Genomic DNA, 57,671 nt, shown 5'->3' on the forward strand with positions numbered 1-57,671 from the left:
TAGAGTACGATGAACCGGTGAGCAACCAAAGAAGGGAGCTCAGAGCCCATTTTACCTTGAAACGTTAAAATAATGAATTTGAAAAAATATAGTTTTATTGCATGTTTAGCCTTTATAATCAACTTTGGTTATGCTCAAGAAGGTGTTCCTATTTATTCCGATTATTTAACGGATAATTATTATCTCATCCATCCTTCAATGGCTGGTGTGGCTAATTGTGCTAAAGTTAGAATGACTGCAAGACAGCAGTGGTTTGGTATAGACGATGCACCAAGCCTTCAAACAATTAGTGCAAACGGTAGAGTTGGTGAATCACCAGTTGGAATCGGAGGTATATTTTTTAACGATTCAAACGGTTATCACTCCACTGTTGGTGGATATGCAACTTTTGCATATCATTTAATGTTTTCGAGAAATGAGATTGATTTAAATATGCTTTCTTTTGGGTTAAGTGCTGGGTTCTTACAATATAAATTGGATGAAACAGATTTCTTAGCACCAGGAGAATTTGATCAGCTAATTGCTGGTATTGAACAAAGTGCTACAAATTTTAATATAGATTTTGGATTCTCTTATCATTTTCTAGATTTTTATGCGCACTTCACTGCAAAGAATATATTGAAGAATGAAGGAATTAACTTTAATGAGCAAGGATTTGAGTTTGATAATTTAAGAACTTACTTGTTTTCTACTGGATATGTATTTAGTAAATATGGTAGCGAATGGAGTTATGAGCCTTCGGTAATGCTTATGTACAGAGATGCAACCGAAGAAACGACCATAGATATTAATGCTAAGGTATATAAGGAAATGGATTTTGGTAAGATATGGGGAGGCCTATCGTATAGACGAAGCCTAGATGGTGCAGAGTTTGTAGATGGTGGTGGAATAAGTAGCCAAAAGTTACAATACATAACACCTTTCATAGGCGTGGATTATAATCAATTTGTATTTGCATATACATACTCATACCAAGCAAATACAATTAATTTTAATACAGGCGGTTTCCATCAGATTACCTTGGGCTATAATTTTAATTGTAGACGTGAAAAATACGAATGTAACTGTCCGGCAGTTAATTAATAAAATAAAAGGCTCAATACAATTGAGCCTTTTTTATTACCAGTTATAATTTTTTCGTTTCCCCTGGGACTTGATGGCCTTGAGCATAGCATTTTCAAGTCCATTGCTGTGATTCTCTGTATTCTCTGAAATATATATTTTTCTTTTTGTATTTAAATCAGTAATCGCTTGTTGAAGCGATTTTCGTTCTTCGCGTTTGTCTTGCAAATAACGCTTAATTTCGGCTTCAGACTTATTTTTCAATTCCTTCGGGAGATGTTCTTTTTTTAGCTTGGTGTAATCAAAACTTTCCTCCGATTCAGCATCAACTAAATCCCACGAACTGTTTTTATATAGTCTAGAACTTTTACTTATTGTTCTACTTACGGCATTAGCCTTATTATATCCTATCGCGTTAGAGTCTTCTGTAGCTTGAAGTTGTTGTTTGTAGGCGCCTTTTGTTCCATACGCGACATATGTTTTATTAAGCTTTTGATTAAGAATTAGTATGTCGTCATCATAAGGTGTTGGAATATGTACTGTAGCTTTGTTATGGTTTATAGCCATATAGTCTCCATGTGTTAAATCAGCACCATCTTTCCAATATGTTGCAATACCTTGATCATATTCTCCGCAAAATATGGTATTAACGGTTATATCACTTTGATGTGCCAATTTGGATACATCTTTATAACTTACTCTACCTTGTGTATAAGGTTCATTACCTGCTATGAAAATAAATTTAAGATCAGTTTCATTGTCTCCCCAGTTAAGTTGATTTATGGCTGTTTGGATAACCTTACCACAAAATTCATTACCACCATTTGTAGTTAATGAGAATAAGCTTTTAGATATTTCATCCAAATCATCACTGAAGGCTAGAACTTGTCTTATATAGCCCTCTCTTGGACTGAGATTATCATTGCCATACTCATAAAGTGCGATCTTTAAATTAGGATTTTGCGCATTGCATTTTGCATATGATAATTCGTTTACAATCTCCCAAAGTTGTGCTTTGGCCTGATCAATTAGTCCATCCATACTATTACTTGTATCTAATAACAAGGCAACTTTAATTTCTGGAACCTCTTTCTTTAATGTAGTCTCTATGATTTGTCCTTTGAGGGCAAGATCTTTTTTATTCTGTGTTGAATTTGCATTACACGCACAGAACGATAATAGTCCAATTAATAAGACTTTAGTTTTGAAGATTTTTTTCATTTTGTTTCGTTTTTTGATTACACGGTAAAGCTCTTTCGTAAAAGGGAAAATAAAAATCCATATTGAGTGTAATTATTGTTTGAATGAGTTAGATGCCAATCTTATTTAGTATTTAGGGAATTATTGAGTATTAGTGCCCTTCTTTTGAGTCTGTTGCATTTTATCAAGTGAAATAAAGTGTGTATGTTTAATCTCATATATAAATTAAAGCGTGAATATTAAGTCGGCAATATTAGTTCTTATTCTGGGTGTATTTCGTTTTGGTGTTTACGGTCAAAACACAAATGAAGAAAATGTCCTAAAAGAGGAGATCTTATTAGAGATTGAAGGTTCTGTTTATATAAAGGAATCTAGATTGCCTGTTGAGCAAGTGACGATTGAAGTAAACAATGGGTTTTATACTACTACAAATAAAGATGGGATTTTTAAAATAAAGGCTCGTATAGGAGATGAGCTTACAATACGTCATAAAGATTTTGAAACGATTTTTCATAGGATAACGAGTGATGAACGTATTACAATTGAGGTGGTTGATGATGCTAAAACCAAATATCGTAGTAGTAAATATGGCAGAGAATCTTCAACAGCAAGATTTAATAGACTTATCGATTCTTCAGACCAATACCTAAAGAAGAATGCTGAAAAAAGTATTCAGTTTATTGGTGATGCATTAGATACTAATGTCACTTCAGAACAGAGTGCTATTGCCCACGAACTTTTAGGTGATGTCTATACTTATTGGCAACAGTTTGATTTAGCGATTTCGGCCTATAAAATTAGTATTCAGAATAACGAGACAATTGCAACAATTTTAAAATTGGCAAATGCTTATTTAGGCAACGATGACTATCAAAAAAGTCTGGAAACATTTAAAAGCTTAAACTTAGAGAGCTTAAATAATTACCAAAAAGTAGAATTGTTTGAGGGTCAAGGGGATGCTAATATTAAATTAAAGAACTATTCAGAGGCTATTAAAGCCTACCAAAATGGATTAAAAGTAGCACGCCAACATCTTATCTCACCAAAAATAACCGATTTAAATTCTAAAATAGCCGAAGCATTTAAAGCGAATGGTGAGGTTACTCAGGCAAGGAATTATTTTACCAATTCTTTAAATTTTGCCGAAAGAGAGAATAAAACTAGAGCAGTTGAAGAGCAGGTAAAAGTAGCAGAATTTAGTGCAGATATTGAGGATTATGATGAAGAAATAGAATTACGAAAAAAAGCAATTCAAGGAATAATAGATTTAGAGAAAGATTCTGTTCTTACTAAAGAGAGTTCTATAACTCTGCAAAAACAGAATTATAAGATTGGTAATGCCTATTATTTAAAGAATGATCTGGAAAACGCCATACCTTATTTAGAGAAAAGTTTTGAAGAAGCTGATAAGAAAGAAGACTTAGTGGTTAAAAAAGACGCTGCTCGTAAGCTGTCTGAGGTTAATATGTTGGCAGGTAATAATGAGAAAGGGCTAGAATATTTAAACACTTACAAAGCTGTTGTTGATGAGCTTTATGATGAACTCTATGCACAAAAAGATGTTGAAATCTCTCAAGTTTCTCGCTTTAGGAAGAATATTTTAGAAAAACAGAATAGAATCACCTCACTCGAAAGTGATAGAGCATTATCTGAAAGTAAATATCAATTAACACAAGAGCGAAATAGAAGTCAACAATTAATTATTTATTCACTAATTGGCGGACTGTTACTTCTGTTAGTTACAGCATACTTTATGTTTAAGTATATACGACAACAGAAGTTTGCAAATAATTTATTGGCGCTTAAATCATTAAGGAGTCAAATGAATCCGCACTTTATTTTTAATGCGCTAAACTCTGTAAATAGTTTTATTGCGACTAATGATGAACGAACAGCAAATAAATACCTTTCTGATTTTTCTCAATTAATGCGTTCGGTGTTAGAGAATAGTGAGAAAGATTTTATTCCATTAGAAAAAGAAATAGAACTTATTGAACTTTATACAAGATTAGAGCACTTTAGGTTTCAAGATAAGTTTGATTATAAGATAAAGGTTGATGAAAGTATTAAGGTAGATAATTATGTAATCCCACCGATGCTGTTACAACCGTATATAGAAAATGCAGTATGGCATGGTCTACGTTATAAAAAAGATAAAGGACATTTATCTATCAATATTAGTCCTAGATCAAAAAGTGAACTAAGTATTACAATTGCAGACAATGGTATCGGTAGAGAACGCTCTAAAGCCCTTAAAACAGAAAACCAAAAAAAGCAGAATTCAACCGGAATGAGTAATATTCAGAAACGTGTTGAGATTCTTAACGAAATGTATAAAGATAAGGTAGATGTCGCAGTAAAAGACTTTCAGTCCTCTGAAGATAAGGGAACAAAGGTGGTTGTAATACTAAAAAAAGACTAGAATGAAATTAAACGCAATAATCGTAGAAGACGAAGCAAAAAGTAGAGAAATACTCAGATCCTACCTTACTAAATACTGCCCAAATATCACTGTATTGGGAGAAGCATCAAATGTAGAGGAGGCATTGGTTCTAATTAGAAATAATGAATTAGATGTTGTATTTCTTGATGTGGAAATGCCTTATGGGAATGCTTTTGACCTTTTGGACAAAGTAGGTGATATTAATTTTGAAACTATTTTTGTTACAGCATACAATCATTATGCGATTGATGCATTAAACGCACATGCCTCTTACTATTTAATGAAACCAATTTCAATTGATGAACTCATCAAGGCTGTAGATTATGTTACAGAAGTTAAGGTAAAGGAAGAGGCCCTTCAAGATCAGATTTTAACTCCAAAAACTAAGGTTGTTAATGGTAAAATTACTTTGCCACAACAAGATGGATTTGAAATTTTAGATACTGCAGATATAATGTATTGTAAAGCTGATGATAATTATACAGAGATTTACCTTAATAATAACAAGAAGAAATTGGTGAGTAAGACTTTAAAATATATTGAAGAGTGCCTTAAAGATGGTAACTTTGCAAGAGTCCATAAAAGTTATCTTGTTAATGTTAATGAAGTGGTGAAATATGTAAAAGGTAAAGGCGGTAGCGTGGTGCTTAGTAATGGAAAAGAAGTAATGGTGTCAGCATCTAGAAAATCTGAATTATTATCTTATTTTAAATAATTATGCCAATAATAAAACCAGTTAGAGGATATCATCCACAAATTCCTAATGATTGTTTTATTGCAGAGAATGCAACAATTGTGGGAGAAGTTACGATGGGAAGTGACTGTAGTATTTGGTTTAATGCCGTAGTACGAGGTGATGTTCATTTTATAAAAATGGGGAATAAGGTAAATGTGCAGGATGGTGCTGTAATTCATGCAACTTACCAAAAATCCCCAACAACAATTGGTAACAATGTTTCTATTGGTCATAATGCCATAGTACATGGTTGTACAATTCATGACAATGTTTTGGTTGGTATGGGTAGTATTATAATGGATGATTGCATCGTGGAAAGTAATTCTATTATTGCTGCAGGTGCAGTGGTCACCAAAGGAACTACTGTTGAAGCTGGAAGCATATATGCAGGAGTGCCAGCTAAAAAGGTAAAGGATGTAAGTAAAGCGTTAATTTCTGCTGAGATTGACCGTATAGCTAATAACTACGTGAAGTATTCGAGTTGGTTTAAAGATGATTAACCAATTTTTCAATTAATACGTTTACATCCTCAATATTATCTAGATCCTTATGGCTTAAGACTTCTGTAAAATTCAGATCGTTTTTCCTTAAAATAACAGGATAAGTAAATTTAGTATTAGGATAGATGGATTCGAATTCATTTTTGTGATAAAATTTCATATCTGTTGTGCTTTGCTTTCTAAATGATTTCCAGGCTTTTTTCTCGGTAAAAGTATCGTATGTGAGTGCACATAGGCTACAAGGATAAGTTTTAGGGCTAAAAAGTTTATGCCCTACATCCATAATGGTGTTGATTGAACCAGAATCTGCACTGTATACAAAGATTAAAGTCATAAATCTATAGTGGAAGTTATAATAGGTTCCTTACTAGAAATTTAAATAATTTGTATCAAAAGCATTTGACAGTATAGAATTTAAAACAGAGAGCTCTCCATTAGAAAAGAATTTTATTGAAGACTTGTTGCTACTTGTATTTAAGAGTTTGTTGTTATCTAGAACTGCTTTGGTTTGCTTTGCAACGGCCAATCCAGAGTCAATAATTTTTACATGTTTAGGCAATAGATCTTCAAGTAAAGGAATTAAATAAGGATAATGGGTACAGCCCAAAACTAGGTAATCAATATTTGCTTGCAACATAGGCTCTATATAGCCCTTTAACAAGGATTTCATCTCTTGTGATTCTAGTTTTCCATTTTCAATCAAGGGGACAATACCTTCACCAATTTTTTCTATAATTTCGATACCACTTGCATAAAGGTCTGAAGTCTTATGAAATAATTGACTGCTCAAGGTTCCTTGAGTTGCTAAAATACCTACCACATTTGTTTTGGTATTTAAAGCCGCAGGTTTTATTGCAGGCTCAATTCCAATAAATGGAACTTGGTAGTGCGCTCTTAAATATGAAATAGCATTCGTAGTTGCTGTGTTACAAGCCACAACAATTAATTTACATTCCTTTTTTAATAGTAATTCGGTGTTTTTAATGCTGAGTTGAATAATCTCCTCTTTAGACTTGTTGCCATAGGGTGCATTCTTACTATCGGCTAAATAGATGCAGTTTTCATTAGGCAATAAGGCATGGATTTCCTTAAATATTGAAGTACCTCCAATACCAGAATCAAATATGCCAATAGGTTGATTGCTCATTATAACAAAAATAAAAAGTCGCTTATCAATTAAGCGACTTTTTAAAATTTTATTTTAAGTACTCTTATTATAGTCCTAGCTCTGCTTTAACGTCTGGCATAAGGTCTTTTCCTTTGGCAACAATTAAACCACCTGCTTCAAGTACATAATTAATGTTTTGAGCCGCTGCAACTTTTTCTATCGCTGCTTTTGCTTTTTCAGTAATCGGCTTTAAGAGATTAAACTCTTTTTCTTGTAAATCTTTTTGAGCTTGCTGTTGGTACTGAGCTAAGCTTTGTTTCATACCCTCAACTTCTTGCATACGCTTCTGGTTCTCTTCTTGAGTTTGTGTTGGAGCTTCGGCATCATATTGCTTAAGCTTCGTCTCAAGTTCTTTTATAGAACCTTCAATCGTTTGTTGATACGTTTTACCTAATTTATCGATTTCTGCTTGGGCAGCCTTATACTCAGGCATAGCCTTAATAAGTTCCTGGGTGTCGATATGTGCAATATTACTTTGTGCCGCTACAAAACTTGTTGCTCCAATAAAAAGTGCTGTTGCAAATAATAAAGTTTTTAAATGTTTCATTTTTTCTAAGTTGTATTTGTGTGTTATAATTAATTTCCTTCTGCCTTCTTAGCTTTCGCTATAGAATCTCTCTTTTTTAGTTGTTTTTCACGTTCTTCACGTGCTTTTTTTCGTTGTTCAATAATTTGTTTCTTTCGCTCTTCTAGCGCCTTTTTTCTCGCTTCTCTATCCTTTAATTTTTGTTGTCTTTTTTCTTCTAGGATCTCAGCTTCAGTTTTAGGCTTATCTGTTTCTTTCTTAGCTTCTGTTACAGGTTTTTTATCTGCCTCTGTCTTTTCGGTTCCTTTCTGCCCAGCTGTTGTTTCTTTTTTGTCAGTACTCTTTTCAGTGGACGCATTTTCTGTTTTAGCCTCAGATTCTTTTTCAGCTTCACTTTCTTCCTTAGCTTCACTTTCTGGAGGCGTTGTACCATTTCTTTGAGCATTTCTCGCTTCAAGTACTTTCTGACGTCTTTCTTCAGCTTCTCGTTTTTTAGCCTCTCGAGCCTCTTGTTGTTGCTTTCTGCGTTCTTCTAATGCCTTTTCACGTTCAGCACGTTTAGCAGCAAGCTCAGCTTCTCGTGTAGCTTTACGCTCTTCTAATGCTTTTTGACGTTCGTCTTTATCAGAATCTACAACAGGTACAACTTCTTCATCTTCAAGCTCTTTTCTTTCCTTCTTATTCTTTGCTTGTGTACGTTTCGAAGCTCTTGTAATTGTGCGTAATACTTGTTCGCTAATATCATAGCGCTCTGCGGAGTACAGCATCACCACGTCTGCAGATTTATCAAACACAAAGTCGTATTTTTTTGAAGACGCAATTTCTTGAACAGCCGAAAATATTTGATCTTGTATAGGAGCAATGAGCTGACGTTTTTGAATCATCAAATCTCCATTAGGACCAAAACGTTTTTGTTGGTAATCTAAAATCTCCGCTTCTTCAAAAGAAATATCTTCCATGCGTTCTTCATAGAGTTCTTTAGTAAGAAGAACACTTTCATTTTCTAACTCTTTCTTCTTTTGCTCGATGACACTTAACTTTTTCTCTATCTCAGATTTCCATTGTAAAACTTTCTTATCAAGTTGCGTTGAAGCTTCTTGGTATTCTGGGACATTTTGTAAGATGTATTCCGTATCGATATACCCAATTCTAACACCTCGTTGTGCCAAAGCTGAAAAGCTCATTAACCCTGTAATTGCCAGTAAAAAAAGAACTTTAAATTTCATCATCAATTAAATTTAGTTTTGGGACATCTTTGGTAATACCAAATATTTCCTAGTTTTCAGTGTTACTTTACTTCAAATTAACGAAATATATTCCTAAAAATTTTAACACCATAATGAAATCGTTAACTAGCTGTTTGAAAATATCGTGCCAAACTTAAAATTGTTGTCCAATTATGAAGTGGGTTTCCCATCCATTTTTCACAGTTTGTCCTGGTACCGGATCGAAACCATGTCCAAAATCTATACCCAATAAACCAAAGGCAGGCATAAATATTCTTAAACCAACACCTGCTGATCTTTGCAATTCAAACGGGTTAAATTCTTTAAAGCTATTAACAGATGCACCACCTTCAACAAAGGATAATGCATAGATCTTAGCTTGTGCTCCAAGTGTTATAGGATATCTTAACTCAAGAGAAAATTTATTATAGATAGATCCTCCATCTTGAGTAGATAAAGACTGATTTGGATATCCTCTTAATTGTATAATTTCTCTACCATCTAATGCAAAGTTACCTAGACCATCACCACCTAAGAAGAAACGTTCAAAAGGAATAACACCTCTGTCATTGTTATAAGCTCCAAGGAAACCAAATTCCATACTTGGTCTTAAGACTAATTTCTTAGCCAACTCTGTGTACCAATCTGCCTTAAATTTAACCTTGTAAAACTCTAACCAGTTAAAACGCTCTTGGTCAATTTCTCCAATACGTACGATATCTTCTGGGTCACTCGGATCTAACGCATCTCTCTCATCTGCTAAGGCCTTATAATCTACATTGTTAAACAATGAATATGGGAAGGTAACTTTAGCAGAAACAGAAAAATTAGAACCTCCTGTTGGGAAAATAGGATCGTTGTAAAGGTTGTTTCTGCTCAACCCGATAGTATATGATAAGTTGTTCGATGTACCGTTACCGAAGGTAAAAAGTCCAGTGTTATAATTATTTAAATCGTAGTGCTGATAACTAATAGCTTGTGACAATAAGAAAAAGTCATCTGGCTTAGTTAATCGCGTTGATAAACCTAAAGTTAATCCAGTAATATTAAAGCTACGGCTTCTGTCTGGTCTTCTATTATTTGGATTAAAAAGGAATTGTCTTGAATAAGATATCGATGTTGATAATTGGAATGGTTTTTTACCACCTAACCATGGTTCAGCAAATGAGAAACTATAAGTCTGAAAAAATTGACTTGCTTGTAATCGAAGTGCTAAACTTTGGCCATCACCACGAGGAACAGGTTTGTAGGCTTCTTTCTTAAAAATATCCTTAATAGCAAAGTTATTGAAGGAAAGACCAAGTGTACCAATGAATCCACCGCCACCATAACCACCTTGTAGTTGTATCTGGCTAGATCCTTGTTCTACTACTGAGTATTCCACATCTAATGTGCCATCTACAGGATTAGGGTTTTTAATGTTTGGTGCAATTTGCTGTGCGTCAAAAAAGCCTAACTGACCTAATTCTCTAATTGTTCTAATAATGTTGGCTTTACTGTAAAGCATTCCTGGTCTGGTACGAATTTCTCTGTAAATAACGTGGTCATTCGTTACATCATTTCCTACAACAGTCACATTGTTAAAGTAGGCAGGTTTACCTTCAGAAATACGAATTTCCATGTCGATAACATTTCCTTCTGCACTAACCTCAACAGGATTAATAGTGGAGAACATGTAACCAAAATTCTGATAAGCATTTGTTAAATCATTAGCATCTGGATTCTTAGGGTCTGCAATGCGTTCTCTTAACTCTACACCATTATACGTATCACCAGGTTTAATCTTTAAAATACTTGATAAATAATTATCGGTATAAACTGTATTTCCGACAAAGTCTATTTTTCCAAAGGTGTATTTGTCGCCTTCTTCAACATTAATATTTAGACTAATAGAGCTGTCATCATTGTATATGATAGAATCTGATACAATTCTAGCATCTCTGTATCCGTTTTCTTTGTAGTAATCAACAACACTAACAAGGTCTTCCTTATAATCCTCCTCAATATACTTAGAGCGCTTTAAGATGCGAATAGGATTTTTTTGCTTCGTATTTTTCATAGCCTTACGAAGCTTTTTACCCTTTATCTTTTCATTACCATTGAAGGTTATGTTTTTGATTTTTACTTTCTCACCTCTATCAATTTTAACGAGCATGTTAACACGTTCTTTTTTGACAGAATCGATGACTTCAGTAGTAACTATGTTAACCTTGGTATTTAGAAATCCTTTCTTTTGATATTTGCTCGTAAGATAGTTACGTGTATTTGCAATTAAGTTTTCAGTAACTTTTACACCAGTTTGCAGATTATTTTCTTGCTTAATCTCGTCTATCTTTCCTTTCTTGATTCCAGAAATAGTTAATTCTAAAAGTTCTGGTAAATCCATCAGATTAATTTCTAAATCAGCTGTATTTCCGTCTATATTCGTCACATAAATATCTATACTACTAAAGAGATTGGATTTCCAAAGTGTTTTTACGGCATTCGCAATTTTTTCTCCACCGATTTGAACTTCTTCATCCTTTCTAAGCTTAGAATATGCGATGATGGTCTGCGGGCTAAAATTGGTATTACCAGTTACCGTAATATTTTTTATTAGATATTTTGCACCTTCAACTTGGGCGTTAATTAGCGTTGTTCCTAAAAAGAACAATAAAATGATTAAAAACGCAGTAAATGAGGGTAGTGCTCTATTAAGGGATAAGTTGTTCGCTTGTCTTTCCAAATCTTCGTTCTCTGTTTTGATAATTTATGAGTGCTTCATACAGATTTTCTTTTTCAAAATCTGGCCATAAAATATCTGTAAAATATAATTCAGCATAGGCGATTTGCCACAGCAAAAAATTACTTATTCGTTGCTCACCGCTAGTACGAATTAGCAGATCAACATCTGGTAAATTTTGCGTGTAAAGATGCTTATTTATAATGGATTCGTCAATACTTTCAGAAGAAATTATATTATTTTTAACTTTAACTGATAATTCCTTAATAACATTAACAATTTCTTCGCGAGATCCGTAGCTTAACGCCAAAGTTAATGTCATATTCGTATTATTTTTAGTCTTTTCTATAACATCTAGCAGTTCTAAATAGGCATTTTTGGGTAAATCTTGTAAACAACCTATAGCAGATAGTTTAATATTGTTGTCTTGAAGGGTTTTAATCTCCTTTTTCAACGACTTCACCAACAATTTCATTAAGGTTTGCACCTCGAGCTTTGGCCTGTTCCAATTCTCTGTAGAGAATGCATAAAGTGTTAAATTCTTAATGCCTAATTCTGCACTTGCTTCAACAGTTTGTCGTACGGCTTTAGTACCATTCTCATGACCTATAACCCTTATGAGTCCTTTTTGTTTTGCCCAACGACCATTTCCATCCATGATGATTGCAACATGGTTAGGTAATTTGTCTTTATTTATTTGATCTTTTAAGCTCATTAAAAATTACAATAACAAGGTCTTCTTCCGAAGGTGTAAGTTAAGGTAAATCCTGAAAATACATACCAATCATTACTATTTGTGTTTCCAAAACTAAATTGTTGTCTAAATTCAGCATCTGGTACACTACCATCTATTTCATCTGTAAAGGTATATCTTGCGCCAATTTCGGCAGCTAATACCAAATGACTCGCTATGTTTGTTTTATAACCTAGCACCATAGGAATACCATAAGCCCAACTGGTGGTATTTTCCGAAATGCGGACACCATTATTATCAAAATAATAATTGTCGTGATTTGCAGCTGAGATACCAGTGTATAAATATGGCGTGCCTTGAATACCAACCTGGTGTAAATCGAAATCCCAAAAAGTAAATTCCATTCCAGCGGATATTTCAAGAATATTATTTTCGAAACTATAATCTCGTGCTACACGTCTTGGGTCACTCGATTTACTGTCTAATCCCTTTAATTCACTAAAGACAACAGAAACTCTATATGAATGTCTTGGACTTCTATTCCACTTTAGGATAGCTCCAAACGCAGGCTGATTTGGTGATATATAACTTGTAGATCCTACATCTCCAATAAAGTTGCTTCCTCCTGCAAAAACACCAATTTCATAGATCTGAGCAGATAGGTTTATAGATGAAAAAATCGTCACTATTAATAGGATAAAATACCTCATAAAATCCTCAAAGTTTGCAAATATAATAATAATGTTGAGCCATGTCTAACATGTGCCCAATAGTCTTAGAAATAAACTGTAATTGGAGGTTTTTTATTGTTTAATTACGACGATCTTCACCCCAGAGTAATTTTTTTCTCAAGGTATCTAAAAAAGACTCTTCTAATAATTCGACCATTTTAATTCCAAAATCTGCTTTGTTTATGGTCACTTTTGTCGAATTATCTAAAGTAATGATGCGTGAATCTAAAGACATTAAAAATTGGTCTTCACGGCCATCAACCTTAAATTCAACTTTGGTTTTATCAGGTATTACTAGTGGTCTTGCACTTAGATTGTGAGGCGCTATTGGTGTTAATACAAAATTTTTAGCCTCTGGTGTGATAACAGGTCCACCACAACTTAATGAATAACCTGTGGATCCTGTTGGAGTTGAAAGGATTAATCCATCAGCCCAGTAAGAGGTTAAATATTCATCGTCTAAATGTGTTTCGACGGTAATCATCGAAGTTGTATTTTTTCTACTAATGGCTACTTCGTTTAAAGCAAAACTTGTTTGCTCTATATCTTCATTTGACGGTATAGTTGAGACACTTAGCAAGGAACGTTTAGATATTTTGTAGTGCCCAGAGAATATTTGGCCTAGTGCTTCTTCAATCTCTTCGGTTTGAATAGTAGCTAGAAATCCTAAACGACCTGTATTTATACCAACAATTGGTATGTTTAGATCTTTAACATAAGTTATAGCTCTCAGTATGGTGCCATCTCCTCCAATACTAATAAGCAAATCGTAAGAATTGTCTAAGGTCTTAAAAGAGTTTATTTCTGTATTGGTCTTAACCGATTCTTTTTGCTTATTGAGAAAGTCAGTTTCAACAAATATGGAGACCTTATTTTTTAAAAGGATAGGGAGCAATATTTCAAAAGCTTCTTGTGAAGCTTCTTTAGCATAATTTTGACCATATACCGCAATTTTCTTCATAATTACATATTAAGGTATTTATCAAGATATTGAGATCTTTCCCTAAGTCCTTCGAGATAAGAATCGTCTTCATGGCCTGAGATAATATTATAGCTGTATCGTCTAAAGGTTTGGATGACTTCATTAAGGCTTGCATTTGCAATCTTTAATGTAATCTTTACAAGGTCACCATCCATCTTAGAGATGAAAGCACCTAGTAATTTAGCATCATTAGATTCAACAATTTGGCTTATCTCACTAAACGAATAGTCATGTATGCCTTTTTCCACAATTAGAATTCCTCCTGGTTCTGAGAAAAAGGGTGTTTCATTAAACAAATGGATAATATCATTGAGCTCATAGTAGCCAAGATATTGATTGTCTTTGCTTAGAACAGGCATAATATTGGCATCATTTTGAGCAAAAGCTTCGAGTACGTCAAGCCAATTTGTTGTTTCGCGAACAAAAAATCCTTCAACCGCATAATTACACTCACTGATTGAATTGGCGCCATCAAAACAATGTGCATCCGTTTCAGAAATACAACCCATATAGATGCCATCTTTTTCAATTGGAATATGAGAGTAAGTCAACTGATTAAACAGTAATTGTAAATCACTTATTTTATCAGTAATACTGAGTGGTTTAATATCATTAATTATGTACTCTTGTAATTGCATTTTTGCCTTTTTACGCGCTTGCAAATTAATTAAAAATAACCATAAAAAGCGTGTTATACTTTGTATTTTTGTCGTTCAAAATTGCCGGAAATGACAAAATTAAGTGTTAATATAAATAAGATTGCTACGCTAAGAAATAGTAGAGGTGGCGATCTTCCAAATGTTGTAGAGTTTGCAAAGGATGTGCAAAGATTTGGAGCTCAAGGGGTGACTATTCACCCAAGGCCAGACGAGCGTCATATAAGATATCAAGATGCCTATGATTTAAAATCTGTTGTGCACACAGAATATAATATCGAAGGAAATCCCATACCTAAGTTCATCGATTTGGTTTTAGATATTAAACCTACTCAAGTTACATTGGTGCCAGATGCTGTAGATGCTATAACCTCAAATGCAGGTTGGGATACCATAAAACATAAAGCGTTTTTAAAAGAAGTAATCAAAGAGTTTAAGGATAATGGTATTAGGACCTCCATATTTGTTGATGCGGATTTACATCAAATAGAAGGTGCAAAAGAAACAGGTTCGGATAGAATTGAGCTTTATACCGAAGCTTATGCGCATGACTATAAGCAGGGTAATAAAGATGGAATAACACCATATATGGAATGTGCTGGTTTGGCTAATACATTACAGTTGGGTATTAATGCAGGACATGACCTTTCGCTTGATAATATCAAGTTTTTTAAAGAGAACATAACAGGTTTATTAGAGGTGTCTATTGGCCATGCGCTCATATCTGAAAGCCTTTATCTTGGTATTGAAAATGTGGTTCAAATGTACTTACATAGATTAAAATGATCTTGCACTCTAACATTATTGGAGAGGGAAAACCTTTCATAATTCTTCATGGGTTTCTTGGGATGGGTGATAACTGGAAAACCCTTGCTCGGCATTTTTCGAAGTTAGATTACCAAGTTCATCTTGTAGATCAAAGGAATCATGGGCGCAGTTTTCATTCTGAAGAATTTGACTATGAATTAATGGCGAACGATTTAAAGAGTTACTGTGATGAAAACAATCTCACAGATATTGTTCTTTTAGGGCATTCTATGGGAGGGAAAACAGCGATGTTGTTTTCTGCTTTATATCCAGAATATGTAAAGAAATTAATAGTGGCGGATATTTCACCAAGATATTATCCTGTACATCATGAGACTATTCTTAATGGTTTAAGTCAGCTCGATTTTGACTTTGTGAAAACGAGACTTGAGGCTGATCAGGTACTAGAAGAGTATGTTCCAAGCGTTGGAGTAAGACAGTTTTTACTTAAGAATTTATATTGGGTACAGAAAGGACAATTAGGTCTACGGCTTAATCTAGAAGTTTTGAGGGAGAATGTCTCGGAGGTTGGCGAAGCTTTACCTATACATGCCATATTCGAAAAAGACACTTTGTTTTTAAGAGGAGATCGTTCAGAATACATTATGGAGAACGATGAGCCGTTAATTAACAGACAATTTCCAAAGTCTGAAATTATTACTATTAGTAATGCAGGGCATTGGCTTCATGCAGAAAATCCACAGGAATTTTATGTTGCTGTTTCAAATTTTATAACTTAGGTTCAAATTCAATCATTATGAATCTAATAATTAGACTTTTATTAAATGCATTGGCTGTTTTTATACTAGCCTATGTTTTAGATGGTGTAACGGTAAATGGTTACATCGGTGCGCTCATTGTAGCAATCGTATTGGGTGTTTTAAATCTATTGGTGAAGCCATTACTTATTCTATTGACCTTGCCTGTAACGATTATGACCTTAGGTTTGTTTCTCTTGGTAATTAATGCATTAATCATACTCTTAGCAGATAAATTAATCGATGGATTTGCAGTCTCTAGTTTTTGGACGGCATTGCTTTTCAGTGTGTTATTGTGCATCTTACAATCAGTACTATATTCTATATTTAAAGAGAAGAAGAAATAGCTAAAATTCAAACGGTTAAAGTATTGTTGGGTTGTAAAAAATATTGTATTTTTGCAGCCCAATTTTATTTTCAATTATAATGAATATTACAAGAGAAAACATTGACGAGCTTAATGCAGTAGTGAAGGTAGATATTGCCAAGGAGGACTACAGTGACAAAGTTGAAAAAATATTAGCAGATTACCGTAAATCTGCAAATATTCCAGGCTTCAGAAAAGGACATGTTCCGATGAGTTTGGTAAAGAAGCAATATGGAAAAGCTGTATTGGTAGATGAAGTTAATAAACTGTTGCAAGATGCCATTGGTAAATATTTGGTTGAGGAGAAATTAGATGTATTAGGAAATCCGCTTCCTAAGCCACAAGATGATTTAGATTGGGACTCAGATGCTTTTTCATTTGAGTTTGAGCTTGGATTAGCTCCAGAATTCGACGTAAAGTTAAAAAGCAAAAAAGCGATTACACAATATAATATTGTAGCTGATGACAAAATGATCAACAACCAAGTTGAGCATATTCAAAAACAATATGGGAAATTAGTTTCTGAAACAGAGATCTCTAAGGAATCTGAAATCACTGGTAAGTTTACTAATGAAGAGGCTGGTATCGAAAATGTTGCAACAATAACATTAGATAAGTTAAAGGGAAAAACCAATCCTAAGAAGTTTATTGGAGCTAAGGTTGGTGATGTTATAACCTTAAAAACTAAAGGGTTATTTAACGATGATCATGATCTTATGACCTTTTTAAAGGTGTCTCATGACGATGCTCACGACTTAAATGTAAATGTAGATTTTGAAGTAAGCGAAATCAATACAAGAGAGTTAGCAGACTTAGATCAAGAATTATTCGACAAGTTATTCGGCCCTAAAGTTGTGACTACGGTTACTGAATTAAAAGAAAAGATTAAGACAGATTCTGAAAAGCAATTTGCGCAACAAGGTGATCAAAAACTTCTAAATGATGTTACTGAGTATCTTGTAGAAAGCACAAAATTTGACCTTCCAGCAACATTCCTTCAAAAGTGGATGCAAACTGCTGGTGAAGAGCCATTATCTGAGGAGCAAGCCAAAGAGGAGTATGAAAAGTCTGAAAAGAGCATGCGCTACCAACTGATAGAAGGAAAATTAATCCAAGAGCATAATCTACAAGTGCAGTTTGAGGACTTAAAAGATTATTCCATGGAAATGATTAAAGGTCAGATGGCACAGTTTGGACAAATGAACCCAACAGAAAAGGAATTAGAGGATATTGCGGCTAGAATTTTATCAAATCAAGATGAGGTAAAACGACTATCTGAGCAATTAATGAGTCAAAAATTATTAGAACTCTATAAAAAAGAAGCTAACCTTAAGACCAAGGAAATCACTTATGATGATTTCGTTAAAGAGTTTTACGGATAAGTATCTTTAAAAATATTAGTATCTTTAAGGCGTAAAACTGAAAGGTTTTACGCTTTTTTTTTAATCAAAAAACAAATAAAAATATATGAACTACGGTAAAGAATTTGAAAAGTTCGCAATAAAGGATCAAGGAATAAGTAGTACATACTATGATAAAATTATCACTAGCATGTATCCTACTAATTTAACGCCTAATATCATTGAAGAAAGACAGATGAATGCAGTTGCAATGGATGTCTTTTCTCGATTGATGATGGATAGAATCATTTTCCTTGGTACTGGTGTTAACGATCAGGTTGCCAATATCATCCAGGCTCAATTACTGTTTTTACAAAGTGTTGATGCTTCAAAGGATGTTCAAATTTATATCAATTCACCAGGTGGAAGTGTCTATGCAGGTTTAGGAATCTATGACACCATGCAATTTATAAAACCTGATGTCGCTACGATATGTACAGGAATTGCTGCGTCTATGGCCGCTGTACTTTTATGTGCGGGTCAGAAAGGGAAACGTTCGGCTTTAAAGCACTCAAGAGTAATGATTCATCAGCCAATGAGTGGGACACAAGGACAAGTTTCTGATATGGAAATTGCAGTGAGAGAGACCATAAAGGTGAAAGAAGAACTATACACCATCATTTCAAATCATTCCGGTAAGCCTTATGAGCAAGTCGAAAAAGACTCAGACAGGGATTATTGGATGAAATCTAGTGAAGCATTAGATTATGGAATGATTGATGAGGTACTAGAACGCAAGTAGACGTAATTAATTACGACTACTACTACTACTAACTATAATTAATATTATGGCAAAGGAAGAATTAGAATGTTCGTTTTGCGGTAGAAAAAAGCCTGAAACAAATCTGCTTATAGCTGGATTAGATGCCCATATTTGTGATCGCTGTATTGAGCAAGCACATGGTATTGTTATCGAGGAATCAAAGCAAAGCGGTAGCTCAGAGTTAAGTGCTGAGTTAATGCTTAGAAAGCCTAAAGAGATAAAAGCCTTTCTAGATGAATATATCATTGGGCAGGAGTATACCAAACGTGTAATGTCTGTAGCAGTATATAACCACTATAAGAGATTATTACAGCCTCCTAGTGATGATGATATAGAGATACAGAAAAGTAACATCATCATGGTGGGTCAGACAGGTACTGGTAAAACGTTAATGGCCAAGACTATTGCAAGAATGTTAAACGTTCCTTTAGCTATTGTTGATGCTACGGTTTTGACTGAAGCTGGTTATGTTGGAGAGGATGTTGAAAGTATCTTAACGCGATTACTCCAAGCAGCTGATTATAATTTAGATAAGGCACAACGTGGTATTGTATTTATTGATGAAATAGATAAGATTGCGCGTAAAAGTGATAACCCTTCTATAACACGTGATGTTTCCGGAGAAGGTGTGCAACAGGCTTTATTAAAACTGTTGGAAGGCACGGTTGTTAATGTACCACCTAAAGGCGGTCGTAAGCACCCAGATCAAAAATTTATTGAGGTCAACACAGAGCATATATTATTTATTGCTGGTGGTGCTTTTGATGGTATTGAGCGTGTAATAACTAAGCGTTTAAATATGCAAGCTATTGGGTATAGTTCTATAAATGCAGATACTGTAGATAATGACAATATACTACAATATATCATCCCAAAAGACCTTAAAGATTTTGGACTCATTCCAGAAATTATAGGACGTTTACCTGTATTAACTCATATGGATCCACTTGATGCGAATACATTAAGGGCAATCCTTACAGAGCCTAAAAATGCAATTATAAAACAGTATAAGAAACTGTTTGCAATGGACGAGGTAGAGTTCTCAATCACAGAAGGTGCTTTAAATTATATTGTTGAAAAGGCAATTGAGTATAAATTAGGCGCAAGAGGTTTACGTTCGCTTTGTGAGGAAATTTTAACCGAAGCGATGTTTGATTTACCAGGTTCTGGTGAGACCAAACTTAATGTTACCAAAGCTTATGCAGAAGATAGGTTGTCAAAATCAACTTTAAAGAAATTGAAAGCAGTGTCGTAATTGAGTCACAGCTATAAAAAAGAAACCACAATATCTCTTGAGATGTTGTGGTTTTTTATATTAGTTAGGATTGATTAATAATATTGCGTACAATATTGTTCTGTTGAAGAGATAACATATTTTTTATTTCTCTGGTACGAATATATAATCTTGGTTCTTTATGAAGGTCTTAACCTAAAATTATTGGTTAAAAGAAAAGCATTTCTCGATGTATTAAATTTTGGTGCCATTTTTTACGATAAATGGCTTATATAGAGTTATTGGTGATTAAGTTTGAGAAGTTCTTCTATATATTCTCTAGAATTTGATAATCTAGGGACCTTATGTTGTCCACCTAATTTGTCATTTACTTTTAACCAGTCATAAAAAAGATTTGGTCTTGCACTGTGAATGGTAGGCTTGTTGAGAGTCATATTATTATAACGCTTGGCTTCGTAATCAGAATTAAGTGCTTTTAACGCATTATCAAATAACTCTTCAAAGTAAGACATGTTATCAGGTGGTGTCTTAAACTCAATAATCCACTCATGTGCACCTTTTTCTTTACCCTTCATAAAAATAGGTGCAGCAGAATACTCTACAATTTCTGCATTGGTACGTTTACATACTTTTTTGAGCGCATCTTCGGCATTTTCGATGATTAATTCCTCACCAAAAGCATTGATGTGGTGTTTTGTTCGTCCAGAAACTTTAATGCGATGCGGATTTAGGCTTACAAATCTTATAGTGTCGCCAATACGATAGCGCCATAAGCCTGCATTTGTTGTAATAACAAGAGCATAATTAGTGTTGAGTTCAACTTCACTAAGTGGAATTACCTTTTGGTTATCTGTACCGTAGCCATCCATAGGAATAAATTCGTAGAAAATACCATAATCTAACATTAATAGAAGGTCACCTGTATAGTTGCGATCTTGAATCGCAAAGAATCCTTCTGAAGCATTGTAGATTTCATAGAATTTAAATTTTTTAGAAGGCAATATGGCTCGGTATTGCTCTATGTAAGGATTGAAACTAACACCACCATGGAAGTATACCTCTAGATTTGGCCAAATGTCAAATAAATTGTCTTTACCTGTATGTTCTAATACATTGTTTAATAAGACGAGCATCCATGAAGGAACACCTGCAAGGCTGGTTACATTTTCATTGATGGTTTCTTCAACTATTGCAGCCATCTTGGTTTCCCATTCGCTCATTAAAGAGACTTTACTACTTGGTGTGCTACTGAATTCTGCCCAAAATGGCATATTATCAATTAAAATGGCACTTAAATCACCGAAGACGGTTCCGTTTTCTTTATAGAGTTCTTTACTACCGCCTAGACGTAAACTTTTACCAGTAAATAATTGAGCGTCTTCATTATTATTAAGATACATGCAAAGAAGATCCTTACTTGCAGCATAGTGGCAATCTTCTAAAGATTCATTACTTACCGGAATAAACTTACTTTTAGCATTGGTGGTACCACTAGATTTGGCAAACCATTTAATCGGTTTTGGCCAAAAAATATTTTGTTCGCCTTGACGCGAACGTTCAATTAAAGGCTGGATTTGTTCGTAATTAACAATAGGGACACGCTCCTTGTAAGCTTCATAAGACTTAATACTAGCAAAGTCATATTGTTTGCCAATCTCGGTATCTTTTGCATGTTTAATTAAGCTGAGAAGTAATTCGTTTTGTACTTCATTAGGATATTTTAAAAAGAGCTCAATCTGATGAAATCGCTTTTTTAAAAACCATGAAGCAATAGAATTTACAATAGGAATTGGCATGGATTGGTTATCTTTACTCGCTAAGCGAGATTTAATTCATTGTTAGACCAGTTGTTGATTAAATCTTCTCATTTAGGAGCTCTTAATAGCTAATTATCTAGAGTCTTCAATGCTAAAAATACTAAATTTCTTTTATGATATACAAGGGCGTACTCACTAAAATGCAAACCGAATTTTTAGAGCCAATTCAATACTATTTAGTATTTGAAAACGACTTTATACATATGAATCAGCTTTTAAATAAAGAAATTGGTTTAAAACTTGTGGGTCATCAATGTCTCAGTTGCGGACTCGATAGGCCAATATTTAGGCAAGGATTCTGTAGGTCGTGCTTTTTTGAACAACCAGTAGCTGGAGATTGGATTATGAGGCCAGAATTAAGTAAGGCACATTTGGGTCAAGAAGATCGGGATTTAGAATATGAAAAAAGAGTACAATTACAACCTCATATTGTGTATTTGGCTAATTCAAGTAATGTAAAAGTTGGTGTAACTCGAAAGAGTCAGGTACCAACACGTTGGATTGATCAAGGTGCTCATGAAGCTATTGAAATTGTTGAGGTTCCAAATAGATATCTTGCTGGTATTACCGAAGTTGCGTTAAAAGATCATGTATCTGATAAAACCAACTGGCGCAACATGCTTAAAAATGACGTAAAGGATGAGGATTTAATAGCCTGGCGCGATAAGTTGAAATCTTATATTCCAGACGAGGTATTATCCTATTACATAGAGCATAATTCTGAGACTAATATTGAGTTCCCAGTTGAGCATTATCCTATTAAGCCTAAGAGTCTAAACTTAAGTAAGGTAGATTCTTATACCGGACTTCTAAAAGGTATAAAAGGGCAGTATTTAATTTTTGAAGACGATACCGTTTTTAATGTTAGAGCAAACGAAGGATTAGTTGTTGAGCTAAGCGTATAAGGTTGATTTTTATGGGTTTGAAGGTGTTAGCATTGCGTTAAAATTTATTTTGTTTAATAAAAAACCAATAACTTTAAACAAAATTTAAATAATGAAAGTTTCTCCCTTTGTTTATATAGCAATTACTACACTTATTTTAATTACAATTACGATAATGTCTGCCATGGATTTTCCTTATGGTTGGGTTTTTTATCTCACTGTTATTGGTCAGATTTTTTTAGTCATATTGGTGTATAAAGTACTTACAGACGACTATTCTACAGACAAAACTTTTGATCACTTTTATGAGGATAGACCTATTGAACCTTTAGAAGTAATGGCAGAGAATGAAAAAGAAAAATTGGGGCTGTAAATTAGCCATCATGTAGAAATCCTTTACGAAACATAGCTTCAACATTGCTATGATTAAGGCGTCAAAATCTCAGGTTTGAGCAAATTCTTGACAAAAAAAAGAGCAACATTATGTTGCTCTTTTAATTTTTTATAAAGATAGGTTATATATTTTCCTGATCTCTTAAAGTCTGAATATATTGTGCCTTTTGGATTTCTCTTCTTCTTTTTACTGAAGGTTTAGTAAAATAACGAGACTCCTTCAAATTTTGCATAATTTGAACGTTTCTATGCTTACGCTTATAACGTTTAAGCGCTCTTTCTATATTCTCTCCTTCTTTGATTTCAATTTTGATCATCTAATAACCTCTTTTATATTTTTCTCAAATGGACGGCAAATATAGTCTAACTTATTGAAAATAAAAAATTAATTATCCTAAATAGGTCTTTAATATTTTACTTTTGCTTGCATGTCTTAATCTTCGGATTCCTTTCTCACGTATTTGCCTAACACGTTCTCTAGTTAAATCGTAGATACTGCCTATCTCTTCTAAGGTCATTGCTGGTTGATCACCAATGCCAAAATTAAGCCTTATAATATCACTTTCCTTTTGTGTTAATGTATCTAAAGCACGTTCAATCTCAATGTTTAACGAGTCTTTCATTAGTGCCTTGTCAGGGTTTGGAGATTCGCTAGCACTTACCACATCATAAAGACTAAAATCTTCACCTTGTTTTAATGGCGCATCCATAGATAAATGACGACCAGAATTTTTAAGAGATTGCTTTACTTCTCTAGTGCTAATATCTAATTCTCTAGCAATTTCTTCTGCATTTGGTGGTCTTTGGTGTATTTGTTCTAAATGCGAATAGGTCTTATTGATCTTGTTTATAGTACCAATTTTATTTAAAGGTAATCGTACTATTCTAGATTGTTCCGCTAAAGCTTGTAGAATGGCTTGTCTTATCCACCAAACTGCGTATGAAATAAATTTAAAGCCACGAGTTTCATCAAATCGTTTTGCAGCTTTTACTAAACCAGCATTACCTTCATTGATTAAGTCCGGAAGTTTTAAGCCCTGATTCTGGTATTGTTTTGCTACAGATACCACAAATCTCAAATTGGCTGTGGTTAATTTATCTAGAGCTTCCTGATCACCTTTTTTAATTCGTTGCGCTAATTCTACCTCTTCATCTGCAGTTATCAATGGAATTTTACTAATGTCTTGTAAGTATTTGTCTAAAGATTTGTCTTCCCTATTGGTTACCTGCTTGGTGATTTTTAATTGCCTCATAAACTATTTTAAAAAATGAATAGCTCATAACATAAGGATATAATTAACAATTCCAAGAAATTGGGCAATTATTAACAAATTTTAGTAAAAAATGCACGAAAATGATTAAAAATCACTCATTTTTGGTTGAATCTTGGACTTTTTGATTCTTTTTAGATTTTTTATTTCCGAGCAAAGTGCCTAAAATAGTTTTGACACCATCAGTATTTTTATTTGCTTGAGATGAAGACTTTGTAGAATCAACTTTTGTTGCTGTAGTGTCCTTTTCTATGGACGCATCATCACCGTTAAAAAAGCCACCTAGTAGATCATTGAGTTTGTCTTTACCACTTCCAATAAGTTTTTGTTTTTGGATCTCAATCAATTGTTTTGTTAGTTGAGTTATACCACTTGTTAGATCTGTTGTAATCTCAGGTTTCGAAAAAGTTCCCCCTACATTTGCTGTAACTGGTACAGAAATGTTATTTACCTGTGGGTCGTTTATTTGACCAATTAAACGATTCACTTCACTACCTAGATATTTGGCAGGTACTTGGAATACAGTATTGTAATTCATGCTTTTATCAAATCCATGTGAACCAGATATTTCTATTGGAATATCCTTGTAATTAATGGTAAAAGGTTTAACAGCGACTTGTCCATCTTTAAAATCCAGTTTTGTCTTTATGTCCTTTTGTAGTTCGTTAAAGTCAATAAAATCGAGTTTACTATCTAGGTTTGATAACAGTGGGCTATTTGAAACATTGATATTTGATGTTAAGATCTCAGCCAGAGCATCACCTGAAATTGTACCCAAATCTGGTGCAAAATTTTCATCGAGTAATCCACTAACTGATACTGTAGAGTTTAATTTACCTTCCACTACCTTTGCTATTGGAGCCAATACCTTCAACATTTCTAATTCTTTAAAGGATTGTGATATATCAAATTGTTGCATGGCCAATTGCATATCAAAAACAGGTCTAATAGATTTTGTAGAAACACTTCCATTAATACCTAATTTTCCACCAAAAAGATTTGTGGTCATTTCACTTAAATTGGCCGATTGCTCTTTTATGCTAAGCTTACCACTTACATTTTTAAGATTTAGATTGTCATAGATGACATTTTGTGCATTAGCGTATATGGAGCAATCTAAAAAGTCTGGTATTTTTAAGGATTCGGAATCTTTAGTTGTTTTGTTTGAATTTTCACTTGCCGTTTTGTCTTCGACCATAAAATCTTCAATAACAAAGGTGTTTGACGTTACTTTAAAATCACCCTGTAGTTTTTTGTCACTTAGCAGAAAGCCTAGCAGATTGTTTATTTGTCCAGTCGCATAGAGATCACTTTTACCTGTCTGAGCATTAAAGTTATTAAGCGTCACAACACCAGGTTTAAAGGTCATGTTGGCCTTATTGATCTGAATAGGATTTACAATATTCTCAGAAGAAAACACAAAGTTACTTACATCTACAGATCCGTTGTTTTTAATACGTTGATAAGCATTGGTCTCAATGGCGTTCATGTCAAAAACAGTATTAAGTTTTCCCTCTAATACGCCTGTGAGTTGTTTTTCTGACGCAACAGGATAAGCCTTAGTGATGTTAGCCAAGTTTAGAATGCCCTCCAAATTGGCATTGACCAGCATATTACCCGTTAGATTTTTTATATGTGCTTCAGATTTAAATACATCCTCATCAATTTTAAAATTGAATTTGTTTATATCTACGTAAGTATCATCTGCATTTCCTGTTGTGTTTTTAATAGAGGCATCAATTTTAATATTAGTGACACTTTTGGGTAGATCAGGGTATTTAAAAGAGGCATTGTCCGAAGTCATGTTAATGTCTAAAGTTGGAATTGTTTCTTCAGAAAGTAGGCCTTTTATAACACCGTTGACTGTAAAATTTCCAGTGGTATTTACATTTTCGATATTTTTTGAATAGGCCTCTGGCAATACGGCCAAGAAGTCTTTAAATGAAGATTCTGGGTTTTTAAATTTTATATCATAGTCTTGTCCATTGTTAACCAGTTGAATAAAACCTCCAAACTCTAAAGGCAGGGCATTAATAAAGCCTTTATTTTCTTTAAATGTGTATTTATTTTGATCTAAATCTAGGTCTAATAGTGCATCTAATTTTATCGTATTGGATGACAGATAAGACGTGCTGTCAATATCTAAACTTATTTTTGCCTCAGTTTTAGTATCGAGTTCAGAAATTTCACCAGAGAAGATGCCATTACCATAATGATTGATTTCTGTCGCATGAAACTCGGTATTTGTAGCTTCATCAATATAGGTAAATGCACTATTGTTTATTTCATAATGTTCAATGTCAAAACTAAACCCACTAGATTTGTCTTTTATATTGGATTCAGTATTGTTTTGGTCCTTGATGATATCGTAGTTTACAGAACCATTTTTGTTACTGATTATGGTTAGTAGTACGTCATTAGCAATTATTTCGTTAACTGTTAGTGGTTCATCATTGCCACTAAATAGTTGTTTTATCGGCATTTCGAGCGCTATGGATTTTGCAGTTGCTAAAGTTTCGTCTTTAAACGGTGAGCGATTTGTGATTTTTAGATTTTCAACATTTACTTCGGCCTTTGGAAAACTACTTATTAAACTTAAGGATACATCATCAAAACTTAAGTCAGCATTTAAATTTTCCTTTACATAATTCCGTACTATGGTATCTATTTTAGATTCTAGTAAAAAAGGTATTGTAATAAGTATTGCAATAAATAAGAGTATTAAAATGCCAATAATTTTTAGCGCTTTCTTCATAATGTAAGTGTCTATATAGAAGTATACGAATTGTTTACGGCAAAAGTTGTGCCCTTAACAAACTTTAATAAGAAATTAATTATGGTAATACCTATAGAAGATTTATTTCTTCATTAACCTTAAGCTTAAATCGCTTTCTAAATATATAGACACCTAGGTATAGAAAAGGAGTGTCGATCACAGCAATTAAGACTTTGAACAAAAATCCAGCCGCAAGAAGTCCCATAAACTTATCCCACTCTATTTTTCCAAAACTGCATAATAATAAAAGAACTGTTGCGGTGTCTACGAATTGAGATAGGAAGGTTGAGAAATTATTCCTTAGCCAAAGGTGTTTTCCTTTGGTGAGATTCTTCCAGAAATGATAAATCTGAATATCTACAAATTGGGCTAGCAAGTAAGCCATCATACTGGCAAATACTGCAATAGCCGTACTACCAAATACAGTTGTGAAAATATCGTCTTGTACTGGTGACCATGATGTCGCAGGCACTGCGTTAGAAGTATAGATAATTAGCATTGAAAAGAAAGACGCAAAAATCCCTGCGATCACGACATCATTAGCACGTTTTTTGCCATAGATCTCACTAATTAAATCGGTTATCAAAAAGGTGATTGGGTAGGGTAAAATACCAACAGATATTTCAAATAGTTTACTTCCAAAAATTTCAATATCTACAGGGTACCAATAAAAAAACTTTTGAAAAATTAAATTAGATACAACAAGCGAGGTTATAAAAAGCGCTCCTAAAAAAAGGTAAACACGTTGTGCTAATAGCTTGTCTTTTAACTGCATCTAAAATTGTCAATAAATTGTTGGCGCAAAGATAATCTAATAATATATCTTTTAGTTATTTTGCTTTTTCCATGGGATTGGTTAAGACAGTTCATATAGCATTAGGAAGTAATAAGGGGATTAAATTACAGAATCTACAGTTGGCCGTAGATATGCTATTTGATAAAGTTGGTGCAATTAAAAAGTTGTCGAAGGTCTATGAAACTCCAGCCATGGGTTTTGATGGTGATGATTTTAATAATGCCTGTTTGCAAATTGAAACAGATTTAAAACCTAAAAAGCTATTAAAAGAACTTCAAAAAATTGAAAAAGCTCTAGGCCGCAAAAAGACTAAGTCAAAAGGTTATGAGTCCCGAGAAATAGATCTTGATATTTTGTTTTATGGCAATGAAGTCATTAATGAAAAAGGACTTAGTATTCCACATCCTGAGATGAAAAATCGAAAGTTTGTTTTGTTGCCTTTAATGGACATCGCAAAAGATTTAGAACATCCAAAATTAGATAAGACCATTACTGAACTTCTAGAAAATTGCGAGGACAATTCAGAAATTAAGCCTATTAACAAATGGCTTAAGAATCCTAAGAAGCGATATGCATTTAGTGACTATAATTTCATTGCTATTGAGGGTAATATAGGAGCAGGCAAGACCAGTCTAGCGACTATGATTTCTCAAGATTTTAATGCTAAGCTTATTCTTGAGCGTTTTGCTGATAATCCATTCTTGCCAAAGTTCTATAAAGAGCCTGAACGCTACGCTTTTACATTAGAAATGTCTTTTCTAGCAGATCGCTATCAGCAAATCAGTGATGATTTATCTCAATTAGATCTCTTTAAGGATTTTATGGTTAGTGATTACGATGTTCATAAATCACTTATCTTTTCAAAAGTTACGTTGCCAGACGACGAATTTAGGTTGTATCGCAAGTTGTTTTATCAGGTTTATAAGGATATTGCAAGACCAGATCTGTATGTTTATCTCTATCAAAATACAGAGCGACTACAAGCCAATATTAAAATGCGTGGACGCAAATACGAAGAGGAAATTAAAGATGAGTATTTAGAGAAAATAAATTCTGGATATCTCGAATTTTTAAAATCACAAACTGATCTTAATGTGAAGATTATTGATATTTCTGATCGTGATTTTGTAAAAAAGCGTGAGGATTATTTGTGGTTGCTTAATGAGATAATTAGTTAATTGAGCTCATATAGATAGGTTACTATTTTTCCTTTTTTCTCAGTCAATCTAAACTCATTTAAAACAGAAGCCTTCTGAACGCTTAGATTGAACGGTGCTTTTAATAAATCCACACCACTATTGTGTTTTAGGCGAATACCTTGACCTGAAATGATATCTTTATTTGAATCGAAATCACCATTTGGGATGTGTTCTGTAAGAATTAGGTATTTGTAATTTGATAGCTTTCTTACAATCTGCTTTATTTCATTATTTGAAAGATGCTGAAGTACTTGTCTAAGAATTATGCAATCGGCTTTTGGTAGATTATCCTTGGCAATGTCTAGACAATGAAATTCTAAATTTTCTGCCTTATATAAATTTTTGTTTCTGTTTATAAGTGATTCCACGATGTCAATAGCGATATATCCCTTTGTGTTTTGGAATAATTGATTCCCTACATTAAAATCGCCACAACCAAGATCGCAGACAATTAAGTTGTTATCATGAAAATTAAAAAATGAGAGAATAGCTTCTATGTAGGGCTTTACAATTTGTGGGTCGTGGGAACCTTCGCCTGAATAAAAATCAAATTTACTTACACCCCAAAGATGCCTTTTATAAATCTGAGCCATTGCATCTTTTGTAGGCCAAGGTCGTTTAATGGCAGACATTATTTCGTGTCTTTAAGGCGTTCAAAATAACGTAATAGTGAATATAAAATCATAAGAACTACTGGCGCTACTAGTAAAACATAAATGATATTCCAATACAAAATAGAAGCTCTCGGACTTCCCAAATATCCTGTAGCTTCTGAGCTAAAATTAAAACCAATATTACCTGAAAGGAAGTAGGCAATACCAAACCACAAAACTGAAAACGCAATTAAAATGCGCATCAAATTCCGAATTAATTTTCCTAAAACCGATTGACTCGCCTTAAAGCCTTTATGAAAACTATATACAGCGAGTTGAATTGCAATAAATCCAAACCAAATAATGAGATTACCAGCCGGAATTCCAAAAAAGTCGTAGGTTAAAATAGATGAACCGGTGGAAAATAGAATAACCACAATTCCCAAAATACCCAATGAAATGGCGAATAACTTTTTATGAGTCATGTTTAAGATTTTAGATTTTTAATTTTTGAAAATACATCCCATATTACTACTCCAGCACTAACAGATATATTTAAGGAATGCTTGGTGCCAAATTGTGGAATTTCAATCACATAGTCGCTGGCATTGACAACCTCTTGAGAAACACCTTTAACTTCATTCCCAAAAACAAAGGCATATTTATGGTTGTTTTGTGGCTGAAATTCATCAAGCATTGTAGCATCTTCTGCTTGTTCAATAGCGCAAATTTTAACGCCTTGAGATTTCAAATTTTCAACAACTTTAAGTGTGCTTTCAGCATATTCCCAATCTACTGAATCTGTACTCCCTAGAGCTGTTTTTCGTATATCATTATGTGGTGGCTGCGCCGTTATGCCACAGAGATAGATCTTTTCAATAAGGAAGGCATCACTCGTTCTAAATACAGAGCCAATATTATTCAAACTTCTAATATTATCGAGTACAATTAGAATAGGAGATTTTTCAGCTTGCTTAAATTCTGAAACCTCCAAGCGTTCTAATTCACTATTTTTTAGTTTTCGCATGTTGAAATCTTGGTCTTTTTGTAGATAACTTCTGGGCTTTTGACTTTATATAACAAGGCTATTTAGCTACATTAGCAATCTTACAATTACAACAAAAATAAACAAAACTCTTGGCTAAAAGCGCAAAAAAGGAAACACCATTAATGAAGCAGTACAATGCTATTAAAGCAAAGTATCCTGATGCTTTATTGTTATTTAGAGTTGGTGATTTTTATGAGACTTTTGGCAGTGATGCTGTAAAAGCATCCAAGATTTTAGATATTATATTGACTAAGCGTGGTGCTGGTAGTGAGAGTGAAACAGAGCTTGCAGGTTTCCCACACCATTCTCTTAATACCTATTTACCAAAGCTTGTGCGCGCTGGTGAACGTGTTGCCATTTGTGATCAGTTAGAAGATCCAAAACAAACCAAGAAAATAGTAAAGCGTGGTGTGACCGAACTGGTAACACCTGGTGTTGCTTTAAATGATGATATTCTGCACTCAAAGTCTAACAACTTTTTGTGTGCTGTTCATTTTGATAAAAAGTACATTGGTGTTTCATTCTTAGATATTTCTACTGGTGAATTTTTAACCTCCCAAGGTGATGCCGAATATGTAGATAAACTTCTACAGAATTTTAGCCCAAGCGAGGTTTTGATTTCAAAACAATGCCGAAAAGAATTTGCTGAAACTTTTGGTGCCGATTTTCATACCTTTTATTTAGAGGATTGGGTATTTCAGGCGGATTATGCGCATGAAACACTAACAAAGCACTTCAATACCAAAACACTAAAAGGTTTTGGTATCGAGGATTTATACGAGGGTATTATAGCTTCAGGTGTGGTATTACATTATTTAAGTGAAACACGTCATAATAAATTGGAGCATATTGCAACAATTTCAAGAATTGCTACAGATGACTATGTGTGGATGGATAAGTTTACGATTAGAAATCTAGAATTATACCATTCAACGAACACTAATGCAGTAACACTTATCAATGTTATTGATAAAACCATTTCAGCAATGGGAGGTCGTACATTAAAGCGCTGGTTAGCACTTCCTTTAAAGCATGCAGATAAGATAAAACAGCGCCACGAAGTGGTTCAATTTCTTCTAGACAATGATGACGTGCTTCAAAAAATACAAGGGCAAATTAAACATATTGGTGATATTGAACGCCTCATATCTAAAATAGCGACTACAAAAGTGAGTCCTCGCGAAGTGATTCAGCTTAAAAACTCATTAGAAGCCATTGTGCCGATAAAGTCTATGGCCGAATCGTGTAGCAATGTAGCTCTTAAAATTCTTGGTGATAATCTTAATCACTGCGAATTGCTTAGGGAGAAAATAAAGCAAACTTTAAACGAGGAAGCACCTGTTAATGTAATTAAAGGCAATACAATTGCAGAAGGATTCTCTCAAGAACTGGATGAGCTTAGAGGACTGTTTAAATCAGGTAAAGACTACCTCGATGAAATGTTACAACGTGAGAGTGAACGCACTGGTATACCATCACTTAAAATAGCTTCTAACAATGTTTTCGGATATTACATTGAGGTAAGAAATACACATAAGGATAAAGTTCCCGAGGAGTGGATCAGAAAGCAAACTTTAGTCAATGCAGAGCGCTATATCACTGAAGAACTTAAGGAATATGAAGCTAAAATACTTGGAGCTGAAGAACGTATATTATCTATAGAGCAACAGCTTTTTTCAGAATTAGTAATATGGATGCACCAGTTTATTATTCAGGTGCAACAAAATGCACAGTTAATTGGTCAACTTGATTGCCTTTGTGGATTTTCAAGTTTAGCCAAGACCAATAAATACAATTATCCTCAAATAGACGATAGCTGTGATTTGGAGATTAAAGAAGGTCGACATCCTGTGATTGAAAAGCAGTTACCACTTGGAGAGCCTTATATTGCTAATGATGTATATCTCGATAGAGATTCGCAACAAATCATAATGATTACAGGACCAAATATGTCTGGTAAATCTGCAATATTACGTCAAACGGCATTGATTGTTCTTTTGGCACAAATTGGAAGTTTTGTTCCTGCAAAGGAAGCTAGAATAGGTTTGGTTGATAAGATTTTTACGCGCGTTGGCGCGAGTGACAATATCTCAATGGGCGAATCTACCTTTATGGTAGAAATGAATGAAACAGCATCTATTCTCAACAATATATCTGAACGTAGTCTGGTATTGTTAGATGAGATTGGTCGTGGAACAAGTACCTATGATGGAATAAGTATTGCATGGGCCATAAGTGAATATCTTCATGAACATCCAGCAAGACCAAAAACACTTTTTGCAACGCATTATCATGAGCTTAATGAAATGACCGAGACCTTTTCTCGCATCAAAAATTTTAATGTTGCGGTGAAGGAGTTAAAAGATAATGTTCTTTTTGTTCGTAAGTTGGTTGAAGGCGGTAGTGAGCATAGCTTTGGTATTCACGTGGCAAAAATGGCTGGTATGCCTCAGCAAGTTATAAGACGTGCTAATAAGATTTTATCTAAGCTTGAAAAATCACATTCTAGTGAGGAATTGACGGATAAAGTGAAGTCCTTAAAGGATGATATGCAGTTGAGCTTTTTTAACTTAGATGATCCTTTGCTAGAAGAAATAAAAGACGAAATTCTGCATACTGATATTGATACCTTAACTCCTGTTGAGGCATTGATGAAGCTCAATGAGATTAAGCGTATGCTCGTTAAGAAAAAACAAGCCTAAGCCCTTTCAATTTATTTTAAAAAAGTCTTTGCAATTCTAAGAAATAGTTTAAATTTGCATCCGCTTTTACAGCGAAATGTTCTTTAAAAAGACTACGCGAAAGTAGCTCAGGGGTAGAGCATCACCTTGCCAAGGTGAGGGTCGCGGGTTCAAATCCCGTCTTTCGCTCTATACAATATATACCAATTAGATTACTGTCCGTAATCTTGATGCTGAAGTGGTGGAATTGGTAGACACGTTGGACTTAAAATCCAATGGCCATTATGGCCGTGCGGGTTCAAGTCCCGCCTTCAGTACTAGAAAAAGCCGAAATGAAAGTTTCGGCTTTTTTGTTTTGATCATTCTAGTGCCCTTTAATTATGGCTTCTAAAATATCTCCAACATAATATGCTACAATGGCAGCTATTGTGCCTAGTGCAACTGTTTCAAAAATTCCTTTGAGTTTGCTTGTCTCTGTAATATGTGTTTTTAAGAGCCCAATTAATATAAAAGCAAATGATGTGAGGATACTTGTCCAGATAAAAAGGTTACCCGAAAATCCCCAAATAAAGTCCCAAACATAAACAGTTAATGGAATAAGACCAACACATAAAAATGCCACAAATGTGGCTAGACCAATATTAAAGGGTAGTCTTTCTTCTCTCTTTTTTAATTTATGATAAGCTACTGTTTTTTCTTTTTGTAATGCCTTAATGTCATTTAGTGAGTTTTTGAGCTGAGGACCGTCAACATTATTCTTTTTTAAAATTTGTGTTATGTCTTTTAGTTTTGAATCAAAAAGACTTTTTGAACTAATGTTATTGGACTTGTCTGAATTAACCTTATTGTCATTTACCGATTTGGCTGATAAATAGGCACCTACCGACATAGCAAATCCGTCGGCGAGTAAATTAGCAAACCCTAATATGATGATTACAGAGTTGCTTAAGCCTGCACCAACAGCACCTGAAACAACGGCAAATGTTGTTACAGCACCGTCAATACCACCATAGACAATTTCACCCAGGTATTTTTGAATGGATTTTAAAAGATTCATTGTTAAATAATTCAATAACAGATGTATGTTGTGAATGCTACCCAAAGATAATTTCTACAAAGTTTTTAAATAATGATAATTGTCATTTGGGCTAGTCATACTGTTTTTGATATTACTTCATAATGAGGTATACGCAATAGTATTAAGAGCTTAAAAGACTAGTTTATTTTTTTCGAAACAATACAAATCTTGTAATAAAGCTTATATTTACTGAACTTAATACCTTAACAAACCAAAATTTTAAATGTTGTGTTCTTATTTTAATAGGAATTTGTTTTTAGTATTCAGAAATCTAATAGCAACATTCTTATTTTTATTTTCTCTTCATTCTTTTACTCAGGAAATTCCACCGATTAACATATTCACCTCTCAGGATTATGGAGCTGAAGATCAGAACTGGGCTATAACTCAAGGAAACGATGATTTTATCTATGTAGCCAATAATGCAGGTTTATTAGAATATAATGGTGCGGTTTGGAATCTTTATAAATCACCAAAGGATGTTATACTAAGGTCGGTTAGAAGTGTTGGAAATCGTATCTACACTGGTGGATATATGGAGTTTGGGTATTGGGAACGTAACGCCTTTGGAGAGCTTATATATACGTCATTATCTACAGATGATCAATTGTCAATAATCGAAGATGAAGAATTTTGGGGTATAATAGACTTAGAGGAATATATATTATTTCAGTCTTTCGAACGTATTTACATTTTTAATACACGCACAAAGCGATTTAGAATTATTAATTCCGAAAGTCGTATTAATAAAATCTTTGAGGTAGAAGGTGCTGTTTATTTTCAAAAACGAGGTAGTGGGTTGTTTAGAATTATTAATGGGAGAGATTCACTATTTCTTTCTGCAGAGGCCTTAAATAACGTTGAAATCATTAATATTTTTTCTAACGGAGATGACTTATTAATCGTTTCAAAAGAAGCTGGATTCTTCTTATTGAGTAATAAGACTTTGTCTAAGTATGAACTCCCAGTTGATAGTAAACTTCTCAGTCAGAGCGTATATAGTAGTATTCAATTGAAGGATGGATCATTTGCCTTGGGGACAATTTCGGATGGACTAATTCTCATTGATAAGGATGGCAATCTATTACAAACTATTAATCAGTCTTTAGGTTTAAGCAATAATACTGTTTTAGCCATTTACGAGGATAAATATGGTAATGCTTGGTTGGGCTTGGATAATGGCATAAATGCAATAAATTTTAATTCACCTTACTCTGTATACAAGGATAAGCTTGGTATCCTAGGAACTGTTTATGTTACTGAGTTAATTGGGAATACACTGTATCTTGGAACGAATCAAGGGTTGTTTTATAAAGCTCTTAATTCAAATGAGGGATTTTCTTTTGTGAAGGGAACAGATGGGCAAGTTTGGACCTTAGAGCAAGTAAATGGACAGTTGTTATGTGGACATGATAAGGGGACATTTGTTGTCTCTGGAGCGAATGCAGTTTTGGTTTCAGATGATTTAGGGACTTGGAATATTCAAACCATAGGAAGTAATTCAGATTTACTACTAACAGGTAATTACAAAGGCTTATACGTACTTGAAAAAAGTAATGGTGCTTGGAAGAAACGAAACAAAATTGAAGGCTTTGATATTTCTAGTAGATACTGCGAATTTATTTCAAAAAACGAAGTTTTAATTAGTCATGAATATAAAGGCATCTACCGATTAGAATTGGATGAGGATTTCAGAAAAGTAATTCGCACGAATCAGATTTCTGGTATGACTGGTTCTAAATCTAGCATCGCTTCTTTTAACGATGATGTACTCTATTGTAATGAATCAGGCGTGTTCAGTTATAACCTTGAAACCAATAATTTCGACAAGGACAGTCTATTCACGTCGTATCTAGCCAATGATAAATACTTGTCTGGCAAATTAGTGTATAACAAGGGTGAGAATCAACTATGGGGTTTTCCGAAAAATGAAATCGTATTGATTGAGCCTGGTAAGCTTTCAGAAATTCCAGAAATTGAAGTTATCCCAATTCCAAATGAAATAAGAAAGGGAAAACCTGGATATGATAACATTTTATCCATAAGCGATCAGAAATACCTTATAGGAACAACTGAGGGTTATTTAATAATTGATCATGAAAAATTCAAAGAAGCACCTTTAGAAATACAATTAAACCATGTTGCTTATAATTCCAAGCACAATAAGTTTATTTCCTTGGCACTCGATGAAAATGCAATCTTAAAAACTGAAGATAATAGCTTAAAATTAAACTATAGTTTAACAAATTTCAATGCATTATCATCTACTGAGTATCAGTATAGACTTTTAGGGATTTATGATAATTGGTCCCAATGGTCAAATCGGTCTGAATTGTTCTTTGAAAATTTACCATATGGTGAGTATCTATTTGAGGTAAGAGGGAAGTCAGATGGTCAAATAACAAATAATACGGCTACGTATTTCTTTAAAATTGATAAACCTTGGTATGCAAAACCACTGGCAATCGTTTTTTACTTTCTTTTAGGCTTTTTAGTTGTTTTATCTATTCATTATTTCAATAGACGCTATTACAAAAAGCAAAAAGAAAAGTTATTAGAAAAAAAGGCCAAAGAACTAGAATTGCAGCAATTAGAGAATCAGAGACAGCTTATTCAATTTAAGAATAAAAACCTTCAACTTGATATTGAAAATAAAAATAGGGAGTTGGGTATGGCAACAATGAATTTAGTTAAGCGTAATGAACTTCTAAATAATATTAAAGATCAGCTAACCAAATCGAGTTCAATCGACGATGTAAAAACGGTTATTAGGCAAATTAATACAAGTCTTAATAGCACAAGTGATTGGAAGTTGTTTGAAGAGGCCTTTAATAATGTTGATAAAGAATTTATGAAGAAGATAAAGTCACTCCATCCAGAGATCACTCCAAACGATTTGCGATTATGTGCCTATTTAAGACTTAATCTTTCATCTAAGGAGATTGCACCCTTATTAAATATATCGCATAAGAGCGTAGAAGTAAAGCGTTATAGACTTCGTAAAAAAATGGGATTAGACCATAATCAAAGCTTATCAAATTACATAATTGAGCTGTAACTCCTATACACGTAAGTATTTTACCTATACATAAACTATACATCAGTGTTAAATTCCTCTTTTTAAAACAATTGTGTTAATTAATTATTAAATTCAAGTATCCTGATTTCATCATGGTATTATTGAGATTATGGCAAAAAACAAGGTAAATTCTTGCCATGTATGTTTTTTGTATAGCCTAATATTAATGAATTGTTAATAACATGGCTTAAGTTGCAAGTAAATCAATTAACTATGCGCAATCAAATATTAACTTTCTTACTTGTTCTTTGTACGACGCCTTTAGTTGCACAAAACTTAAACGTAACGGGAACGGTAACTGAGGCAAAAACAGGGCAACCGCTTCCTGGTGTAAATGTCCTTGTAAAAAACTCCTCTAGAGGAACATCAACAGATTTTGACGGAAAATTTACGTTGGAAGATATACCAATGAATTCAGTATTGGTGATATCATACATTGGTTTTCAAACTCAGGAGGTTACAGTTATTAACGACAATCCATTAGACATTCAATTACAAGAAGATGCCGAAGCTCTAAATGAGGTAGTTGTAATCGGTTATGGCACGCAGACTAAAAAAGAGGTTACAGGCGCTGTTAGTGTCTTAGACTCAAAATCAATTGAGAAATTAAATCCAGTGAGGGTAGAGCAGGCTATTCAAGGTCAAGTAGCTGGTGTAAATGTAACCTCTAATTCGGGTTCTCCAGGTAGTGGATTAAATATAAGAATAAGAGGTATCACAACAAATGGAGATAATGCACCATTAATTTTAGTAGATGGTAATAGAATTTCGGATTTATCGGTATTAAATCCTAATGATATTAAAACAATAAATGTTCTTAAAGATGCTACTGCAGGTATATATGGTGTGCAGGCCGCAAATGGTGTAATCTTAATTACCACAAAATCAGGACGTACAAATTCTGAATTAGATTTTCAACTCGATACATATACTGGATTTCAGGTGACAAGTCGAAAAATGGACTTATTAAACGCAAGAGATTTTGCCATTTATGTTAATGATGCGGCAGATGATTCCGAGTTTTTTGTGTTTCCAAGTTCTGGTACGGATTGGCAAGATGAGGTGTTTGAAGCTTCACCAATTTCTGATTTAAGTTTTAGTGTTAGTGGTGGTACTGAAAAAGCAGCCTTTTCTGCGGGTATTTCATACCTTAATCAAGATGGTATTGTTGGAGGTGATCAGAATAAATATGAACGACTAACAGGACGTCTTAATTTACAGTATGATATTTTAGATAACCTAAAATTAACTGCAAATACTTTATTAACTAAATCAGAAAAAAGAAACCTACCTGAAGGAGGAATAGGAGCCGTTTTATATAATGCTGTTAATATAAACCCAACCATGCCAGTTAGGGATGAAGACGGAAATTTTGCCTTGGCAAATGATATTTCACAGATTGAAATAATTAATCCAGTTGCTCAAATTGCAGATACATATAATACGAGTAAAGTCGATCGCTACAGTGGTGTTCTTGGATTAGACTATACGTTTTGGAAGAACTTCACGGTAACTTCAAGATTTCAGGGTAATCATGCTAATGTTCGCGATGATGTATTTAGACCAGAATTGTACTATGGAAATGGTAAAGGAGCCAATACAGTCAATTCACTTGCAGCCTTAGAGGATGATGTAGTCTTTAACGAATTGGTAGATTTTGGTGCCGATTTTACAGATTTTACTTGGGATAACTTTATTACATATACAAATACGTTTGATGGCGCCCATGATTTAACCGTTTTACTTGGAACATCTTTATACAGAACTAAAGGACGATTTTATGGTAATATTGGACGTACAGATGTTGGTACGAATTCACCAGATCAGTCCGTCTATGATCCTGGAATGGAAATTCAACCACGATTTACAGAAGCGCAACTCGAAAATGGTGCAGACTGGTTTGATGCAAGATTATCTTCTTTATTTACAAGAATCCAATATAGTTATAAAGGTAAATACTTATTCTCGGCAGTATTAAGACGTGATGTGTCTTCTCAGTTTTCATCTCAAGATGGTAATAATATTGGTTATTTCCCATCTGGGTCTGTTGGTTGGAATATTTCAGAGGAAGACTTTATGAGCGAAGTAGGCTGGATAAATAACCTAAAATTAAGAGGTAGTTATGGTGTTATTGGAAATGACCGTATACCTCCGTTTGCATTTATTACAAGGTTAGATGGGCAGGCAACAATTGATATTGGTTCTGATGAACTATTGTTTGGTTTAGCACCAGGAAGACCTGGGAATCCTGATTTAAAATGGGAAGAACAGGAGACTGCAAATATTGGTCTAGATTTACGTGTTTTTAATAACAAGTTAAGCCTTACAGCAGATGCATATAGAAAGCAAACAAAGGATTTATTATTAACACCTCAAGCTTCTGCGGTAACTGGAGTTGGAGCACCAGCAACTGGACCTTCTGTAGTAAATGCTGGTACTGTAAGAAACACAGGATTTGAATTTGCTTTAGGTTATAATGACAATTTCTCTAAAGATTTCGCATTTAATTTCAACTTCAATTTTACAACTATAGACAATGAGGTGATCTCTTTAAATGGAAGAACAACACCTGTAGGTGGAGAATATGGTGTAGGAATAAACCAGACTGGCATCACGCGAATGGTTCCAGGATTACCATTAGGACATTACTATGGCTATGCAACGGATGGTATTTATCAAACTCAAGCAGAGATAGATGCTTTAAATGCAACTGCTCCTTCAGGGACTTATAGTACTATTGGAGATGTTGCACCAGGGGATTTAAAATTTGTAGATACAAATGGTGATGGTGAGATTACTGCAGATGATAGAACTAACATAGGAGATCCAATACCAGATGCTACATTTGGTTTAAACATTGGGTTTACCTATAAAAATCTTGACTTTAGCGCTAATGCTTTTGCTTCTGTTGGTAACGACATGATAAGAGATTATGAGCGTAAAGATTTATATGCAAACAGAGGTGCCTATATGTTAGAAAGGTGGCAAGGTACAGGTACGAGCAACTCAGTCCCAAGAGCTGTGGCTGGTGCCAATGTAAATACTGATGTTTTTAATGATTTTCATGTAGAGGATGCATCATTTTTACGTTTACAAAATGTACAGATTGGATATTCACTTGGTGAAAAGCTTTGTGAATCAATGGGAGTAGATCGATTTAGAATTTACCTATCAGGAAACAATTTGTTTACTATAACTGATTATTTTGGGTTCGACCCATCTGCTAATACAGGAGCACCTCTAGGTGGTGGAATTGACAAGGGCTTTTATCCTGTAGCGGCATCATATTTAATAGGAATTAATTTAAACTTTTAAGTTGTTATGAAAAGAACGTTAATCATTTTATTTGGTCTTACATTACTCTACGTCGTAGGTTGTAGTGATGACTTTGTAGAAGTAGAACCAGATGGTTTTAATGATTCAGATTTTTTTAATTCTCAAGAAGAGTATGAAAGTGCTTTGATTGGTGCATATGATTTGTTGCAATCAACTTTTTGGAATGTATTGACTGGTATCGTTGCAAATCCAGATTACGCCGCGGGAGGTGATGCTTTTAATTATGACCAACCAACTCTTCAAAATATTAATTTAATGATTCATACTCCAGCAGATGAGAATCAATTAAGAAGTATTTGGGGATTAATGTATGCAGGACTAAACAGAGCAAATTTTATTCTTGAATTTAAAAATAAGACTGAATTCGCAGGTAAAGAGGAAATTATTGCAGAGGCTTACTTTCTTAGAGCCTATTATACTTTCGAGCTCGTGAAGCATTTTGGAAATGTACCATTAAAAACAGAAGATCGTGATGGTGCATTAAGAATTATGGATGAGAGAATATTTCCTGAAGATGAATTTAGTATGGAGCGTGTAGCGGATATTGCAACTGCTTACAGTCTTATCGAAGCAGATTTATTAGAAGCTATTCCGAATCTTCCAACAAATCAAGATTTACCTTATGAGGCAACCAAGGGAGCTGCGCAGGCTTTATTAGGAAAGGTATACTTGTATCACGGAACCTTTGATTCTTCAAAATTTGCCGATGCCGCTGGTCAGTTAAATCAAGTTATTTCAAGTGGTCAATATGGTTTAACTCACGGAGATGACTATGTTGCGCTTTTTGAAGGTGATGGCGAAAATGGTTCAGAATCCGTTTTCGAAATTCAATACACTGGTGTAGAACCAGCAGGATGGGGATGTATAGAATGTAGTCAAGGAACATATTTCCCACAGTTTTGCGGTCCAAGATCACCGTTCAGTAATTCAGAATTTAGAGCTGGTTGGGGTTTTTGTCTACCTTCTGTAGAATTATATGATCAATTTGAACCAACAGATGTTAGACGTGATGTAACATTTTTTGACTTAAGAGATAATCAAGATAGTTATTCACAAGGACGTGATGATACAGGTCTTTTTAATAGAAAGTATATGCCAAGAAGCGCGGCAGATGGTATCGGAGCTGACCCACTTAATTATTCTCAAAATTACAGGACTATACGTTATGCAGATGTTTTATTAATGGCTGCAGAAGCTGAAGCTCAGAGTGGTGGATCTAATGCGACTAGTTATTTAAATGAAGTTAGAGCACGAGCATACGGAAACAATGATTACGATTATGATGCTTCCGAAGGTGCATTACTTGATGCAATTTATTTAGAGCGTCGCAAAGAATTAGCTGGTGAAGGTCACCATTTCTTCGATTTAGTTAGGACTGGTAGAGCAGCCTCAACAATCGAAGGCTTTACAACAAATAAAAATGAGGTATTCCCAATTCCTTTAATAGAGTTACAATTAGCAAATGCTGAAGAGCGTTGGGGAAATCCAGGATACTAAAAAAAGAATTGTCAAATAAAAAACTAGATAAAAATGAAAATATTAAAAAAAGGAGCTTTCAAAGTATTAGCATTGTTGCTACTTATTAGTACGCCATATGCTTGTGATAACGAAGATGATTTAAATATCATTGCTGGATTGGATTTTACCATTGCAACATTAAATGCAGAAGGTAATCAAACAGGTGTAGTGGCAACTACTATACCACCAGACGGTAGAATTTTATTTACTGTAGATTTTGGAAACCCAAATGATGATGCTGATGTGTTTGAAACAAATGGTCCTATGGTAATGTATAATTATCCATTAGAGACTGCAACGTATACTATTACAGTTACGGCGTCTTTACCAGGAAGAGAAGATGTTACAATAACAAAAGATCATACAGTGATTTATGTCACTGAACCAGATCCAACACCAAACTCACCAATTGCTGGTACATGGAAATTGGCGCCAATTGCTGGAGCTTTCGGAGTAGGTCCAGGATTTAATGACACATCTTGGTTCTCTAGTTCTGCTGACGATGTTACAACAAGAGATTGTTTATTTGATGATGAATATGTATTTGGAACTGATGGTTCCTTTATGAATGTATTGGGTGATCAAACTTGGTTAGAGGCATGGCAAGGACAAGATCCTGAAGCTTGTGGTACACCAGTAGCACCGCATGATGGATCAGGAGCAGCTACTTACACGTTTAATGCTGCTATGGGTACTTTAACGCTTAATGGTACAGGTGCTTTTATGGGGCTTGCCAAAGTTATTAATGGAGCGGAATTGGCAGCGCCAGGTGACGCACCAGATTCCATTACTTATGTTGCAGAATTATCTGCTAATGGTACAATGTTAGAATTAGATATTCAAGTTGCCGGTGACGGATGGTGGTCATTTACATTCCAAAAAGATGGAGAAACGCCTCCACCAGCTCCTTCAGCATTAGAAGGTGTTTGGAAAATGGCACCAGAGGCAGGAGCATTCTTTGTAGGTCCAGGCTTTAATAGTAGTGAATGGTTTTCAAGTTCTGCTGATGATGTGACAACAAGAGCATGTTTCTTTGACGATGAGTATGTGTTTGGAGCAGATGGATCCTTTATGAATGTTTTAGGAGCAGATACTTGGTTAGAAACATGGCAAGGTGCTGCAACTGAAGGTTGTGGAGCGCCAGTAGCGCCACATGATGGTTCAAACGCAGCGACATATACTTATGACGAAAGTGCTGGAACCATTACATTAAATGGTCAAGGTGCATACCTTGGACTTTCTAAAGTTGTAAATGGAGCGGAATTAGCGGCACCGGGTGAAGCACCAGATTCAATTACATATCAAGCTGAATTAACAGATGGTGGTACAAGACTAGAAGTAGACATTCAAATCGCTGGAGACGGCTGGTGGTCGTTTACTTTAGTCAAAGATGATGCGGTTGCACCTTCGAGCCCGATAGTTGGGTCTTGGGCATTAGCACCAGAGGCAGGAGCATTCTTTGTAGGTCCAGGCTTTAATAGTAGTGAGTGGTTTTCTAGTTCCGCTGACGATGTTACAACTAGAGCTTGTTTATTTGATGACGAGTATGTATTTGGAGAGGATGGTTCATTTACGAATGTTTTAGGAGCAGATACATGGTTAGAGACATGGCAAGGTGCTGCAACTGAAGGTTGTGGAACACCAGTAGCGCCACATGATGGTTCTGGTTCAGCAACATATACCTATGATGAAGGTGCAGGTACGGTTACACTAAATGGTACAGGAGCTTTCTTAGGATTAGCAAAAGTTATAAATGGAGGCGAATTAACTGCGCCTGGAGATGCACCAAGCTCAATTACTTATCAAGTTGAGATCACCGATGGCGGCAATAGAATGGAGATTGATATACAAATCGCTGGTGATGGCTGGTGGTCATTCTCTTTTGTGAAGCAATAATTATTTAGTTTGTAAGTCTGTGACGAGGTCAATGCCTTAGCGTATTGACCTCCTTACTCAAAATTTGCTGAGACTTATTTGACTTACAACAAAAGATAATACTACAGGATTTCAATCCGAAATAATCAATTAAAAAAATCTTTAAATAAACCATATGAAAAATAATCTAATTGTTCTTTTTTTCATGTTTTGTGTGTCTTTGACATTTGCACAAGCTGATAAAGTAACCGTAGAAAATAGTGCTGATGGTTCTAGACTTCTCGTTAATGGAGAAAGCTTCATGATAAATGGTATGAATTGGGATTATATTCCAATCGGTACCGATGTTGTTGATGCAAGTTTCTGGACCAAATCAGATGACGTAATTAAAGCAGGATTAGATACAGAGATGTCCTTGCTTAAAAACATGGGTGTTAATGTTATAAGACAATATACAGGTGTTCCTGCTCGATGGATTCAATATATATATGAAAATTATGGTATTTACACCATGTTAAATCACTCTTTTGGTAGATATGGTTTAACTATTGATGGTGTTTGGACACCAGTTACCATTTATGATGATGCAAGAACATCAGAACTTTTAATGTCTGAGATTACCCAACTTGTTGAAGATTATAAGGATACACCAGGGTTATTATTATACCTTTTAGGAAATGAAAATAATTATGGTTTGTTTTGGCAAGGTGCTGAAACGGAAGACTTTCCTGACGATGAAGAACAAAAAGCTTTTATTGGGGAGTCTCGTGGTAGACCAATGTATCGTTTAATGAACGATGCAGCAGTAGCAATGAAAGCTATTGATCCTTCGCATCCAGTAGCTATTTGTAATGGAGATGTATTATTCATTGATATTATCGCGGAGGAATGTAAAGATGTAGATATCTATGGTACAAATACATATCGTGGGGCTTCGTTTACGGATATGTTCTACGTGGTTAAAGAGAAAACAGGATTGCCATTAATGTTTACAGAGTTTGGTGCGGATGCATTCAACGCAAAGGAAAACAGAGAAGATCAGAAAGCACAAGCTTATTATATGGTTGAGAATTGGAAAGAGATTTATCAAAATGCAGCTGGACTTGGTAAAGCTGGTAACTCAATTGGTGGATTTACATTTCAGTTTAGTGATGGATGGTGGAAGTTTGGATTTGATGATAGAAAAAATGCTGATGTTCATGATAACAATGCGTCTTGGTCTAATGGTGGTTATGCTATAGATTTGGAGCCTGGCCAGAATAATATGAATGAAGAATGGTTTGGAATCTGTGCTAAGGGACCAACTGATGAGAGAGGACTTTATGATTTATATCCGAGAGCAGCGTATTACGCATTAAAAGAAGCACATAGTTTAAACCCATATGACGAAGGAATGACCTTAGACTTCGTAACCAATTATTTTAAGAATATTGAAATAATGGATCATGTACTTAGAGCTAGAGGTGACAAGGCAGCACTTGGGGGAAACGACGCACAAAAAATTAGATTAAGTCAACTTACCGCAAAGTTTACAACTTTTAATACCGGTGGATCATTAATAACCACTCCAGAAAATGCGGATCCTAATGAGAGTGTATTTCCAAACCAATTAGGTTTTGATCACATGCAGTCGTATTTCATTGGTGTGGAAGGAAATCCTGCACCAAATGTAAGAGCAAACGTTGTTTTCAACTTGTTAGGAAATGTTGCTCAGAATCCAATCGATGAGATCTTTTATGAAAATAGAGGTCGTGTTGTAACGGTAGATACAGATCAAGGTGAAGTTACACTTAATGATATTAACAGATTAAATATTTATCAGAGTGAGTTTGAGTGGAATGCTAAGGATTTTGATTTAAGAGGATTTTACAGAACTGGTCACTTCCATTGGCAATATGAAGGTGATTTTTTCGGGTTATATCCTGAAGCAAATTATGGTCCAAATCTAGATATTTATGGTGGTGAAATTCTTGGGGCAGAAATAGATGGTAAAGGAGCCTTAGAAGGATTAAAAGCGGCTTTTGGTCCTCAATTATGGTGGGGAGCAAACCCAACGATGTTGTTCAAGTACCATAAAAAAGTTGGTAAGTATGATGTAACAGGTATATACCACAGAGACGTTAATAGAGAATTGAAGTTTGATGCAAACGGAAGACGTGAATTAGACGAAAACCAATTACGTTCTGGTATTATTCCTGCTTGGCCAACAGAAAGAGCAACACTTGCTGTAGAAAGAGAATTTGGGAAATTTGATATCACGGTAGGAGGTATTTGGGGTGGTAGTCCACTTAATGGAAGTTCATTCCAAATGTATGATGAAAGAGCAGATATTGTCGTAACTGATAAGATAAACAGTGATGATAATTGGGGTGGAAAAGCTAAAATTACCTACACAGGTGGAAGATTTAATATGTATGCGCAAGGCGCGATCATGGGGTTAGTAGCCAATGGTGGTTTTGATGCGACACGTACCTTTACAGGATGGAGATTAAAGGATAGTGGTAGTGGTAACGTAACAAACTTCTTATCTGGTTTTACGTACTCTTTTGGTAATCTACAAGTTGCACCTAATTTCATGTGGCAAAAGCCACTTGTTGACCCAATGCCAAATGGTGTTGCAGCACCTGGTCGTTTACGAAATGTAATTGATGATCCATTCGCAGTAAGAAATGGAAATAGAGAAATGACAGCTGGTGAGATTTTGTTCTCCTTTGATCCTACTCCAGGAACTTGGATGTATGAGTGGAATAATGACAGAGCTGAGGATGCTAAGTTTGCTATGAATTTAGGTTTTGTCTATCGTCATTTACCAACATCAATGGATGCACATATTGGTTTCTTAGCAAATCGTACATTTTTTGCCTTCCCTAACGCAGCACCTGCTGAAGATTTATGGGAAGTCCATTCGAGAATGGTATCTAAAGTCAATACCGATTTAGGAATCATTGGTAACTTCTATTATGGTAATGCACAAGCAAATGGTGATAGTGATAGAACCATAAAAAGATTTGGTGGAGATATTAGAGCTATTTACAAGAAAATGAAGTTAGAAACGCATGTAAAAGTTAACGATTGGGGTCCTTTTGATTATCATAGAGATTTCAACTTAACGTATCCATTACAGTTAATGCTAGATTTATCTACATCATTAGGAAAACCAGATTGGTTTATTCTGCCTAGCACAACCATTGGATTGAGAGGGACTTGGCGTTCATTAGATCAATTCTCTAACAGATATGCACCATTGGCGGCACCAGAATTTGGTGAACCACCAATTAGCCCAGTTGGATTCCCAGATGGTTCAGAATGGGAAATTAGAACATACGTACATATTAATATCGGTAAATAAAAAATTGAACTATGAAAAAATATAATTTAAAATATAACATTGCTATTCCTATTTTAGGAATGCTATGCATAGTGATGGTGAGTTGTGAAAGAGGTTATACTGACGAGGTAGAAATTGCAACATTTAATCCAAACGGAGAGATATTTACAGATGCACCTGTAGGTTTAACGGATGAATTCTTTACATCTTTTGACCCTGCAGTTGGTGCAAATACTGAAGGTTTTGGAACAGATGATGATGTTTCTTATCAAGGAACATCGTCTATTAGAATTGACGTACCTACACCAAACGATCCAAATGGAGGTTTCATTGGTGGAATCTTTTTAGATCGTGGTGCAGGTCGAGATCTTACGAGATATGATGCACTTACATTTTGGGTTAAAGGCTCAACAACGGCTACTGTTGGTACCTTCGGATTTGGTACGGACTTCGAAGATAACGAGCATGCAGTGACTCTAGACAATGTGCAACTTTCTACAGATTGGAGAAAGGTAATTATCCCAATACCAGAGCCATCAAGGTTGGTTCAAGAAAAGGGAATGTTTTTATTTGCAGCAGGTACACAAAGCACTAATGGTGTAGGTTATACCTTTTGGATGGATGAAATGCGTTTTGAACGTTTAGGAACCTTAGGTCAACCAAGACCTGCAATATTAGGTGGGCAAGATCAGACCGCACAAATTAATATTGATACATCCTTACCATTATCAAGCCTTTCACAAACTTATAATTTACCAACTGGACAAGATGTTACTGTTTCATGTGCACCAGCATATTTTGATTTTGAAACATCGAACCCTTTTGTTGCGTCAGTAGATGAGAATGGTGTTGTTACCGTAGATGGTCCAGGTGAAGTGGATCCAGACACAGGCCTTGTAGATAATACAGCTGTAATTACTGCATTTATGGGTGGTGTGTTAGCATCAGGATCGTTAACAGTACAATCTGTAGATATAGATGTTATTTCCATTTTTAGTGACCTATATGCTAATGTTCCTGTAGATAACTACAACGGCTTTTATTTCGATGGTTTCCAGACAACTCTTGGAGGTGCTGTTGTTGAGGATGGTAATAATATTATAGATTATACTGTAATGAACTTCGTAGCCATTGAATTTTATGGTCGAGAAGGTAGTGGTATTCAACCTGTAGATGCCTCTGAAATGTCAATGTTACATATTGATGTGAGAGTGAATGAGAACGTGGATCCGTCTGACTTCTTTAGAATAGAAATATTCAACAACTTCACTGAAGGCAATCAAGTTGCTGGTAGCTATACCATTTCAGGAAGTGAATTGGCTAGTAACGATTGGGTAGAGTTTGATATTCCACTTTCAAGTTTCCCTGGATTGACTGCTCAGGATGCTTTAGGTGCATTCATCTTTGTGACTGATGGTACAATTGCAAATGTTTCTTTAGACAACATTTATTTCTATAATGAAAATTAAAAACAAAAATTGCTGAATATGAAGAATAGAATTTCAATAATAAGATCAGGATCGTTAATCGTAAATGGGTTATTTTTTGTTGGTGCCATGATGTTGGTAACCAATTGTGATCCAGATGAAACTCAGACCGTTGCTAATTTCAAAACATTGTCATGGCATGATGAATTTGATGTAGACGGCGCACCAGACCCAAGTATGTGGACCTTTGATATTGGCACAGGAGATAATGGTTGGGGTAACGGAGAATTACAATACTATACCGATAGACCAGAGAATGTTGTTGTAGAAGATGGTATGTTAAAAATTACCGCAATACAAGAATCATTTGAAGGTGCTGGCTATACTTCAGCCCGATTATTAACTCAAGGATTATTTAGCCAACAATATGGTCGATTTGAGGCACGTATGAAATTACCATTTGGTAAAGGAATGTGGCCAGCATTTTGGTTGTTAGGAGATAATATTGATGAAATTGGATGGCCATTTTGTGGTGAGATTGACGTAATGGAAAATGGAGGTTCTAAACCAACTATTATTAGTAGTGCTGTGCATGGCCCAGGATATAATGCAGGTAATGCCATAACGAAAAAATATGAATTTGAACAAAGCCGTGTGGATAGTGAATTCCATGTTTATGGAATAGAATGGGGACCTGGTTACATCAATTATTACGTAGATGATGTCCTTTATAATCAAATCACACGAGATAATTTAGAAGAAGAAGGTGTTGAACGCTCAGAGTGGGTGTTTGATAATGGTCCTTTCTTTATGATTCTAAATTTAGCAATAGGTGGATCATTTGATGGCAACCCTAATGCAGATACTGTATTTCCACAGACAATGTATGTGGATTACGTAAGAGTTTTTTCGAGAGATTAAATAGCAACTATATTAAATTAAAAAAGGGTCAAGGCTTAATTTCTTGACCTTTTTCTCCAACTTTTAGAAAGTAAAACCAATTGACTTTTATTGTGAAAGATACTATTGCACAAAATAAAGATATTAACTTAGAGCCTGTTACAATTGATAATAAGGCTTACTTCAAGATTACTAATAGTAACAAAATGCGACCATTTTTTATGAGCATAGTAAGTGATTCTAATCACTGGATGTTTATATCAAGCAATGGTGGTTTAACAGCAGGAAGGAAAAATGCAGAATATGCACTGTTCCCATATTATTCAGATGATAAAATAACAGAGTCTTCTGAGATTACTGGGGCAAAATCAATCTTTCATGTAAAGAAGGATGGTGAGGAATTTATTTGGGAGCCTTTCTCCATTAGATACCAAGACAATTTTAATACACGAACTAATTTGTATAAAAGTGTCTATGGTAATGCCGTTATTTTTGAAGAGGAAAATCTTGATCTTCAACTTGTTTTTAGATACGAATGGTGTTCTAGTGATACCTATGGTTTCGTAAAAAAGACAAGTTTGCAAAATCTTTCAAAATCAAAGGTTGAAATTAATTTACTTGACGGAATTCAAAATATTATGCCTTATGGTGTAAGTAGTGCATTGCAGAATGCTAGTAGTAATTTAGTTGATGCTTACAAAAGAACTGAGCTAGTTAAAGAAACTGGGATTGGGATTTTTGCACTAAGCGCAATTATAGTAGATAAGGCGGAACCGAGTGAAGCCTTAAAAGCAAATATCGCTTGGTCAATTGGATTAGAAAATCCTAAAAATTTACTCTCTTCCTTACAATTAGATGCCTTTAGACAATTTAACGATGTAGAGCAAGAAACGGATGTAAAGGCAGAGAAAGGAGCTTATTTCATCAATGCAAATATTACCCTAGGATCTGAAGATTCTAAAGATTGGGTTATAGTTGCTGATGTCAACAAGGATACATCAGATATTGTTAGTATATCCAGTGAGCTCAAGAATACCCAAGAATTGAGGTCGCAATTAGAAACAAATATTGAGGAAGGAACCAAAGAACTCATAAAATTAAATGCAGCTTCTGATGCTTTACAATTAACATCTGACAATTACAGAGATACAAGACATTTTTCAAACACACTTTTCAATATTATGAGAGGTGGGATTTTTGATGATGGTTATGCGATTGAGAAATGGGACCTTAAGAAATATTTGGCGAAGGCCAATAAAAAGGTTTCAAGAAAATTAGAGGATGTTATTAATGGATTACCAGATACTTTTTCTATTTCATTATTAAAGGAGATTGCCAATAATTCAGAAGATAAAAACTTTAGACGTCTATGTTTAGAATATATGCCTTTAAAATTTAGTCGTCGTCATGGTGATCCTAGTCGTCCATGGAATAAATTTTCAATTAACACAAGAGATGAAGTTGATGGGTCAAAAATCTTAGATTATGAAGGTAACTGGAGAGATATTTTCCAAAACTGGGAAGCGTTAGCATGTTCTTATCCTGAGTTCATAGAGAGTATGATCCATAAGTTCTTAAACGCAACCACATTTGATGGGTACAACCCTTATCGTGTTACAAAAGACGGATTTGATTGGGAAATTATTGAACCAGATGACCCATGGTCGTATATAGGGTATTGGGGCGATCATCAGATTATATACTTGCTGAAGTTTTTAGAATTTATTGAAGACTATACTCCAGGGAAACTAGAGAGCTTCTTTGATAAAGATCTATTCGTATATGCAAATGTGCCGTACAAAATAAAGGAATATAGAGACCTCCTTAAGAATCCAAAAGATACGATTGAGTTTGATGAAGAATTAGATAAAAGAATTCGTCAAGATAGAGATGAAATTGGAGCTGATGGAGCCTTACTGAGAGATGAAAATAGATTAATAGTTAAAGTTAACTTCATTGAGAAGATTTTAGCTACCACACTTGCTAAGTTATCAAACTTTATTCCTGAAGGTGGTATATGGATGAATACACAACGTCCTGAATGGAACGATGCAAATAATGCGTTGGTAGGGAATGGTGTCTCCATGGTTACACTTTACTATTTAAGACGATTTTTAAAATTCTTTGATCAGGTATTTGAAAGTACTGAGACTGCTTCGGTGTCTATATCTGATGAATTAAAGGTGTTCTTTGAAGATGTACACCAAGCATTTAAAACCAATGCACATGTTTTAGCATCGTCCATTAACAATAAGGATCGCAAGACAATTGTTGATGCCCTTGGAATTGCTGGTAGTAAGTATAGGGAACAAATTTATAACAGTGCTTTTACAGGTCGCAAGTCAAACGTTGAACTCGCAAGGTTAAAAGATTTTGTCTCTGTAAGTCTTGAGTTTTTAGAGCATGCTATAGAAGCTAATAGACGACAGGATAATTTATACCATGCTTATAATTTAATGACTGTAGAAAGCCAAAGTGAAATTTCTATTTCCTATTTGGATGAAATGTTAGAAGGTCAAGTAGCTGTTTTAAGTTCAGGGTATTTAAGTCCAAAAGAAAATTTATCGGTACTAGATGGTTTAAAGCAAAGTAAGTTGTTTAGACCAGATCAATACAGTTACATCTTATATCCATTTAAAAACCTGAAAGGGTTTATGGATCGAAATACCATTCCTTCTCAGGATGTGAATGATTCAAAATTACTGACAACTTTAGTGAGTGATGGCAACGCACGTATTTTAGAAAAAGATATCAATGGGGACTTCCATTTTAATGGAAATTTCAAGAACGCAAATGACCTAAAAGATGCATTGAATGCGTTAAGGTCTTCTGAATATGCAGAACTGATTGAAAAGGAGGAAGGACAAGTATTGCAGGTTTTTGAAGATATTTTTAATCACAAAGCGTTTACCGGTCGTTCTGGAACATTCTACGGTTATGAGGGACTAGGCTCTATTTATTGGCATATGGTTTCTAAGTTACAATTAGCAGTAATGGAGTGTTGCCAAGCTGCAATAAAGGATAATGCGTCGCCTGAAGTGGTTGGTAGATTATTAGAGCACTATTACGAAATTAATGAAGGTATTGGAGTCCACAAGTCTCCTGAGCTTTATGGAGCATTCCCAACGGATCCTTATTCGCATACACCAGCTGGTAAAGGTGCACAGCAACCAGGAATGACTGGTCAGGTAAAAGAAGATATTCTGAGTCGTTTCGGTGAATTAGGTGTTTTTGTAAAGTATGGATTATTATTATTTAACCCTTGTATGTTGAGGAAAGACGAGTTTTTAAGAGTTAATCAGTCTTTTAATTATGTGGCTGCAAATGGCGAAGACTCAGTATTAGATATTAAACAAGGTGAATTGGTATTTACCTATTGCCAGGTTCCAATTGTGTATTCTATTGCGAAAGAATTTAAAACGACAGTGACATTTAATGATGGTTCAGAAAAGACATTTGATACTTTGGCCTTAGATGAAGAAACGAGCACATCAATATTTAATCGATCTGGTGAGGTAAAATGTGTTACTGTTTATATTAAACAAACGTATTTAAAATAAAACAATATATCATGACAAGAGGAAAATTAATAGCATGTGTTTTATCTATAATTTTCGTGATGTCTTGCAATGAAGAAAACAAAAAGGAGCAAGAGACTATAACCCAAATAGAGAAAGAAGTGACAGCAAAAGACATTTTAGGTAAACCGGATTATTTGGCAATTTCATATGGTGGTTATCGCGAAAAAACGAGAGACAGTCAACCTTCTATTCCAGAATTGAAGGAAGATTTAAAAATACTCTCTGCAATGGGAGTTAAGGTGCTGAGAACTTATAATGTGCAACCAAAATTACCACATGCATCAAATGTGTTAAAAGCCATATCAGAACTTAAATCGGAAGACGAAAATTTTGAGATGTACGTGATGCTTGGTGCTTGGATCGACTGCCTTAATGCTTGGACAGATAAGGTGCCAAACCATAATGTTGAAAGCCCAAATAATGAAGGTGAGATTGAGCGAGCAGTCGCCTTAGCTAATAAATACCCGGATATTGTAAAGGTTATTGCTGTTGGTAATGAAGCTATGGTAAAATGGGCGACTTCTTATTATGTTCAACCAGATGTAATATTAAAGTGGGTAACACACCTTCAAAATCTTAAAAAAGAAGGAAAATTACCCAAAGACCTGTGGATAACAAGTTCTGATGATTTTTCCTCTTGGGGAGGAGGTGATTCCCAATATCATGTAAAAGACTTAGAAAACTTAATTAAGGAGGTAGATTTCATTTCTATGCATACCTATCCTTATCATAATACCCATTACAATCCAGAATTTTGGGGAATACCAGAGGCACATGCCGGAATGCCAGATTCTACAAAAATTGAAATGGCTATGGAACGTGCTATAAAGTTCGCTCAGAAGCAATATGATAGCGTGACTAATTATATGAAAAGTTTAGGTGTAAATAAACCGGTTCATATTGGAGAAACGGGTTGGGCTACAACATCAACAGGTCATTATGGTCCAAATGGATCTAGAGCAACCGATGAGTACAAGCAAGGTTTATACTATAAACAAATGCGTCGATGGACGAATCGTGCAGGGATTTCATGTTTTTATTTTGAAGCCTTTAATGAACAATGGAAAGATTCGCATAATCCTAAAGGATCGGAGAATCATTTTGGATTATTTACTATAGATGGTAAGGCTAAATTTCCAATTTGGGATTTAGTGGATAAGGGAATTTTTACAGGTCTCACGCGCAATGGTAATGAGATCACTAAAACCTATGAAGGAGATAAAAAGACACTTTTAGAAGATGTTTTAGTCCCACCAACAGAAGAAGAAATTATGGTAAATCGATAAACTATGAAAGGATTAAGATTTGGTATTTGTTGCTTAATATTAGCTACGATGAGTTGTAATAACGAAGAAAGTAAAGCCCTTGAAGTTGAAGTCTATGAAACTTCAGTCAATGGAAATCAATTAACAAAACTCACAGAATTTAAAGCTTTAGATTCAGCTTCATCAATTACAATAAATCCAGATCAAAAATTTCAAACAATAACAGGCTTTGGAGGTGCCTTTACAGAATCTTCAGCTTATCTCTTAAATCAACTAAGTAAAGAAAATAGAGATAAAATTTTACAAGCCTATTTTAGTCAAGATGGTGCAAATTATTCGTTATGTAGAACACATATGAATTCTTGCGATTTTTCTTTAGGCCAATACTCCTATGCTCCTACTGAAGATAAAGAATTAAAAGATTTTTCGGTTAAAGAAGATTTGGATGATTTGATTCCTATGATTAAAGATGCGAAAGCTGTTTCTCAAGATGGATTTAAGCTTTTTGCATCACCATGGACAGCACCACCATGGATGAAAGATAATAAGGACTGGGTAGGTGGAAAATTATTACCAGAATATTATTCTACATGGGCTTTATTTTTTGCAAAGTACGCAGATGCCTATAAAGAACAAGGAATAGATCTTTGGGGATTTACTGTAGAGAACGAGCCATTGGGTAATGGTAACAATTGGGAAAGTATGCATTATACGCCAGATGAGATGACTGACTTCGTAGTTAATCATTTAGGACCAAAGCTCGATGCAGATGGAAAAGGTGATTTAAAAATATTAGGATACGACCAAAATAGAGAGCATCTCAGTGAGTGGGTAGAATCTCAATTTAGAACTGAAGAGTCTTCTAAATATTTTGATGGAACAGCAATACATTGGTATGCAAGTACTTTTGAGGTCTTTCAGGATGAATTACAAAATGCACATAACAAAGCACCAGATAAACTTCTTATTCAATCTGAAGCTTGTATAGATGCCGAAGTACCAGTTTGGAAAGATGATGCTTGGTATTGGAAAAAAGAGGCTACTGATTGGGGTTTCACTTGGGCACCTGAAGAAGACAAACATCTTCATCCTAAATATGCTCCTGTAAATAGATATGCTCGAGATATTATAGGATGTCTAAACAATTGGGTTGATGGTTGGGTAGACTGGAACATGGTATTAGATACCAAAGGAGGACCGAATTGGTTTAAAAATTGGTGTATCGCACCAGTGATTGTAGATCCAGAAAAAGATGAGGTGTATTTTACACCACTCTATTATACTATGGCACATTTTAGTAAGTATATCAGACCAGGTGCAGAGGTTGTTGGCGTTGATCACACAGATAAGGAACTAATGATTGCAGCGGCTAAGAATCCTGATAATTCTATTGCTGTTGTCATTTTTAATGAAGGTCTGGAGGATAAAGCATTTTCACTTAACCTTGGCGATAGTACTAAGAAGTTATTAATTAATGCTCAGGCCATACAAACTTTAATAATACCAACAAAAACGAAATAAAACTAACTAACTAATATCTAAATACATGTCACAATACAAAACTTCAGCGAAGGATAAGGTGCCTGTAGGTCAGAAAGCAGCCTTTGGCGCAGGCCATTTTATCTTAAATATTTTACCAGGAACTTTAGGCGTATTTATTCAGTTCTTTTTATTAACTGCTTGGGGTGTCGACCCACTATGGGCAGGTTTATTAGGTGGACTACCAAGAATATTTGATAGTATTACCGACCCAATAATGGGCTTTATTTCAGACAACACCAAGTCAAAATGGGGACGTCGTAGGCCATATATTTTCGTAGGTGCCATTATAAGTGGTATTCTTTTCTTTTTAATGTGGCAATTAGATGACAATGCCTCTCAGAGCTATATTATCTGGCATGTCATGATACTTCAGTTACTCTTTTTAATAGGTAATACGATGTTTGCAACGCCACTTGTTGGATTGGGTTACGAAATGACTTCAGATTATAATGAGCGCACAAGACTAATGGCGTTTTCCAACACAATGGGTCAAATTGCGTGGATGATTGTTCCATGGTTATATGTAATTATTCCTGATACAGAGACATTTAATACGCAGACTGAGGGCGTAAGAACGATGGCCTTAATTGTTGGTATATTGTGTGCCGTTTTTGGAATTTTGCCAGCCTTATTCTGTAAAGGTATCGATTCCTCTCACATGGAAAATCGTAAGGAAATAAACTTTAAGACCCTAGCTTCAAATATGAAAGAATTGGTGGCAGGGATCGTACAAGTTTCAAAGAATAAACCATTTATGAAGCTTTGTGGGGCAACCTTCTTAGTCTTTAATGGTTTTCAGTTAGTTGCTGCATTTGGTGTATTTATTATCGTGTTTTACATGTACAACGGAAGTTATGAACTTGCTGGTACTTGGCCTGCATGGTTTAATACGATTAATGCCATGATTACCGCTTTTATTGTGATTCCTATTATATCTAGAATGGCTAATAAATGGGGAAAGAAAAATGCATTCATTATTTCTACAGTTTTATCGATTATAGGATATACTTTAAAATGGTGGGGATTTGATAAAGAATTGAATAGTGAATTTGCTCAGACTGGTTTAGCTAAAAGTTTAAACTCTGGAGTGAGTTCAATATTTGAATCCATAAATCCAACTTTAGAGAATATAGGAATGTCTTGGTTTAGTATAGATCCTGGAACTGAAATTCCTTGGTTAATCTTCGTTCCTATTCCATTATTTGCTTTTGGTATGGGTGGTTTATTTACATTAATGATGTCTATGACTGCAGATGTATGTGATTTGGATGAATTGGAGAATGGGATGCCACGTAAAGAAGGAACTTTT

The 57,671-nt window shown here is 34.7% G+C and carries 44 protein-coding genes and 2 tRNA genes (1 of these 46 running past the window's edge); 27 read left to right on the plus strand and 19 right to left on the minus strand.

Annotated features, from left to right (window positions below):
- Positions 1 to 72: 72 nt before the first annotated feature.
- On the plus strand, positions 73 to 1,083 hold the full coding sequence (locus ACRHOC_RS11910; RefSeq protein WP_431158872.1) for a PorP/SprF family type IX secretion system membrane protein: 1,011 nt from the start codon (positions 73 to 75) through the stop codon (positions 1,081 to 1,083).
- A 36-nt stretch (positions 1,084 to 1,119) separates the two neighbouring features.
- On the opposite strand, the gene ACRHOC_RS11915 is transcribed toward ACRHOC_RS11910, so the two are convergent.
- Positions 1,120 to 2,283 (minus strand): vWA domain-containing protein, encoded by a 1,164-nt coding sequence (locus tag ACRHOC_RS11915; RefSeq protein WP_431158873.1) that lies wholly within the window; start codon positions 2,281 to 2,283, stop codon positions 1,120 to 1,122.
- Between the two features lie 211 nt (positions 2,284 to 2,494).
- Between ACRHOC_RS11915 and ACRHOC_RS11920 the strand changes: the two genes are divergently transcribed.
- From ACRHOC_RS11920 to ACRHOC_RS11930, 3 genes are read left to right on the plus strand one after another with little or no spacing between them, the layout of a single operon-like run.
- Entirely contained in the window at positions 2,495 to 4,684 is a 2,190-nt protein-coding gene (locus ACRHOC_RS11920; protein ID WP_431158874.1) for a tetratricopeptide repeat-containing sensor histidine kinase, read from the plus strand.
- A gap of 1 nt (position 4,685) precedes the next feature.
- On the plus strand, positions 4,686 to 5,420 hold the full coding sequence (locus ACRHOC_RS11925; protein WP_431158875.1) for a LytR/AlgR family response regulator transcription factor: 735 nt from the start codon (positions 4,686 to 4,688) through the stop codon (positions 5,418 to 5,420).
- A 2-nt stretch (positions 5,421 to 5,422) separates the two neighbouring features.
- Positions 5,423 to 5,941 carry a gamma carbonic anhydrase family protein gene (locus ACRHOC_RS11930; protein ID WP_431158876.1) on the plus strand — a complete coding sequence of 173 codons (519 nt, stop codon included), beginning with the start codon at positions 5,423 to 5,425 and terminating at the stop codon, positions 5,939 to 5,941.
- Here ACRHOC_RS11930 and ACRHOC_RS11935 read toward each other — a convergent pair.
- The 9 genes from ACRHOC_RS11935 to ACRHOC_RS11975 all read right to left on the minus strand — a co-directional run bounded on the left by ACRHOC_RS11935 (position 5,928) and on the right by ACRHOC_RS11975 (position 14,628).
- Positions 5,928 to 6,275: a GTPase gene (locus ACRHOC_RS11935; RefSeq protein ID WP_431158877.1), complete on the minus strand. Its 348-nt coding sequence runs from the start codon at positions 6,273 to 6,275 to the stop codon at positions 5,928 to 5,930. The genes ACRHOC_RS11930 and ACRHOC_RS11935 overlap by 14 nt on opposite strands.
- A gap of 33 nt (positions 6,276 to 6,308) precedes the next feature.
- A complete protein-coding gene (gene murI / locus ACRHOC_RS11940; RefSeq protein ID WP_431158878.1) occupies positions 6,309 to 7,088 on the minus strand; it encodes a glutamate racemase in 780 nt (259 codons plus the stop codon).
- Between the two features lie 67 nt (positions 7,089 to 7,155).
- On the minus strand, positions 7,156 to 7,656 hold the full coding sequence (locus ACRHOC_RS11945; RefSeq protein ID WP_431158879.1) for an OmpH family outer membrane protein: 501 nt from the start codon (positions 7,654 to 7,656) through the stop codon (positions 7,156 to 7,158).
- A gap of 29 nt (positions 7,657 to 7,685) precedes the next feature.
- Positions 7,686 to 8,864, minus strand: a complete 1,179-nt coding sequence (locus ACRHOC_RS11950; RefSeq protein ID WP_431158880.1) for an OmpH family outer membrane protein — start codon at positions 8,862 to 8,864, stop codon at positions 7,686 to 7,688.
- 151 nt (positions 8,865 to 9,015) lie between these two features.
- A complete protein-coding gene (gene bamA / locus ACRHOC_RS11955; RefSeq protein ID WP_431158881.1) occupies positions 9,016 to 11,586 on the minus strand; it encodes an outer membrane protein assembly factor BamA in 2,571 nt (856 codons plus the stop codon).
- Positions 11,555 to 12,298, minus strand: coding sequence for an isoprenyl transferase (locus tag ACRHOC_RS11960; RefSeq protein ID WP_431158882.1), 744 nt, complete (start codon positions 12,296 to 12,298; stop codon positions 11,555 to 11,557). The genes bamA and ACRHOC_RS11960 overlap by 32 nt, the downstream gene beginning before the upstream one ends.
- Positions 12,298 to 12,987 carry a DUF6089 family protein gene (locus ACRHOC_RS11965; protein WP_431158883.1) on the minus strand — a complete coding sequence of 230 codons (690 nt, stop codon included), beginning with the start codon at positions 12,985 to 12,987 and terminating at the stop codon, positions 12,298 to 12,300. Before ACRHOC_RS11965 ends, ACRHOC_RS11960 begins: the two co-directional genes overlap by 1 nt.
- A gap of 100 nt (positions 12,988 to 13,087) precedes the next feature.
- Positions 13,088 to 13,969 (minus strand): NAD kinase, encoded by an 882-nt coding sequence (locus ACRHOC_RS11970; RefSeq protein WP_431158884.1) that lies wholly within the window; start codon positions 13,967 to 13,969, stop codon positions 13,088 to 13,090.
- A 2-nt stretch (positions 13,970 to 13,971) separates the two neighbouring features.
- Entirely contained in the window at positions 13,972 to 14,628 is a 657-nt protein-coding gene (locus ACRHOC_RS11975) for a CBS domain-containing protein (RefSeq protein ID WP_431158885.1), read from the minus strand.
- Positions 14,629 to 14,718: 90 nt separating this feature from the next.
- On the opposite strand from ACRHOC_RS11975, the gene ACRHOC_RS11980 reads away from it, so the two are divergent.
- From ACRHOC_RS11980 to clpX, 6 genes are all read left to right on the plus strand, one after another.
- Entirely contained in the window at positions 14,719 to 15,432 is a 714-nt protein-coding gene (locus tag ACRHOC_RS11980; RefSeq protein ID WP_431158886.1) for a pyridoxine 5'-phosphate synthase, read from the plus strand.
- Positions 15,429 to 16,193, plus strand: a complete 765-nt coding sequence (locus ACRHOC_RS11985; RefSeq protein WP_431158887.1) for an alpha/beta fold hydrolase — start codon at positions 15,429 to 15,431, stop codon at positions 16,191 to 16,193. The genes ACRHOC_RS11980 and ACRHOC_RS11985 overlap by 4 nt, the downstream gene beginning before the upstream one ends.
- Positions 16,194 to 16,210: 17 nt before the next feature.
- On the plus strand, positions 16,211 to 16,558 hold the full coding sequence (locus ACRHOC_RS11990; RefSeq protein WP_431158888.1) for a phage holin family protein: 348 nt from the start codon (positions 16,211 to 16,213) through the stop codon (positions 16,556 to 16,558).
- 79 nt (positions 16,559 to 16,637) lie between these two features.
- Positions 16,638 to 17,960, plus strand: a complete 1,323-nt coding sequence (gene tig / locus ACRHOC_RS11995; RefSeq protein ID WP_431158889.1) for a trigger factor — start codon at positions 16,638 to 16,640, stop codon at positions 17,958 to 17,960.
- 85 nt (positions 17,961 to 18,045) lie between these two features.
- Complete coding sequence (gene clpP / locus ACRHOC_RS12000; protein WP_431158890.1) at positions 18,046 to 18,720, plus strand: ATP-dependent Clp endopeptidase proteolytic subunit ClpP; 675 nt, start codon at positions 18,046 to 18,048, stop codon at positions 18,718 to 18,720.
- Positions 18,721 to 18,766: 46 nt separating this feature from the next.
- Positions 18,767 to 19,996 (plus strand): ATP-dependent Clp protease ATP-binding subunit ClpX, encoded by a 1,230-nt coding sequence (gene clpX, locus ACRHOC_RS12005; RefSeq protein ID WP_431158891.1) that lies wholly within the window; start codon positions 18,767 to 18,769, stop codon positions 19,994 to 19,996.
- 257 nt (positions 19,997 to 20,253) lie between these two features.
- On the opposite strand, the gene ACRHOC_RS12010 is transcribed toward clpX, so the two are convergent.
- Entirely contained in the window at positions 20,254 to 21,771 is a 1,518-nt protein-coding gene (locus ACRHOC_RS12010; protein ID WP_431158892.1) for a GH3 auxin-responsive promoter family protein, read from the minus strand.
- Positions 21,772 to 21,905: 134 nt separating this feature from the next.
- Between ACRHOC_RS12010 and ACRHOC_RS12015 the strand changes: the two genes are divergently transcribed.
- Together ACRHOC_RS12015 and ACRHOC_RS12020 are read left to right on the plus strand one after the other, a co-directional pair.
- On the plus strand, positions 21,906 to 22,697 hold the full coding sequence (locus tag ACRHOC_RS12015) for a DUF2797 domain-containing protein (RefSeq protein WP_431158893.1): 792 nt from the start codon (positions 21,906 to 21,908) through the stop codon (positions 22,695 to 22,697).
- Positions 22,698 to 22,788: 91 nt separating this feature from the next.
- Positions 22,789 to 23,049 carry a hypothetical protein gene (locus ACRHOC_RS12020; protein WP_431158894.1) on the plus strand — a complete coding sequence of 87 codons (261 nt, stop codon included), beginning with the start codon at positions 22,789 to 22,791 and terminating at the stop codon, positions 23,047 to 23,049.
- A 142-nt stretch (positions 23,050 to 23,191) separates the two neighbouring features.
- On the opposite strand, the gene rpsU is transcribed toward ACRHOC_RS12020, so the two are convergent.
- The 4 genes from rpsU to ACRHOC_RS12040 form a co-directional block, all read right to left on the minus strand.
- Positions 23,192 to 23,386, minus strand: a complete 195-nt coding sequence (rpsU, locus tag ACRHOC_RS12025) for a 30S ribosomal protein S21 (RefSeq protein WP_431158895.1) — start codon at positions 23,384 to 23,386, stop codon at positions 23,192 to 23,194.
- A 72-nt stretch (positions 23,387 to 23,458) separates the two neighbouring features.
- Positions 23,459 to 24,322: a sigma-70 family RNA polymerase sigma factor gene (locus ACRHOC_RS12030; RefSeq protein ID WP_431158896.1), complete on the minus strand. Its 864-nt coding sequence runs from the start codon at positions 24,320 to 24,322 to the stop codon at positions 23,459 to 23,461.
- Between the two features lie 112 nt (positions 24,323 to 24,434).
- Positions 24,435 to 27,095 carry an AsmA-like C-terminal region-containing protein gene (locus ACRHOC_RS12035; protein WP_431158897.1) on the minus strand — a complete coding sequence of 887 codons (2,661 nt, stop codon included), beginning with the start codon at positions 27,093 to 27,095 and terminating at the stop codon, positions 24,435 to 24,437.
- A 91-nt stretch (positions 27,096 to 27,186) separates the two neighbouring features.
- The gene (locus ACRHOC_RS12040; RefSeq protein ID WP_431158898.1) at positions 27,187 to 27,891 is read right to left on the minus strand and encodes a queuosine precursor transporter; all 705 of its coding nucleotides are present in this window, start codon (positions 27,889 to 27,891) and stop codon (positions 27,187 to 27,189) included.
- 71 nt (positions 27,892 to 27,962) lie between these two features.
- Between ACRHOC_RS12040 and folK the strand changes: the two genes are divergently transcribed.
- Complete coding sequence (gene folK, locus ACRHOC_RS12045) at positions 27,963 to 29,090, plus strand: 2-amino-4-hydroxy-6-hydroxymethyldihydropteridine diphosphokinase (RefSeq protein ID WP_431158899.1); 1,128 nt, start codon at positions 27,963 to 27,965, stop codon at positions 29,088 to 29,090.
- On the opposite strand, the gene ACRHOC_RS12050 is transcribed toward folK, so the two are convergent.
- From ACRHOC_RS12050 to ACRHOC_RS12060, 3 genes are read right to left on the minus strand one after another with little or no spacing between them, the layout of a single operon-like run.
- Positions 29,087 to 29,743 (minus strand): methyltransferase domain-containing protein, encoded by a 657-nt coding sequence (locus ACRHOC_RS12050; RefSeq protein ID WP_431158900.1) that lies wholly within the window; start codon positions 29,741 to 29,743, stop codon positions 29,087 to 29,089. The genes folK and ACRHOC_RS12050 overlap by 4 nt on opposite strands.
- A complete protein-coding gene (locus ACRHOC_RS12055; protein WP_431158901.1) occupies positions 29,743 to 30,189 on the minus strand; it encodes a hypothetical protein in 447 nt (148 codons plus the stop codon). Before ACRHOC_RS12055 ends, ACRHOC_RS12050 begins: the two co-directional genes overlap by 1 nt.
- 2 nt (positions 30,190 to 30,191) lie before the next feature.
- The gene (locus ACRHOC_RS12060; RefSeq protein WP_431158902.1) at positions 30,192 to 30,731 is read right to left on the minus strand and encodes an RNA methyltransferase; all 540 of its coding nucleotides are present in this window, start codon (positions 30,729 to 30,731) and stop codon (positions 30,192 to 30,194) included.
- Between the two features lie 110 nt (positions 30,732 to 30,841).
- Between ACRHOC_RS12060 and mutS the strand changes: the two genes are divergently transcribed.
- The 3 genes from mutS to ACRHOC_RS12075 all read left to right on the plus strand — a co-directional run bounded on the left by mutS (position 30,842) and on the right by ACRHOC_RS12075 (position 33,750).
- Complete coding sequence (gene mutS / locus ACRHOC_RS12065; protein WP_431158903.1) at positions 30,842 to 33,454, plus strand: DNA mismatch repair protein MutS; 2,613 nt, start codon at positions 30,842 to 30,844, stop codon at positions 33,452 to 33,454.
- A gap of 96 nt (positions 33,455 to 33,550) precedes the next feature.
- Positions 33,551 to 33,622, plus strand: a tRNA-Gly gene (locus ACRHOC_RS12070).
- 43 nt (positions 33,623 to 33,665) lie between these two features.
- Positions 33,666 to 33,750: transfer RNA gene (locus ACRHOC_RS12075), tRNA-Leu, on the plus strand.
- Between the two features lie 47 nt (positions 33,751 to 33,797).
- Here the strand turns inward: ACRHOC_RS12075 and ACRHOC_RS12080 are convergent.
- On the minus strand, positions 33,798 to 34,490 hold the full coding sequence (locus ACRHOC_RS12080; protein ID WP_431158904.1) for a VIT1/CCC1 transporter family protein: 693 nt from the start codon (positions 34,488 to 34,490) through the stop codon (positions 33,798 to 33,800).
- Between the two features lie 244 nt (positions 34,491 to 34,734).
- On the opposite strand from ACRHOC_RS12080, the gene ACRHOC_RS12085 reads away from it, so the two are divergent.
- From ACRHOC_RS12085 to ACRHOC_RS12135, 11 genes are all read left to right on the plus strand, one after another.
- Positions 34,735 to 37,569 (plus strand): triple tyrosine motif-containing protein, encoded by a 2,835-nt coding sequence (locus tag ACRHOC_RS12085; protein ID WP_431158905.1) that lies wholly within the window; start codon positions 34,735 to 34,737, stop codon positions 37,567 to 37,569.
- 234 nt (positions 37,570 to 37,803) lie between these two features.
- Positions 37,804 to 40,905 (plus strand): SusC/RagA family TonB-linked outer membrane protein, encoded by a 3,102-nt coding sequence (locus tag ACRHOC_RS12090; RefSeq protein ID WP_431158906.1) that lies wholly within the window; start codon positions 37,804 to 37,806, stop codon positions 40,903 to 40,905.
- A gap of 6 nt (positions 40,906 to 40,911) precedes the next feature.
- The gene (locus ACRHOC_RS12095) at positions 40,912 to 42,423 is read left to right on the plus strand and encodes a RagB/SusD family nutrient uptake outer membrane protein (protein WP_431158907.1); all 1,512 of its coding nucleotides are present in this window, start codon (positions 40,912 to 40,914) and stop codon (positions 42,421 to 42,423) included.
- A 33-nt stretch (positions 42,424 to 42,456) separates the two neighbouring features.
- Positions 42,457 to 44,340: a hypothetical protein gene (locus ACRHOC_RS12100; protein WP_431158908.1), complete on the plus strand. Its 1,884-nt coding sequence runs from the start codon at positions 42,457 to 42,459 to the stop codon at positions 44,338 to 44,340.
- 154 nt (positions 44,341 to 44,494) lie between these two features.
- Positions 44,495 to 47,668 (plus strand): glycosidase, encoded by a 3,174-nt coding sequence (locus ACRHOC_RS12105; protein ID WP_431158909.1) that lies wholly within the window; start codon positions 44,495 to 44,497, stop codon positions 47,666 to 47,668.
- An 11-nt stretch (positions 47,669 to 47,679) separates the two neighbouring features.
- Positions 47,680 to 49,116, plus strand: a complete 1,437-nt coding sequence (locus tag ACRHOC_RS12110) for a carbohydrate-binding protein (RefSeq protein WP_431158910.1) — start codon at positions 47,680 to 47,682, stop codon at positions 49,114 to 49,116.
- A gap of 18 nt (positions 49,117 to 49,134) precedes the next feature.
- Positions 49,135 to 49,995 carry a glycoside hydrolase family 16 protein gene (locus tag ACRHOC_RS12115; protein WP_431158911.1) on the plus strand — a complete coding sequence of 287 codons (861 nt, stop codon included), beginning with the start codon at positions 49,135 to 49,137 and terminating at the stop codon, positions 49,993 to 49,995.
- Between the two features lie 89 nt (positions 49,996 to 50,084).
- Positions 50,085 to 53,534, plus strand: coding sequence for a hypothetical protein (locus ACRHOC_RS12120; protein ID WP_431159027.1), 3,450 nt, complete (start codon positions 50,085 to 50,087; stop codon positions 53,532 to 53,534).
- A gap of 11 nt (positions 53,535 to 53,545) precedes the next feature.
- The gene (locus tag ACRHOC_RS12125; protein ID WP_431158912.1) at positions 53,546 to 54,841 is read left to right on the plus strand and encodes a glycosyl hydrolase family 17 protein; all 1,296 of its coding nucleotides are present in this window, start codon (positions 53,546 to 53,548) and stop codon (positions 54,839 to 54,841) included.
- Positions 54,842 to 54,844: 3 nt separating this feature from the next.
- A complete protein-coding gene (locus ACRHOC_RS12130) occupies positions 54,845 to 56,341 on the plus strand; it encodes a glycoside hydrolase family 30 protein (RefSeq protein ID WP_431158913.1) in 1,497 nt (498 codons plus the stop codon).
- A gap of 25 nt (positions 56,342 to 56,366) precedes the next feature.
- A protein-coding gene (locus tag ACRHOC_RS12135) for an MFS transporter (RefSeq protein ID WP_431158914.1) crosses the window boundary here: on the plus strand, positions 56,367 to 57,671 show its 5' portion. Its footprint extends 261 nt past the window's final position; the window shows 1,305 of its 1,566 coding nt (coding positions 1-1,305); it begins with the start codon at positions 56,367 to 56,369; the stop codon falls past the right edge of the window.

It is taken from the genome of Winogradskyella poriferorum (assembly GCF_050618035.1).
GTDB lineage: Bacteria > Bacteroidota > Bacteroidia > Flavobacteriales > Flavobacteriaceae > Winogradskyella > Winogradskyella poriferorum_A.

Coding starts and splice junctions, on each gene's coding strand:
- ACRHOC_RS11910 (WP_431158872.1), top strand. CDS start 73: ATGAATTTGAAAAAATATAGTTTTATTGCATGTTTAGCCTTTATAATC.
- ACRHOC_RS11915 (WP_431158873.1), bottom strand. CDS start 2,283: ATGAAAAAAATCTTCAAAACTAAAGTCTTATTAATTGGACTATTATCG.
- ACRHOC_RS11925 (WP_431158875.1), top strand. CDS start 4,686: ATGAAATTAAACGCAATAATCGTAGAAGACGAAGCAAAAAGTAGAGAA.
- ACRHOC_RS11930 (WP_431158876.1), top strand. CDS start 5,423: ATGCCAATAATAAAACCAGTTAGAGGATATCATCCACAAATTCCTAAT.
- ACRHOC_RS11935 (WP_431158877.1), bottom strand. CDS start 6,275: ATGACTTTAATCTTTGTATACAGTGCAGATTCTGGTTCAATCAACACC.
- murI (WP_431158878.1), bottom strand. CDS start 7,088: ATGAGCAATCAACCTATTGGCATATTTGATTCTGGTATTGGAGGTACT.
- ACRHOC_RS11945 (WP_431158879.1), bottom strand. CDS start 7,656: ATGAAACATTTAAAAACTTTATTATTTGCAACAGCACTTTTTATTGGA.
- ACRHOC_RS11950 (WP_431158880.1), bottom strand. CDS start 8,864: ATGATGAAATTTAAAGTTCTTTTTTTACTGGCAATTACAGGGTTAATG.
- ACRHOC_RS11960 (WP_431158882.1), bottom strand. CDS start 12,298: ATGAGCTTAAAAGATCAAATAAATAAAGACAAATTACCTAACCATGTT.
- ACRHOC_RS11965 (WP_431158883.1), bottom strand. CDS start 12,987: ATGAGGTATTTTATCCTATTAATAGTGACGATTTTTTCATCTATAAAC.
- ACRHOC_RS11970 (WP_431158884.1), bottom strand. CDS start 13,969: ATGAAGAAAATTGCGGTATATGGTCAAAATTATGCTAAAGAAGCTTCA.
- ACRHOC_RS11975 (WP_431158885.1), bottom strand. CDS start 14,628: ATGCAATTACAAGAGTACATAATTAATGATATTAAACCACTCAGTATT.
- ACRHOC_RS11980 (WP_431158886.1), top strand. CDS start 14,719: ATGACAAAATTAAGTGTTAATATAAATAAGATTGCTACGCTAAGAAAT.
- ACRHOC_RS11985 (WP_431158887.1), top strand. CDS start 15,429: ATGATCTTGCACTCTAACATTATTGGAGAGGGAAAACCTTTCATAATT.
- ACRHOC_RS11990 (WP_431158888.1), top strand. CDS start 16,211: ATGAATCTAATAATTAGACTTTTATTAAATGCATTGGCTGTTTTTATA.
- tig (WP_431158889.1), top strand. CDS start 16,638: ATGAATATTACAAGAGAAAACATTGACGAGCTTAATGCAGTAGTGAAG.
- clpP (WP_431158890.1), top strand. CDS start 18,046: ATGAACTACGGTAAAGAATTTGAAAAGTTCGCAATAAAGGATCAAGGA.
- clpX (WP_431158891.1), top strand. CDS start 18,767: ATGGCAAAGGAAGAATTAGAATGTTCGTTTTGCGGTAGAAAAAAGCCT.
- ACRHOC_RS12010 (WP_431158892.1), bottom strand. CDS start 21,771: ATGCCAATTCCTATTGTAAATTCTATTGCTTCATGGTTTTTAAAAAAG.
- ACRHOC_RS12015 (WP_431158893.1), top strand. CDS start 21,906: ATGATATACAAGGGCGTACTCACTAAAATGCAAACCGAATTTTTAGAG.
- ACRHOC_RS12020 (WP_431158894.1), top strand. CDS start 22,789: ATGAAAGTTTCTCCCTTTGTTTATATAGCAATTACTACACTTATTTTA.
- rpsU (WP_431158895.1), bottom strand. CDS start 23,386: ATGATCAAAATTGAAATCAAAGAAGGAGAGAATATAGAAAGAGCGCTT.
- ACRHOC_RS12030 (WP_431158896.1), bottom strand. CDS start 24,322: ATGAGGCAATTAAAAATCACCAAGCAGGTAACCAATAGGGAAGACAAA.
- ACRHOC_RS12035 (WP_431158897.1), bottom strand. CDS start 27,095: ATGAAGAAAGCGCTAAAAATTATTGGCATTTTAATACTCTTATTTATT.
- ACRHOC_RS12040 (WP_431158898.1), bottom strand. CDS start 27,891: ATGCAGTTAAAAGACAAGCTATTAGCACAACGTGTTTACCTTTTTTTA.
- folK (WP_431158899.1), top strand. CDS start 27,963: ATGGGATTGGTTAAGACAGTTCATATAGCATTAGGAAGTAATAAGGGG.
- ACRHOC_RS12050 (WP_431158900.1), bottom strand. CDS start 29,743: ATGTCTGCCATTAAACGACCTTGGCCTACAAAAGATGCAATGGCTCAG.
- ACRHOC_RS12055 (WP_431158901.1), bottom strand. CDS start 30,189: ATGACTCATAAAAAGTTATTCGCCATTTCATTGGGTATTTTGGGAATT.
- ACRHOC_RS12060 (WP_431158902.1), bottom strand. CDS start 30,731: ATGCGAAAACTAAAAAATAGTGAATTAGAACGCTTGGAGGTTTCAGAA.
- ACRHOC_RS12080 (WP_431158904.1), bottom strand. CDS start 34,490: ATGAATCTTTTAAAATCCATTCAAAAATACCTGGGTGAAATTGTCTAT.
- ACRHOC_RS12085 (WP_431158905.1), top strand. CDS start 34,735: ATGTTGTGTTCTTATTTTAATAGGAATTTGTTTTTAGTATTCAGAAAT.
- ACRHOC_RS12090 (WP_431158906.1), top strand. CDS start 37,804: ATGCGCAATCAAATATTAACTTTCTTACTTGTTCTTTGTACGACGCCT.
- ACRHOC_RS12095 (WP_431158907.1), top strand. CDS start 40,912: ATGAAAAGAACGTTAATCATTTTATTTGGTCTTACATTACTCTACGTC.
- ACRHOC_RS12100 (WP_431158908.1), top strand. CDS start 42,457: ATGAAAATATTAAAAAAAGGAGCTTTCAAAGTATTAGCATTGTTGCTA.
- ACRHOC_RS12105 (WP_431158909.1), top strand. CDS start 44,495: ATGAAAAATAATCTAATTGTTCTTTTTTTCATGTTTTGTGTGTCTTTG.
- ACRHOC_RS12110 (WP_431158910.1), top strand. CDS start 47,680: ATGAAAAAATATAATTTAAAATATAACATTGCTATTCCTATTTTAGGA.
- ACRHOC_RS12115 (WP_431158911.1), top strand. CDS start 49,135: ATGAAGAATAGAATTTCAATAATAAGATCAGGATCGTTAATCGTAAAT.
- ACRHOC_RS12125 (WP_431158912.1), top strand. CDS start 53,546: ATGACAAGAGGAAAATTAATAGCATGTGTTTTATCTATAATTTTCGTG.
- ACRHOC_RS12130 (WP_431158913.1), top strand. CDS start 54,845: ATGAAAGGATTAAGATTTGGTATTTGTTGCTTAATATTAGCTACGATG.